Here is a 56272-nt window from a genome sequence, read left to right as displayed (position 1 = left end):
GAGATCGACATTCGGCGCAAGCGGTACGTTGCGGACGTGAACCTTGAGGATCCGCTCGCGACCGACGATATCCGGGTTCGGGACGACGACCTGACGGTCGAAACGGCCGGGACGCAGCAGCGCCGGATCAAGAACGTCGGGACGGTTGGTCGCGGCAATCAGGATGATGCCTTCGTTTGCCTCGAAACCGTCCATCTCGACCAGCAGCTGGTTGAGCGTCTGCTCGCGCTCGTCGTTGCCGCCGCCGAGACCGGCGCCACGATGGCGGCCGACGGCGTCGATTTCGTCGATGAAGATGATGCACGGTGCATTCTTCTTCGCCTGCTCGAACATGTCACGGACACGGCTTGCGCCCACGCCGACGAACATTTCCACGAAATCGGAGCCGGAAATCGTGAAGAACGGCACGTTGGCTTCGCCGGCAACCGAGCGGGCGAGAAGCGTCTTACCAGTTCCTGGAGGCCCTACGAGCAACACGCCGCGCGGAATACGACCGCCGAGACGCTGGAATTTCTGCGGGTCGCGAAGGAATTCAACGATTTCCTCGAGATCCTGCTTGGCTTCATCGACGCCGGCGACGTCCTCGAAGGTCACGCGGCCATGCGCTTCGGTCAGAAGCTTGGCCTTGGACTTGCCGAAGCCCATCGCTCCACGCGAACCGCCCTGCATCTGCCGCATGAAGAACAGCCAGACGCCGAGGATCAACAGCATCGGCAGCAGCGTACCGAGATAGCTCAGGAAGCCGGACGACCCATCCGTTTCCGGCCGGGCAACAATGGTGACGTTCTTCGACTGGAGACGCTCCATGAGCGTATCGTCGATGACAGGAGAGTAGGTCTGGAACCCGGCGCCGTTTTCGCCATAGGTGCCCGCCACGCGATTGCCGGTAACCACGACCTCGCGGACGCGGCCGGAGTCCACGTCGCTGAGGAACTGCGAATACGGAATCTCACGCGAGCTTGTCTGTGATGGCGCCGTTTGGAACATGCTGAACAACGCGATCAACAGAAGCGCTATGATCGCCCAGAGGGCGAAATTTCGAAAGTTTGGGTTCATCGAACTCCCCGGAACTATATGGCAAGCCCGAAAGCCAGCCTTGCTGGGGCTAACATAGGGTTGCACCATGCCCTTGCCAAGGCAAAGCGAGCGCACTGGTTACCTTTTCCGTATGGAATCTCCGAAGGGCGTAGTCGGAAAGCCGTCGCATCCGAAGAGTTTCGCAAGCGTAGCCGCGAACGTAAGGTCGAACTGCGGCAAAAAGCGGTCGAATGGCGCGAGGATAGGCTTACAGGAAAAACCTTGCTCTCCTCCGGCAAGGACTGGGTAAGGCATTACCTGTGACGCGCGCAGTGCGACCGATGCAGGCACTGCAGGAAATTGCTCGATCGCCTCTTGCCGGGTCGTCTCGACCGGCAACAACGAGACGGCCCCATTGCTTGTGTTGGCGACACGGAAGCGCCCGTCCCAGATCGCCGTTTCGCATGGCGCAACCTGCAATGCCGGGATACCCCTCCTTTCCCGGCAGAGATAAAGACCGTTACGGCGACTGTCGAAAACCACCCTGCCCGCGGTCATTCGTCCCGGCTCTCCGCTAAGGCAAAAGGACAGGACCCGCTGGAGATTGTCTGCCGCCAGCCCCTGTTCCCGTCCGCCAAGAACCGCTGCGGATACGGACAGGAGATAGCGGAGGACCATCGGATCGGCGCGAAAGGCATCGGCGTCGATATGCATTAATACAGAGTGGTGGACCTGCGCGTGCATGGAAAGCAATCGTGCCGCCGCTTCGGAGATTGCCGCGCGTTGGCTTGCGGCGGCATCGATTGCGGCGAGGGAAACAGCCTCCCCACCAAGATTTTGCCGGGTGCGCGCACGCTCCGAGCGGATATCGACATTCGACGGATCGTCGATCCATCCACGGCCAAGAGACTGAAGAAAGCTGCGGACATCCGCACGTCGGGTTCGCAGCAAAGGCCGCAACAACCAATGGCGGCGGTGCAGCAGCACGGCCTCGGCCATCCCTGCAAGACCCGGCGTATCCGGCTGACTGTTGCGCGCGGCACGCATCGTCACGGTCTCGACCTGGTCGTCCATCGTATGGCCGGTGAGGATTGCGGTAGCGCCGACTTCGTCTGCCGCTTCGCAGAGCAGGCGATAGCGGGCCTCACGAGCGGCGGCGGCAATACCGGAAGAGGGTTTGTCACCCTCCCAGTTCCTGATCACATGGGGAATGCCTACACCCCGGCAGATATCGGCAACGTGAAGCGCCTCGCCGGCGGACTCCGGCCTCAATCGGTGATCGACGGTCGCAGCAAACAGCTCGATGCCGTCCTGCCTGCCATTGGCAAGCGCCTGAAGCAGCCCGATCGAATCGCTGCCACCGGATACGGCGACCAGCAGCCTTGCCGGCCTTGGCAATCGCGCCAGCAGACGGGAGACAGCCTCATCAGGCGGAATTGAAAATGGATCGGCGGTGACCACGGCGCGCCGGATCAGCAGCGCAGACGCTTCTGCTCGGAGGAAACCTTCGAGAGTACCGCACGCGGCGCCTTGGGATAGCGCTTCGCCACCTCACCCAGCGTGGCGCAGGCCGTTTCGGAATTATCGAGAGCTGCGAGCGACATGCCGAGCTTCAGAAGGATCTCCGGTGCCTTGGCCGATTTGCCATAGGTCTTGTGGGCATTGAGGAAAGTCTTGGCGGATTCGTTGAACTTGCCTTGCGAATACTGCGCTTCGCCAAGCCAGAAGCTAGCATCTGCCGCGCGTGAACCTTCAGGGAAGTCCGCGAGGTACTGCGTGAATTCCTGTTCGGCCTGCGCATAGTCGCCGGAGAGGACGTGGTTATAGGCGACCTGGTAGACGTCGCTCTCGCTTCCGAGCGACGCTGTCTGCTCGGGAGCGCCGGCCGGTGTCTGCGCCTGCGGTCTGGATCCGGTATCCACGCCAGGCAGACCTGAGGAATTGTCGGCATTTTCGTTGCGGCTGGCAGTGCGCGGATTGCCGCTCTGATCAAAATCGATAGAGCCGAGAACAGTCTCAGGCGCGCCGGTGGTGCCCGTGGGCGCGGGACCGGTGCCATCAGCTGGGCCGGGTTGCGTTCCGATGATGCCGGCCACGTCGTCGGCCGGTCCTTCCGGGGTGTTGCCGGCATCAGGTCTGGTGGCATCAGGTCTGGAAGAGGCAACGGCCGGTTTCCCGGCCGCTCCGTTGTCGCTCTTTTCAAGTTCTTGGAAGCGGAATTCGTTGTCTTCCTGGGTCTTTCGCATCTGTTCCTGCATCTGCAGAAGCTGGAAACTCATTTCCTCGATGCGACCGTTAAGCTGCCTGATCGTCTCTTCCAGCTGCTGCACACGGATCGACGCATCGTTGGCCTGCGCCAACACCAGCGGAGCTTCTGTGCTCTGCCGCTGCTGCGAAGCCTGCGTATTTCCCTGAAAGAGTTTCGGCAACGAAAACGCCCCTGCGGACCCGCTCGTAACCATCAGCCCTAGCATTGCTGCCAAGACAAGTTTCTTCATATCGTCCGTCCTGCTCTGATCCGCGCCGATTTGACGCCGCTGGAGATTTTGCCAATCCGCGCCAAAAAGCAACCAAGTCGAACCTCTAAAATGATCCGAAGTTCGGCCAAACTATGGAAAAAGAAAAGGCGGCCCGCTGGACCGCCTTCACGATATCGTTTCCGGGCGACCGGAATTACATGCTGGCGCCGCCGAGGACCGTGACTGCACGGCGGTTCTGCGACCAGCAGGAAATGTCGTCGCAAACAGCAACCGGCTTTTCCTTGCCGAAGGAGATGGTCGTCATGCGGTTGGCCGGAACGCCGCGTGAAGCGAGGTATTCCTTGGTGGAAGCAGCGCGGCGGGCACCGAGCGCAAGGTTGTATTCGCGCGTGCCGCGTTCGTCGGCATGACCTTCGATGGTGATGGCATAATTCGGATAGCGAGCAAGCCACTGAGCCTGGCGGTCCAGCGTCTGCTGGGCATCGGCGCGGACAGACGTCGAGTCGGTATCGAAGAAGATGCGGTCGCCGACATTGACGGTGAAGTCCTGGGCGGAGCCCGGGGTTGCTGCTCCACCGGCGCCACCAAGGCCAAGTTCGCCGGCATTGTTCGGCAAGTTTTTCTTGTTGGCGCAACCAGCGAGCGCAAGCGCAAGCGTCAAGGCGATGACAGCCGGGTTGCGAGCGAGGGTCTGCATACGGCTTATCGCCGGTGTATGAATGCGGCTCATAGCCGGTCTCTCCTTAAGATCAAAGAATAGAGTTGCCAGACTCTAACCCGTTTCGGTTAACCATATCCAAATGCGTATGGTTAATCTCCGATTCGGCGTCCCTTAAACCGCTCCTTTTCAGGAGATTGGGGCGGCAAAGAGGCGGAAAACCGCCCCTTCCCTCATTCCGCCATTATTCAAGCAGCGGTGACCAGGCCGGGTCCGAAGCGAACGCGGGTGTCTTGATCGCCTGCTCGTTGTAGCCGGTCAGGTCGATCGAGTAGAGCTGCGGTCCGCCTGCACCAGCATTCTGACGGAAGAACATCAGCACGCGGCCGTTCGGAGCCCAGGTGGGGCCTTCGTTGTGGAAACCTGTCGTCAGGATGCGCTCGCCGGATCCGTCGGGCTTCATGACGCCGATCGAAAACTTGCCGCCCGACTGTTTGGTGAAGGCGATAAGGTCGCCGCGCGGCGACCAGACCGGCGTCGAGTATGAACCGTCGCCGAAGGAGATACGCGTCTGGCCGGAGCCGTCTGCGCCCATCACGTAGAGCTGTTGGCGCCCGCCGCGGTCGCTTTCGAAGACGATCCGCGCGCCATCCGGCGAATAGGACGGCGAGGTATCGATGGCCGCAGTATTGGTCAGGCGCGTCGTCGTGCGCGAGCGCAGGTCCATCGTGTAGATATTGGAGTTTCCTTCCTGCTGCAGGCTCATGATAACCTTCTGGCCATCAGGCGAAAAGCGGGGAGCAAACGTCATGCCGGGGAAGTTGCCGACGACTTCACGCTGTCCTGTCTCCAGCTGAAGCAGGTAGACGCGCGGCTGATTGCCCTCGAAGGACATGTAGGTGACTTCCTGCCGGCTGGGCGAGAAGCGTGGCGTCAGGACGATGTCCTTGCTGTTGGTCAGCTGACGGACATTGAAACCATCCTGATCCATGATCGCGAGCTGGCGCTGGCGCGCAGTCTTCGGTCCGCTTTCGGAAACGAACACGACGCGGGTATCGAAGTAGCCCTTTTCACCGGTGACGCGCTCGTAGATCGCATCGGCGATGATGTGAGCGACGCGGCGCCAGTTCTCCGGCTGCGTGAAGAACTGCTGGCCGGTCATCTGCTGGCCCGCGAACGTATCCCACAGACGGAACTCGGCGCGAAGGCGGCCGTCGCTTTCGCGGGTAACCCGACCGGTCACCAGCGCCTGCGCATTGATGACCTTCCAGTCCTCGAAACGAGGCTGCTGATCCGGGTTGGCGATCTTCTCGATGAAGGCGCCCTTATCCACCGGTGCGAACAGGCCAGAGCGCTGCAGATCGGCAGCGATGACCTGGCTGATCTGTGCCCCAAGCTCGTTGCCGGAGATAAAGTCCGTCACTGCGATCGGCAGCGGCTCGACATTACCCTTGTTGATGTTGATCTCCACCACCGCGTGGGCCGGAGCAAACATCATTGTCATGCCCGCGAACGCGATCATCAGGCGGATGAAAGTGCGTTTCATCATAGTGTTCAGCCTTTCAGCTCTTAAAGCATTTCGCTGGGGTCGAAGTTCACGACAACCTCGTTCCAGGCATCGTATTTGTCGACGGGGAGGTTCTTGAACGGCGCCGAGCGCATGACGGCTCGCAGTGCGCTACCCTCGAGAGTGCGCCGGGCGGTGGGAGAACCGCCCGAGGCTGTGACTTCCGGGCGGCCTATGATCGCGCCGGTTTCGTCAAGTTTCATCGTAACTGTAATGATCACGCCGTCGGCACCTTCGATGCCGGCGATGATCGACCAGTTGTTCTGGATCTGGCCGCGAAGCGCGTCCATCTCGCTCTGACTGAGCGTCGAGCCACTGGTTGTCTTCTTGCCGCCCAGGGCGGCCGTCTCCGTCGAACGCTTGGCGCCACCGCCGGCGGCGTCCTGCTTGTTGAGGAGCGCTGCAATCTCGTCGGCGTTGAAGTCGCTCTCCTTGGAAGAGGTGGACTTGGCGGTCTCCTGCTTCTTGTCGGCAACCTTCTTGTCGCTCGGCTTCTCGGCAGCCTTCGGCGTTTCCGGCTTCTTTTCAGCCGGCTTTTCCGCAGGCTTGGCCTGCTCTTTCGGAGGCTCGGGCTTCGGGCGTGCGGCGGGAACCGGAACGGAACTCGGAAGGGGAATGTCGTCGGCGACCGCTTCCTCCGGTGCCGGTTCCGGCGTCGGCTCAGGGGTCGGCTTCGGCGCGACTTCGGGCTTTGCTTCCGGAAGCGCGGCCACTTCGGTGGGCTTTGGCGCCGTTTCCTCCGGCACGATTTCCTTGACCTCGTTGGTCTCGGTCGTCGGGTTCGGAAGTGGATTGTCGGTCTTCTCTGGCGCGGCGGCGACTTCGGTCTCGACCGGACGCTTGGAAGGTGTCGGCGGCGCCTTCAGATCGACGTCGTTGTCGCCGGCATTCTCGGCGTTCTCGACGATATTGGGCTTGGCTGTCGGCACCGGCGCGGATTTCTCGGCCATCGGTGCCTTCTTGTCACCCTGCTGGATCTGGGTGATGGATTCGACGGGAATGATGTCGACCGGCAGCGCCTCGACATCGGCCACGTCGAAAGAGGCCGGCGAGCCCAGCGAAACGAGGGCAAAGCCGAGCAACATGGAATGAACAACCAGCGATGTCCCAAGACTGCCCTTCATCGCGACCTGATCACTGCTCCTGTTCTTGCAACGTCACAAGGCCGATGTTCTTGAACCCGGCTGCGGAAATGCGTGCCATGACCTTCATCACCACGCCGTAGGCTGCGGTTGTATCGCCACGGACATAAATGCGTTCGTTGTAACCGGTGGTCGCGATTGCCTCGAGTTTCGGCACGACCTCGTCGACGTTGATTGCAGTTTCCTGCAGATAGATTTCGCCCGCCGGGTTGACCGAGATCGTGATCGGCTGCGTGTCGGCATTCATCGCACTCGCCTGCGTTTCCGGCAGGTCGATCGGCACGCCGACAGTCATCATCGGCGCCGCGACCATGAAGATGATCAGGAGCACGAGCATGACGTCGACGAGCGGCGTCACGTTGATCTCGCTGACAGGGCCGTTCCTGCGGCCGCGCCGCCTGCGGCCCCCGCCGCCACTCTTGGCTCCTCCAGACATACCCATCGGACTGGCTCCTTCTGAACCTACTTATTGCGCCGCCTGACGCGGTTGCAGCTTCTCGTCGATCTGCCGCGACAGGATCGCGGAGAATTCGTCGGCGAAGGCTTCCATGCGCGCCTGCAGCTTGCCGGCATCGGCAGTGAATTTGTTGTAGGCAATAACCGCCGGAATAGCGGCGACAAGGCCGATCGCAGTCGCAAGCAATGCTTCCGCGATACCCGGTGCCACGACGGCAAGATTGGTGGATTTCGAACCGGCAATCGCCTGGAACGATGTCATGATGCCGATGACGGTACCGAAAAGACCGATGAACGGACCGGCCGAACCGATGGTGGCCAGCGAGCCGAGACGCGATTCGTAGGTTTCCGCCTCGCGGCCCATGGTCACTTCCATGGCCCGGTCGATACGCATCTGCAGGCCGATCGGTGACCGTGCACCACGCTCGAAGCTCTTCTTCCACTCGCGCATTGCAGCAACGAAGATCGCCGCAAGGCCGCCGTTCTGGCGCTCGGCAAGAGTGCGATACAGTTCTTCGAGCGACTGCCCTGACCAGAAAACCTGTTCGAACTGATCGAACTGGCGCTTGGCCTTTCCGAAGGCGACATATTTGTCGATAACGATCGCCCAGGTCCAGACCGACGCACCCAGCAAACCGATCATGACCAGTTTGACGATCAAACCAGCCTGCATGAACAACGCCCAAAGACTGACGTCGTGGGCCGCTGCAGCCAAACCTACCTCTTCCATCTATCCAATATCCCCGAATCCAAACGCCCGGCACGGGACCGGGCGGGTTCAAAAGCGCTCTCGCGATATTCCATGGCCGCTGGTTGCGCTTACCCCAAGGTGCCCTGAGCTTTCAGCATGGCTTCTCGCTGTCAATTTTGGTCAAAGGAAGGCGTGCATCGCACAATTTCCTCGCGTATCAGTAAGACATCATTATCGTTAATAATGCGTTACGACGAAGGGCCTTCAGTCTGTGCCGCAGGATGCCCCAGAAACTTTTCCGCGATCGCCTCCGGCAGGCGGCGCGGACGGCCGTTCTTGTTGATGACGGCGATCACCACCTTTGCTGCAATCAGCAGCGTATCGCCCCGGCGGATCTCCTGGCTCAGCACCATCTTGGCGCCTCCGGCTTTCTCCGTCCCCGTCAGGATCGTCAGTACGTCGTCCATTCTGGCCGGGGTCTTGAAATCGATCTCCATGCGGTGAACGACGAAGACCAATCCTTCCTCATCCGCGATGAGGAGATCGCTCTGCTGGCAGCCAAGGCAGCGCAGATAATCTGTCCGGCCCCGTTCCAGAAAATGCAGGTAGCGGGCGTGATACACGAGGCCGGAGAAGTCCGTGTCTTCGTAATAGACCCGCTGCACCAGCCGGTGCCCGCTTTCCACCAACTCACCGGATAGAAGAAAATTCTCGTTCGTCATCGTCATGCCTTAGTGGATTGTACTCAATCACCGCGTGGCAGAGGAACGGCCCTGCGCTATTGTCTTCTTGTCACATAGTTTCCCTATCAGGAAACCGGGCCTGACAACCAGCGGAGTTGATCCATGAAGATAGCAATCCTCGGCGGCGACGGTTTCGTTGGCTGGCCTACGTCCCTTCACCTTTCGGACGCGGGCCACGAGATCCATATCCTCGACAATCTGTCGCGCCGCTGGATCGATACTGAACTGGGCGTGCAGTCGCTGACCCCGATGGACTCGATCCAGGAACGGACCCGCGTCTGGCATGCCGAAACCGGTCGCCGGATCCATTTTCACCTGATCGACCTCGCCAAGGATTACGAACTGCTGAAGGGCTGGCTTGCCAGGCACCGGCCGGATGCCATCATTCATTTCGCGGAACAGCGCGCCGCTCCCTATTCGATGAAGAGCGACCGGCACAAGAACTACACCGTAAACAACAATGTCAACGCCACCCATAACCTGCTGAACGCCATGGTGGAGCTCGATCTCGACGCGCACCTCCTGCATCTCGGCACGATGGGCGTCTACGGCTATTCGACAGTTGGTGCCGCGATCCCGGAAGGCTACCTGCCGGTCGGTATAGAGACTATGGACGGGCGGACGGTTTCCCAGGACATCCTCTACCCCAGCAATCCCGGCTCGATCTACCACATGACCAAGTGCCTGGATCAGCAGCTTTTCGCCTTCTACGCCAAGAACGATGGCCTGCGGATCACCGACCTGCACCAGGGCATCGTCTGGGGCACGCACACGGAACAGACCCGCCGCCATGCACAATTGGTCAACCGCTTCGACTATGACGGCGACTACGGCACCGTGCTGAACCGCTTCCTCATCCAGGCGGCAATCGGCTATCCCCTCACGGTCCACGGCACGGGCGGCCAGACACGCGCCTTCATCCACATCCAGGATTCGGTGCGCTGCATCGAAATCGCGCTCAACAATCCGCCGGCCCGTGGTGGCCGCGTCGAGATCTTCAACCAGATGACCGAGACGCACCGCATTCGCGATCTGGCCGAGATGATTTCGAAAATGACCGGTGCGCAGATCGCCTGGCTTCCCAACCCGCGCAAGGAAGCGCCCGAAAACGACCTCGTGGTGAAGAACGAGAAATTCCTCGGCCTGGGACTGCAGCCAACGACCTTGGGCGAAGGCCTGCTTGACGAGATCGTCGACGTTGCGAAGAAATTCGCCTATCGCGTCGATCGCTCGCGCGTTCCGGCCGTCTCCGCCTGGACCAAGGATATCGCCGCCAAGGTCGAGCACGATCCGGAAGGCCTGCGGCTGAAGTCAGTCTCCTGATGGCCCCCTCCGCCAGCGCGCATGGCATCCGCACCGCCTCCCCTGCTCGTAGCGACAGGGCATTCGTGACGCTGGTCACCAATGCGGACTACGCCATGGGCGCGGCAGCGCTTGCCCGCTCCATCAACCACACCGGCAGCAGGGCCGACATCGTCGTGCTTCATACTGGCGGGGTGGCGGTGGACGCCCTTGCACCTCTGGCCGGCCTCGGCTGCCGTCTGGTGGAGGTAGAGCATCTGCCGCTCTCCGATGCATTCAACGAGCGCCACGCGCGCAAGAACATCCATGGCGCCGCCCCCTTCACGAAGGGCCGCAAGCCGGACTTCCACACGCCGCTCGACAACTTCTGCAAGCTACGGCTCTGGCAGCTTACGGAATACCGGACCTGTGCGTTTATCGACGCGGACGCCTTGGTGCTGCGCAACGTCGACAAACTGTTCGACTATCCGGAATTTGCCGCCGCGCCGAACGTCTACGAAAGCCTTGCCGATTTCCATCGGCTGAACTCCGGCGTTTTCGTTGCCAAGCCGTCGCTCCAGACATTCACGCAGATGCTGGACCGCCTCGACCAGCCGGATGCCTTCTGGCAACGCACCGACCAGACATTCCTCCAGACGTTCTTTCCCGACTGGCACGGCCTGCCGGTGTTTATGAACATGCTGCAATATGTGTGGTTCAACATGCCCGACATCTGGGATTGGAAGAGCATCTCGATCCTGCACTTCCAGTACGAGAAGCCTTGGGAGACCGATCATCCCAAGGCGGACCGGCTGCGTCCGCTGATCGACCTGTGGCATGACTTCCACGACGGACGCGACATTCCAGACATTGCTGCCCTTCCCAACCCGGGCTCCACCCGATGAAAGTTCTCGTCTCCGGCGGCTCCGGCCTCGTGGGTCGCTATATCGTCAACGGGCTGTTGCAGGCCGGATATGATATCGTGGTGGGCGGAAGGACGCCGGCACCACCGAGCTGGTTCGTCAAGCCCGCCGACTTCGTGCCGCTCACGCTCGATCCCGACAAAGACCAGTGCTCCGCCTTCAACGGTATGGATGCCTTCGTTCATGCCGCCTTCGACCACCTGCCCGGAAAATACCGTGGCGGCGAAGGCGGGGATCCCGCCCGCTTCCGCCGCCTCAATCTGGATGGAACGGTCAGGCTCTTCGAAACGGCGAAGGTGACCGGCATCGGTCGTGCCGTCTTTCTGTCGAGCCGCGCCGTCTACGACGGGCTGCCGCCCGAAGCGCTGCTTTCAGAAGATGCGGTTCTCCAGCCAAGCTCGCTGTATGGCGAAATCAAGTTCGCCGCCGAGCGCGCAATTGCCGAACTCGCCAGCCCCTCTTTCGTGACCGCCAGCCTGCGCTTGACCGGCGTCTACGGCGACCTTCGCCCCAACAAGTGGGACGGGCTCTTCGCCGACTATCTGGCGGGCCGCCCCATTGCTCCTCGCGCAGGCACAGAGGTGCACGGCCGTGACGTCGCGTCCGCGATGCAACTGATGCTGGAGGCCGACATCGGAGACATCAATGGCCGAGCCTTCAATGTCTCCGACATCGTGGTCAAAACGGCCGACCTCCTCCCGCGCGTTCCGACCCGTCGTGACGCTGCAGGGCAACCGGCGAGGCCCATGGACATCGAGCGGATTTCGACCTTGGGTTGGACATCCGGCGGATATCCCCTTTTGGAAAAGACGCTCCGGGAACTCTATCGAGCCTACCGAATAGATGACCGACCGGAAATTCTCGTTTTGGCTGCATTAAAAAATATAAAATAACCTCTGGTTGTATTTTCAAAATCTGATTAAACTCTCTGCGTGCGTAACGCGCACCGGCGCCGTGGCTGGTTCACGGTACTCGATAGGGAGAAGCATCAATGCCCATTGAAACTCTCAATCCGGATGTCTGGAAGCTGGTTGGCCACCTGGACGGCACGTGGACCGGTAACGGCGGGGAAAACTATGGTTGGGGAAGCGTGCCCACCAAGAACCAGACACTGACGGCCGCAGCAATCCTTGGAGTTTATAAACTGCAGCAAGGCGATCAAAGCCAACTCAAAGACTATTACCTGGTCGTGGGCGACACCTATCACGGCATTCAGGGATCTCCCGCCAACCCGTCCGCCAACTGGGTTTCGGTAGGGTTCTATGCCAATTACATGAACCTTGAGCTCCGATGCACCACACCCGATGCGAGGGTGCTGACATTCGGCCCCAACAGCACGGTCGAGCAGGCGACAATCAGTTTCTCGGTCGGCGGGGAGTTGAGCGGCGAGGGTGGATCGGAAGGAGGCAAGGGAGGAGGATCCCTGAGCGCGAGCGTCGGCGTGAGCTTCACGGCATCCGAAGTTTCGTTTGCTGCTCGCCCCGCGACGAGATCCATATCCTGGAACACGAGCCTTCCCGGCGTCGGCTGGATCAGCTCTGCCATCCCGCCGAACCCCGCCAAACCGTCCTATGCAGGCTACCTCTGGAACCCGGCGGTGATCTTTGAACTCCCCCAGGGAAAAATACCGGCGCTTGAAGGTACGTTTATCGTCGATTTCGAATACAACTGGACGCGAGGCATACGGAAGCGGTGGTTCGATACGCCTATCGCGCTTCGCTATCAGCCGGAGGAGCCCGCGATCGCTACAAAAGCGAAGCTTCCCACCATCCTTGAACGCCTGACAGAATTAGGTGCAACTCCAGGAACGCAGGGGCGCTCCGACACCTTCCTGGCCGCGCTCCGGAATTCCGGAGCCATCAAGGGCTTTGACGACAGCACCGTGAAGCTGCTCGTCATCGCCCCCACAAACCAAGCCATCGAGGGCTATTTCACCACCAACCCAGAGGTTGCAGCAGCTGCGGTCTCACCCACAAACGCTCGATGGCTGGAGGATTTTCTCGGTGAGAGGATCAAGCCTCTGGGCGGAGACACGCTGAGCCCGGACACCCTCGCCCGACTTCAGAAGGCGACCAAATCTCAGGGAGAATGGTTCGAATGCGCCGATGGCACGCTGCACCTCACGGATGAGTACGAGGTGGACGCAAACCTGTTGAGCGCAGCGGATGAAGTCCTTCATTCCAGCAAGTAACCTTCTGTCGGAGCGGCGCGCCGTTGCCGCTCCGGCACAAACACCGGCGACTTTCGCTCTTCGTCAGCGCCGGAAGGCTTTCCGCGATGCCTCGGAATCGAGATTATTGTCGTGCCAGACGACATGGCGGGTCGATGCCGGCAAGGTCTCTATTTCGTCAGCGATGAAGTAAGGCGGGATATCAAGAGCCTTCAAGGCTTCGGTCGTCGCCGGCACCCACTTGAATTCCAACTCATGCGTATCGACAACGCGATGGACGATATCGGTCGAATGAAACGGGAAGCTCTCGGGCAGCTCCATGAGATAGTAGAAGCCGAGTTCGTGCCAGTCACGGTCCTCATAGTGGAAGAAGTTCTCCACCACCCACAACAGCCGGCCGACGGTCACCTCGACGCCCAGTTCCTCGATCATTTCCCGATGCAGCGTCTGCGCACTTTCCTCGCCGAACTCCGCCCGTCCGCCCGGCAGGGTCCAGAACGCTTCGTGTCTCGCGCGATGTACCAGCAGATGGCCATCCCGAAACGCCAGACCCGCAATCCGCATCTGGAAGATGCGCTTCGGCTTCAGCTTCATCCGAAGTCGCAGGTCTTGCACCTTGTCCTTCTTACTCATCGTCGAAACTGATCCTGAACTGCGCCGCTTCGAGATCCTTGGGCGGCTGCAGGCCGAGGTGCTTCCAGGCATTCGCCGTCAGCACCCGGCCGCGAGGCGTGCGCTGGATGAAGCCCTGCTGGATCATGTAGGGCTCGATGATATCCTCGATCGCATCGCGCGGCTCCGAGAGACCTGCAGCGATCGTCTCGATCCCGACCGGCCCGCCACCAAAATTTACCGCGATCATGTTGAGATAGCGCTTGTCGAGCTGGTCGAAGCCCATGTTGTCGACCAGCAGTCGGGTCAGAGCCTGGTCCGCGATTTCCCTGGTAACCGCTTCCGCCCGCGCCACTTCGGCGAAGTCGCGCACGCGCCGCAGAAGCCGCCCCGCGATACGCGGCGTACCGCGCGCGCGCCGGGCGATCTCGCGGGCACCGTCGTCAGTCATGCCAAGGCCCATCATCCGCGCACCGCGCCGGACGATCAGCTCGAGCTCCTCGACCGTGTAGAAGGAAAGCCGCACCGGAATGCCGAAGCGGTCGCGCAGCGGCGTGGTCAGGAGGCCGAGGCGCGTTGTCGCCGCAACCAGCGTGAACTTCGACAGGTCGATTTTCACGGAACGGGCAGCCGGCCCCTCGCCGATGATGAGGTCGAGCTGGAAATCCTCCATCGCCGGATAAAGGATTTCCTCGACAGCCGGATTGAGCCGGTGGATCTCGTCGATGAAGAGCACGTCGCGCTCTTCGAGATTGGTCAGGAGTGCAGCGAGGTCTCCCGCCTTGGCGATCACCGGACCGGAGGTCGAGCGGAAATTCACGCCCAATTCCTTCGCCATGATCTGCGCCAGCGTCGTCTTGCCAAGCCCCGGCGGTCCGACGAACAGGACGTGATCGAGCGCCTCACCGCGGTTCTTCGCCGCCTCGATGAAAACCTTCAGATTGGCACGCGCCTCGGCCTGGCCGGTAAATTCGTCCAGCGACTGCGGGCGAAGCGTCGTGTCCAGGTCTTCGCCCCGCTTTTCCGGCGATATCAGGCGAGCGGCATCATTCATCAGTTCATTTCCGTTCGAAACTCTTGTCGATCAATACACGAAGGCGACTGCTTTGACACGTACGGCTCTGCTACCGCGCCAGTTCCTTCAACCCGAACCGGATCAGCTTGGCGCTGTCAGCCCCCTCACCCGCCGTCTTCATCGCAGCCGCGACGGCATTTGCCGCCTGATCGCGCGAATAGCCGAGATTGGTGAGTGCCGATACGGCATCGGACACCGGAGCGGAGGCGACGCCTTCGCCGAGTTCCTGCTTGAAACCAATCGTGCCGGCGGCATCTCCGGCAAACGCCGGCGCCTTGTTCTTTAGCTCGGTCACGATCCGAACCGCAACCTTCGGGCCGACACCCGGCGCCCGCGATACCACCGTCTTGTCCTGCAGCGCGATGGCGTTGGCAAGCTCCGACGGCGTCAGCGTTGACAGCACCGCCAGCGCCACCTTGGCGCCAACGCCCTGAACGCTCTGAAGCAGGTTGAACCACTCACGTTCCAGCGCCGACAGGAAGCCGAAGAGCTTCAGCTGGTCCTCGCGGACGTAGGTCTCGATGAAGAGGACAATCGCCTCTCCCGCTGAACCCATGCGCGACAGGGTGCGCGCCGAACAGAACGCTTCGTAGCAGACGCCATGCACGTCCACGAGGACGTAGTCGTCGCCGATCTCGTCAATGGTACCTTTGAGCTTGCCGATCATGGAATGTGTCCGCCAACTAGGAATTCAAGGGATGGGTTTCGGGAGTGATCAGGGGCACGTCCGGAAAATATAAGCGATAGCCCTTCGGATCACGTGTCAGGATCGCATAACCTCGAATGGCTGCATGGGCCCCGATCAAAAAGTCGGGCGGCACGCGGTCGCGCGCGCCTCCGCCGTTGCGGTACACTCGAAACGCGGCGCCCGCGGCAAATGCGGCGGCCCACGGAAGGCTTTCACGCCGAAATTCCCGCTCGGGCAACAGATAGTCCACTGCGTCGATATCGTCGTATCGAACTGAAAACTCTGCGTAGATAATCGGGTTGATCGTCAGCGGCTCACTGTTCCCAACTCGAGCAAGCATGCTGCGGGACCAGGACAGCCAGACCGGATCGCGCACCGCGATATCCACCAGCACGTTCGTATCGACAAGAACCGCCAAGGCTATCGATCCCGCGTCATGCGCATCAGAGCCTCGGCATCCATCTCCGGATCGCCCGTACCTTCCAGACGTTTCAGCGTCTTCATGAGGCCATCAAGCCGTTCGCGTTCCTGCTCTCGCCTCGGGTCATTCTTCGGAGCAACCGTCAACCGGCCGTTCTCGATGCTGAAAACAACCTCGGAATTGGGCTCGATGCCAGTCAATTCCCGCAGGTCGCGAGGGATTGTCACCTGCCCTTTCGATGTCACGCGCATGGCTTTCTCCTTCTATGTAAGAAATATCCTTACTTCCGGAACAAGTCAAGAACATCCTATGCGCCGGCCAACACCCTCCGCATCCGCTCGCCGCCGCGGTTGTGGGCGTGGCAGATGGCAATCGCCAGCGCATCGGCGGCATCATCGCCCTTGAACTCGGCCTTTGGCATGAGGATCTTCAGCATCATGTGGATCTGCTTCTTCTCACCGTGCCCGACGCCGATCACGGCCTTCTTCACCGCATTGGGCGCATATTCCGACACCCGCAGACCGGCACGCGCGGGCACCAGCATCACGACGCCACGGGCCTGCCCCAGTTTCAGCGTCGCCACCGCATCCTTGTTGACGAAGGTCTGCTCGACCGCCGCCTCATCCGGTTGATAGGCATGCACGACCTCGGCCAGTCCATCGTGCAGCTGGCAGAGCCGGGAGGCCAGATCCAGGTCTCCATCGGAGGTCACTGTGCCCGAGGCCACGAAGCGGAGGCTGTTGCCAAGCGTCTCGATGACCCCCCAGCCGGTGCGGCGCAGGCCCGGATCGATACCAATGATGCGAATCGCGTCTGTCATGCCGGCCACCCTATCCTTCAAGGAAAAGGAGTGCCACGCGGAAGTGAACAAAACAAAAACAAACCGCACTTCCGGCATGAACCGCCCGTTAACCCTAACGGCCGAGTCTCGTGCAAAAGCGCATACTCATGTGCAACACTCTTCCCGCTGACGAATTACGTCGTCAGAACCTTACGCATACGGAATCATGAGGAGGCCGACATGCGAGATCGAGACAGACTCGAAAGCGAACTGCTGGAACTTCGAGCCGTGGCCGATGCTCTCGACAGCAGTCTTCGCAGACTTGCCACTGGCGACATACATCAGAACCTGGACGCACCGTTTCCCCGGTCCCTCGACGGCATGAGGAAGGATTTCAACCGCGGCCTCGCATCGGTCAGCACGACGATCGACGGGATACTCAGCCGCACGCGTGAGCTCCGCGCCGAATCCGCAGACCTGCGGGAGGGACTGAAGCAAATTGCGGACGACGAGGAGCAACGGTCGTTGGTCGTTGCCAGCACCGTCGCCGGCCTGGCCGGCGCAGCGGATGCCAGCCGCACCCAATCCACCCATGCCGACCACATTTCGACAATTCTTCATAATGCCCGCCTCGACTTGGATCGACCGAAGCTGGCGGCCTTCAAGGTCAACAAGGACGTGCAGCAAACCTGCCAGTCCCTGGCTCAGTTGAAGGGTCTGGTTGAGGATGCGAAGTCGATGCTGCGGGAGGCATCGCTCATCGCCCTGAACGGAGGCGTCAATGCCGCGCACGAGGGTGACCCGGGCCAGGAAGCACTTGGTCACGCCAAGAGCCTCCATACCCTGACCCAGCAGATCGGCTCGACCGTCGAGGCGATCAGCGAAGCAACCGACCACGCTCTGGGATCTTCGGTATCGGCAGCGGAAGCTGCAGATCAGCTAAGTCGCGAATTCGACGCGCTGGATCTCTATGTCGAGGCAGCCGATTCCCAGGTCCAGGCGCTTGGCGAAATATCGCAGCGGCAGGAAGCTTTTCTGAATGCCCTTCGCACCGACCTGGCATCGACCACTCGCAGAAACACGGACGTGGAAACCGGCGACACGTCGCCGGGAACACATCTCGATGCGATCGATCGGGCCGCGGCGGAAATCGAACGGCAGGCGGGCCGCTTTACGCCAGTCAGGGTCCTTACCCCACCGACCAGCCCATCGCCGCCGGGCACCCGTTCGCACCTGCGGCTGGTGAAAACCTGATCCGACACGACATCGCCGCCCGGCGATGTCCACCTGGCTCTCGTATTGGCGGATCGAATGCCTACATGGGTAATTCGATCCGCCCGATACCCCTCAGGATTTCCCCATGATTCCCTTTTCCATTCTTGATCTCTCGCCGGTTCCCGAAGGGCTGGAGGTTCGTGACGCGCTCGACCAGTCCCGTCGCATGGCCATTCAGGCGGAGGCCTCCGGCTTTAATCGCCTTTGGCTCGCCGAACACCACGGCATGCCGGGCATTGCAAGTGCTGCAACCTCGGTGGTGATTGGTCACGTTGCTGCCGCGACGAACCGCATCCGTGTCGGCTCCGGTGGAATTATGCTGCCGAACCACTCGCCACTGGTGATCGCCGAGCAGTTCGGAACACTGGCGGCACTATTCCCGGGCCGCATCGACCTCGGACTCGGCCGGGCGCCCGGCACCGACATGCGCACGGCCCGGGCACTTCGCCGCAATATGGAGGCAGGTGCCGAGAATTTTCCGCATGATATCGTCGAGCTTCAACGCCTGCTGGGACAGCCGGCCGAGGACCAGCCGATCCTCGCTATCCCCGGTGCCAACTCGAACGTGCCGCTGTGGCTGCTCGGTTCGAGCCTCTACAGCGCCCATCTGGCTGCGGCTCTCGGGCTCCCCTACGCCTTTGCTTCCCACTTCGCGCCCGACATGCTTATCGATGCGCTGGCCATCTATCGCGAGCGCTTCCAGCCTTCGGATGTACTCGACAAGCCCTATGTGATGGTCGGCGTCATGGGTGTTGCAGCCGACACCGACGAAGAGGCCGCAAGGCACTTCACCTCGGCTCAGCAGCAGTTCATCAACCTTCGCCGCAACGTGCGGGGCAAATTCCCCCGTCCGGTCGAGACGATGGACGGCATGTGGTCGGACATGGAGCGGATGAACGTCGAGCACACGCTTCGCTATGCGGCGGTCGGGTCACCGGCGAGCATCGAAGCCAGGTTGTCGGATTTCCTGCGCGAGACCGGCGCTGACGAACTAATCGTCTCGATGCCGATCCACGACATCGATGCACGGCTGAAGTCGGTGGAACTGTTCGCCACCCTGCCGCTGATGGAGAAGGCGCTGTAGCGCCCTCTCCCAGACTTTATATCAGGCCGAGAGCTTGGCCATGACTTCGTCGGATACTTCGAAGTTCGAATAGACGTTCTGGACGTCGTCATCGTCTTCCAGCGTGTCGATGAGCTTCATCAGCGACTGAGCCTTCTCCTCGTCCACCGGAACGGTATTCTGCGGCTTCCAGACCGTCTTGACGGTCTCGGCCTCGCCGAGGCTCGCTTCCAGCGCCTTGGTGACTTCACCGAGGCTTTCGAACGCGCAGATGATGCTGTGGCCGTCTTCGTCGGTCACGACGTCATCGGCACCCGCTTCGATGGCGGCTTCCATAACCGCGTCCGCGTCGCCAACCGAGAGCTTGTAGGTGATTTCGCCGACATGGTCGAAGGAGAAGGAAACGGAGCCCGTTTCGCCGAGTGCGCCACCGGCCTTGGTGAAGGTCGAGCGCACGGAGGACGCGGTACGGTTGCGGTTGTCCGTCAGCGCCTCGACGATGACAGCGACGCCGCCCGGACCGTAGCCTTCGTAGCGGACCGCATCGTAGTTTTCTGCGTCAGCGCCCGAGGCCTTCTTGATGGCCCGGTCGATATTGTCCTTGGGCATGGACTGCGCCTTGGCGTTTTGAATTGCCAGGCGCAACGCGGAATTCGCGTCGGGGTCAGGCAGCCCCGTCTTTGCAGCGACGGTTATCTCGCGCGCAAGCTTTGAGAACATCTTGGAACGGATCGCATCCTGGCGACCCTTCCGATGCATGATGTTTTTGAACTGTGAATGGCCAGCCATGGCACCCCTGATCAGGTCTAATTTCGCGGAATGGGCGCGTTATAGTTTCGAAGGGGCTCGGATTCAAGCGGCTCTCACCGTTAATACCTTCGCTAACCGCGCTTACATGCCCAGCGGAACGATGATCGTCGGGCGTTTCGGCAGCGTCCTCATCGAAATGCGCAGCGTCGGTTCCCTCGCATAGGTCACGGCAAATTTTCCGCCCATCATGCCAAGGAACCGGTCGAGGCCGGATGGCTGGTGCATCGGCAGGATCAGCGATGACCTCAGCCGTTCCACGACCCGGCTCATGCTGTCCGCGCCCATCGTCAAACCCCCATCCACCGGCACCATCAGGATGTCGAGCCGGCCGATCTCGGTATAATGGCCCTCGGTAAGCTCATGGTGCAGATGTCCCAGATGGCCGATACACAGACCGGCCACCTCGAAGATGAAGATCGAGTTTCCGTTCTCCTCGAACCCGCCGCCCCAGGACCGTATGTCGGTGGTGACGTTGCGGATATAGGCATCCCCGACCACGACGTTGTGCCGAGCCTTTTCGCCCGGCACGTCGCTCCAGCCCGGCAGCACCTGATCGATGTCCGGGTCCGGATTGAATGTATAGTGGGTCGAGTGTGCCCTGTTCATCGTGATGACATCCGGGACGCGCGACGGCTTGTAGACGCCGCTGTAGTCGGTCGCGATGCCGATGCCGCCCGGGGTTTCGATAAAATAGGTCGAATGACCGACATAAGTGATGTCCACCGTCTCCCTGTCCGCAAGGGCTGATTTCGGGTCAGCCTGCGTAAGTACGACTGGAAGAGGAGTGCTGCCGGAGGAGAAACTTGCAAAACTCGCGCCGGGAACTGCCTGCGCGATCGCCTGGCACTGGCTGACCGTCATTGGCGCATCCTGCGCCTTGAGGACTGATGCCGTCATGCAGAAAAGAGCAAATACGACCGTCCGCAGCATCATGCCACTCCCTGATCCGTTGCAGGGCGGCAGGATGAGGCAAGCACAAGGGACGGTCCAGCGGGTTCCCCTTCGGAAACCTCACATTTCTGTCATTTGCCGGACCTGGGTGTCAGTTCCAGAACGACGGCACGGTCTCGGCGAGACGGGGCCCGATCCGGAGCGGCGCTATTTTCTCGGCTAGGCCCGAACTGTCGGAGATCTCGATCCCGAGCCCGCAGATGGTCGCCGGACCGCTCGCCGCCTCGAAACGGCTCTTCGGCATCTTCGAGATGAACCGGTTCAACGGCTCTTCCTTCTCCATGCCAAGCGAGCTGTCGTAGTCACCGCACATGCCGGCATCCGACATATAGCCGGTCCCGCCGTTGAGGATTTGGCAGTCGGCAGTCGGGACATGCGTGTGGGTGCCGACGACAAGGCTCGCCCGTCCGTCGACGAAATGACCGAAACACTGCTTCTCGCTGGTTGCCTCCGCGTGGAAGTCGAAGACAATCGCATCCGCCTGCTCCTTGAGCGGGCATGCCGCAAGGATGGCTTCGGCGCTCTTGAAGGGATCGTCGAGTTCCGGGTGCATGAAGACGCGGCCCATCACGTTTGCGACGAGTACCCGTGCGCCGTTGCGCGCATAATAAATGCCGGAGCCGCGGCCGGGTGTTCCGGAGGGATAGTTGGCCGGGCGCAGGAACTGGTCGTGACGCTCGGAAAAGCCGACCGCCTCCTTCTGGTCCCAGACATGGTTGCCGGTGGTGACCACATCGGCACCGGCATTGATCGTTTCGAGGAATATGTCCTCGGTAATGCCAAAGCCGCCCGCTGCATTCTCGCCGTTGACGATGACGAAGTCGAGCCGGAGGTCGGACACCAGGCCCGGCAATTTTTCCCAGACTGCCGTTCGTCCGGTCTTTCCGACCATATCACCCAGGAAGAGAAGTCGCATGCCTATCCAATCTACGTATCGACGATCCGAAACCCGCTTTCCGTCAGCAGCGACTGCAACCGGACGTCATGGGGTTCCGCGGGGACTGATGCCACTTCCTGGCAATCGAAAGCAATCCCGATCAGCCTGGGCTCCAGCCCTTTTTCATGAAGACGGGCGATGGCGCGGTCGTAATAGCCTCCACCATAACCGATCCGATGCCCGGCCAGATCGAACGCCGCCATGGGCACCAACATCACCTGCGGGTCAAGAACGGCGGCATCCGGCCCCGGAGCCGAGGTGCCAAAACCGCAATCGATCAGCTCGGCGCCGGGCACGAGCTCCCGAAAGACGATCCTTACCTTGTCGAGGATGACCGGCACGCATATGCGCGCTCCCCTGGTCCGAAACGTCGCCATCAGCGGCCGGAGGTCGACCTCCGACCGAATGGGCAGGAACCCGGAAATCACCGTGCCGGGATCGAAGCCCACGGTATTTTCGCCATATCCGGCGATGGCGAGACTCTTTTCGATCCGTTCGTCGGTCGGAATGGCGTCCCGCGCCGCAAGACGACCCGCTCGCAGCTCAGCCTTGAGCTGGCTCGCGGGTATCAATCCGACTTTCCTTCCGTCCTGCAGACCAGCAGCTTGTCGATTCGGCGACCGTCCAGATCGATCACTTCGAAGGACCAGCCCTGTCGCTCGAAACGCTCCCCGAGTTCGGGAAGATGCTTCAACTCGTCAAGAACGAAGCCCGCGACTGTCTCGTAATCGGGCTGGCCATCAACCCGGAAACCCATCTGATGGGAGAATTCGTCGATCGGCATCCAGCCGGCGACGAGGAACGAACCATCCTCGCGGGCCGTCACGGCGGGCTCTTCCGCGTCGTCTTCCTGGAAGACACCGGTGATCGCCTCGAGAACGTCACCGGAGGTGATGATCCCTTCGAAATGCCCGTATTCGTCATAGACGAGTACCATGTGCGACGATGCGCGCCTGAGCGACTGGATGACGTCCATGGCGCCCGTCAGATCCGACACCACCGTCGCTTCGCGCATGAGCGAGCGAATGTCTAAGCCCTTGCCGGTTGCCATGAATTCATAGGCATCCTTGACGAAGAGCACGCCGAGGATCTCGTCGGAACTCCCGTTGCGAACAGGAAGCCGCGAACGCTGCGTCAGCCGCAACTGCTCGCGGATCTCTTCCGCGTCGTCCTCGATATCGATGACCTCGACATCGCGGCGCGGTGTCATGAGGCCGCGCGCTGCCCGGTCTGCAAGCCGCATCACGCCGGAGATCATCGCCGATTCCTCGTTTTCGATGACACCTGCACTCTGCGCTTCCGCAAGAACGGTACGGATTTCCTCGTCGGTCATCCGATCTGCCGACTCGCCCTTCTGGCCAAGCAGGCCGAGGACGAAGCGTCCGGAGATATCCAGCAGCCACACCAGCGGCGCGCCGATCCTGGCGACCCATGTCATGGCCGGCGCCACGCGTGCGGCAACCGATTCTGGAGCACGAAGCGCGATCTGCTTCGGCACGAGTTCACCGACGATCAAAGAGAGATAGGTGATGGCAATCACGACCGTGACAACGCCGAGCGCATCCGACCAGTTGTCCGGCACACCCTGCAATTTCAGCCAGCCGGCAAAGCGCGCGCCCAGTGTTGCGCCCGAAAAGGCACCGGACAGGACACCCACAAGGGTAATGCCGATCTGGACTGAGGACAGGAAGCGGCCCGGATCTTCGGCCAGTTGCATGGCCATCCTGGCTCCCCGGTTTCCCTGGTCTGCCATGAGCTTGAGGCGAACCGGGCGGGAGGATACGACAGCGAGTTCAGACATAGCCAACACGCCGTTCAGAACGGTGAGGGCTAGGACGATTAATATCTCAGTTAACAAGAGGAACTCTCAGTTGGAACTCGGAGAACGCAGAGGCATCATTGGTTGAAGCCTTACGTTGGCGATCTCGCAGGCACGTAAAGCCTGGAGACTCAGACACGCATCCTTGTCGGGATACGCTTGAGGGGCCACGCGCCTTTACCCAAGCGGAAATGATAGGGGCCTAACTTCATATTTGCAATGGCTCGGCGGTCAGGAAGCCGTTGCCGCCTCCAGGTTGACGACCAGTTCGACACGCGTTCCGACAGAACACGGCTGATACTGGACCGCGGACCCCAGGGTCGTCGCCATGGATTTGACGATCCGGCTCCCCAGTCCGGTGCCCTTCGGGACCTCGCCGTCGCGCCAGCCGATCCCGTCGTCCTCAACGGCCAGCAGCACGCAGTCGTCCCCATGCCGCCTGAAAAGAACCCTGACTTCACCCTCCTGGCCCGGGGGATAGGCATATTTGATCGCGTTCGTCAGCAATTCGGTGACGATCATGCCGACGGAAACGGCTCGATCGGACGTCAGCGAAACAGAATCGGCCTGAAGCTGGATGACCGGCCCCTGCCGCTCGATATTGACGGAGTTCTGGACTTCGGTAACCAGCGTCCCGAGATATTTGTCCATTTCCACATGACGGACATCATCGGAGGTATAGAGGCTGCGATGCATGCCGGCGATCGCCGTTATGCGCGCCTGGGTTTCCGTGAGGGCACCCTTGACCTCGTCACTCTTGCTGTTGGAGACCTGCAGACGGATCAGCGCTGCCACGAGCGCAAGGCTGTTGGCGACGCGGTGGTTGACCTCCGCAAGCAGCACTTCCGCCCGCTCCTTGCCTAGTCGGATCTCCTGATCCGCCTTCTCCTTGGCCTTCCACAGCTCGGAGGTGGCGATCGCCTGACGAAGAGCACTCTCCATCAGCGGCCAGAACTCTTCTCCCACCGTCTTGATAACGTAGTCGGACGCGCCGTTCTTCAGCGCTTCGATCGCGATCGTCGCCTCGCTCGAACCGGTCACGTAGATGACCGGAAGCGCGATGTTCCGTTCCTTCAGCGTCCGCAAAATATCGAGGCCAGTTTCCCCGCGCAGATAATGATCGAGTACCAGTGCACTGGGCACGCAGTTGTCCAGCGCTGCCAAAGCCGACGAGGAGTCCGTTACATGGACTACCTCGAAGCCTGCACGCCCCAGATATTTCTGCGCCAGCCTTGCCAGCGCGAGATCGTCATCGACATAGAGTACGGTTTGCGGCATCAGTTCCGTTATTGCCCCGGCACTTGCATTACTGAGAAAAACAGACCGAGCTGACGGATGGCATGGGCGAAGCTGTCATAGTCGACCGGCTTTGTGATGTAGACGTTCGCACCAAGGTCGTAGCAACGCTGGATTTCCCGCTCGTCGTCCGTGGTCGTCAGGATGACAACCGGCAGCCGCTTCGCATGTGCGTTGGACTTCACCTTTTCCAGGATGTCAATGCCCGACATGTCCGGCAGGTTGAGATCGAGAAGTATTAGCAAATGACGATCTTGTGCCACAAGACCGGACCGGTCGCTGCCAAGGATATAATCCAGCGCTGCGTTGCCGTTGACGAAGGGAATTATTTCGTTGCTGACGCCGGCACGACGAACATTCTTTTCGATCAGGCGGGCGTGACCCTCGTCATCTTCAACCATGACGATGGTGACTTCTTTGGCCGCTGCCTTCATGACCTGTTACTCCTGACATACTGGGACAAATCCGCAGGCAGTCGGATGATGAATGTCGATCCGCCACCCAAGGTCGATGTCACGGTAATCTCCCCGCCTAAATTTCTCACTAACGAGCGAACATGGGCCAGCCCTATACCCTCTCCGCCCTTGTCCTGCACTCCGGACCTACGGAACAATTCGAAAACCCGCTCGTGGTCTTCCGGTGAAATGCCTCTTCCGTTGTCCTCAACTTCAATGCGCACCCCGTTGCGCCGCGCTGGCATGGCACGGATCGCTAGGCTGAGCGGACGGTCAGGGTGACGGTACTTGACCGCATTGTCGAAAAGATTGCCGAATATCTGCTCGAGCGAAAAGCGGTCCGACACGAGGCCGCGCGCACCGCCCACCGCAATCCTGATCTCCCCGCCGGCTTCATCGACCTGATGGTATATGCTGGCCGCGGTGTGTTCCAGCAACTCGGCCAGGTCGACAGGTTCGGGGCGCAGCTCCCGCCGACCGTCCCGCGATATCTTCAGGATCGCGTTGATGAGAGCGTCCATCTTCTTGGTCGAAGAGCGAATAAAGGAGATCGCCTCGGGAAGGTCTTCCTCGACAGCGAGGCGTGCATCCTGAACCTGCTGCTCCGTCAACGTCGCACCTTCGGCCAGCACGTAGGCCCGGATCGCGGTCAGGGTCGCATCGAGTTCGCTGGTGAACCCCATGATGTTCACCAGTGGAGCGCGCAGATCGTGCGACACGATATAGGCATACCGCTGAATCTCGCGGTTTGCCTGCATCAGGTCTTCCGTGCGCTCTTCGACACGTTCCTCGAGGCCCGAATTCAGCTCCTCCACGATTAAGCGCGCACGGGAGAGTTCCCGTACATGCTGCGCAACGACGAGGATTGCGCCGACGACGACCGCGATCATGACGATGCCTCCGCCGATCACAAACCATTGCATGGCGTTTGACGCGGAGCTCAGCTCTTCAATGCCGGCATTCAGGCGTGCATCCAGTGACCGAATGAGGTTCCGCAACAGCTCGCGCGCCTCGTCCATGACCTGACGGCCGTATTCCGCTCGCACAACGTCGATAGCACCGGCAACATCGCCGTTCTGCGCCATCTCGACGGTCTGCGTCAGCTCTTTCAGCTTTTCGTCGATCAACTGCCCGAGCCGCGGGAGAGAGCCCGCAAACGTCTGCTCCTCCTCAAGCGCAACTTCCAGCTGCTCCATCCGGTCCGCCACTTCCGTCAGGGCACGCCGGTAGGGTTCCAGAAAGCTCTCGTTCTGCGTCAGGAGATAACCGCGCTGGCCGGTTTCGGCTGCCTGCAACAGGGCAAACATATCGGACGAGGCGGATCGCGCATTGCGCAGTTCTACGACGGTCGCGAAATAGGATTGCGTCATCCTCGCCTGGAACAGCGATGACAGCACGATGCCAATAAGTATGATACCGCCGATCAGCAACATCAGGATCGATGAGCGGGCGAATGTTCCGGATGTGAGAGGCATATGTCCCCGAAGTCTATGAAGGTCGCGGGAAACTCGGGCGGCATCCCCGGAAAGTCAAGTGGAGCAGGGCAGGACGAGCGTGAAGAAGCGCGATCCACGGCAACCGATGGAGGTTTACGATCCTGGGTGCCTACAAACGTAGGTGGGCGCCATATGACCAAGCCCACGGGCCTGGTCAGGGACAGCTCCCTTTGGATCGAGTATGGCAACCATCTGTTTCTATATTTCTTTTCTCAGTCGCCATGCCGTTTCATCGCACTGATATCTAACCTGACACGCTCAGAAGTTCGGCTCCGGTTGAGATGCCAATGTTACAAGCGGTGTCAAAATCTGCAACAGCAAAATGCGCCTGTTGTGCGCGACCAAACAGTGTCTCCGCGTGAAATGCTTCGTATCCACCGGCACGGCATATAGAGCCTCTACCGTATCCCAAGGAGGCGGGCAGCTGCAGGTGACCCAATGAAAAGTCCTGTCGCTCAGTCGCTGATAAGTGTGACGCGTCCATGATCGCCAGCCTTAGAGGGTGCAAGATTTGCTTACTTGGCAGGACTTGAAGAATGACTTGGCTAATCTATTTCCGCCGTCGTCGTGAAGTTGGATGCATTCCCTACTCCCCCAGAGTTAAGTCGGATGCGTCCCCCTTCACGACCCCCTCTGACACCGCCCCGGCAGCACTTAAGGCGCGACTTGCCTGAACGATCTCTGGCATCGTCGTGGAGGTGGGCAGGTCGCCTACCCTTCGGCAACGGGTTCGCTTTCACGACAACCCCACGGTTTTCCCCAACGAACTTAGGTTCTGCTCGCGTTCGGCGGGTATCTGGCTTCCTGGAACCACGACTACTGGCTTAGGTTGCTTGTCAGAGTCGTGACAACGCATGAGCGTGTCTTGGAGGAAGAATGCGAAACTGGCTCAAACGTGCCAACTGGCTAATATTGGCTGGTGTATTGACAGTCGTCTATCTGGTCGCGCTTTTCTGGCAGATCGGATCAGATCGAATTTTCACGTTCTTTTCGGGCACAACCGAACTCAATGCGATAGGCGATTTCCTTGCCGGGGTGTTCGCCCCCCTCGCACTCATATGGCTGGTCGCAGCGGTCCTTACTCAACGACAAGAACTCAACGAAACCCGCGAACAGTTCGTTGAGAGCCGGAAGGTCGTTGATGCTCAATTGAAGACGATCAACAGCCAGAACGATCTACTTCAGCAGCAGCATCGACAAGCAGAAGAGAGCGCCAAGCGGACCTATCGGCTGAACCTTTTTGGCGAGCGATACAAAATCTACGATGACCTTAGAGCATTCTCGGCGAAACACGCTCCAAACCATTTCATGGGTCGTGCCCATGAGGATATGGACGGGCTCGCTCAACGGGCCTCGTTTGTATTTGGCGAAGGAATTACAGACTGGTTCGTTGAACTAAGCGAGAGCATTAGACAGATAAAAACGCTGCGTCAGAAGCACATCGACAAACAGTATGATGATTCTGGAAACTACATCGAATTGTACTCAAGCACCGAAGCGGCGCAAGAGATCTCCTCTGTGGAGAGTTGCTTGTTTGATCAACTCTCCCCAGCAGAGATACAGGACAGGCTGTACGTAGCTATGCGGGTTGGCGATGATTAATAATGGGCATTTGATTAAATACGAGATTTCGACACACGGGATAAAGGCTCACAGATGTTCGCAGACAATACAGTCTTCATTGTAGGCGCTGGAGCAAGCGCAGAATTCAATCTGCCGGTCGGTTCTGCCCTCATGGACACGATCAAGCAGAACAGCAACTTTCGGATTGAGTACGATCTTCGGGAAGGCGTTCGGGCGATTTATGACGAATTGCGGGAACGTTATCGAGACGGAAACGATCTCAGACAGCGATTTGAATCGATGGCTGAAATCAATCGGTCAATCGATCTTGCTGGATCAATAGATGAATTCATAAACCGCCATTACGACGATCCTATCATTGCGGAAACCGGAAAGCTTCAGATTGCCTACGCCATTGCCAAGGCTGAACATGGAAGCCTCTTAGCCCGGAACAAAAATAGTCGCGACCCCTTCCTATGGGACAACGTGAACGGAACATGGATCAAAACATTCACACAACTTCTGTTCGAAGGCGTGAGAAACGATGACGTCGAACAGGTCGGCAACAACATCACGATCATCGTCTTTAACTATGATAGATGTATCGAACACTATCTTACTGAAGCCATTATAAAAACGTTCCGTGGCATAGATCGGCAGAAGGCCCGTCAGATTGTCGATCAGATCAACATCATTCACCCCTACGGCAGTCTCGGCAGATTAGACGTCCATCCATTTGGAGACGAAGTAGCCTCTCACCGACTTAGGGCAATGAGCGAAAGCATCGTCACTTGGTCTGAATCCGTTGTGAGCGAGACAGCACAGCAGATTGAAGAGGCAATGCTTAGCGCCTCTACACTGGTATTCCTTGGCTTCGCGTTCGCACCTCAAAACATGGATTTGCTGGCACCAGACCGAATGAGGCATTCCAGTATGGAGCCAATGGAAATCTATGCGACCGGTTACGGCTACGATGACGTGATTGATCGGCGGTTAAAGAGGAGGATCATCAACCTCTACTCAATGCAAAGCGACATTACGAACGAAGAGTCCGTCCACATCCAGTACGAGATGAAGTGCGCCAAATTCATTCAGTCTCACAGCATGGCGCTGGTGAAATAAGGGCGTTTCCCCTCTCCTCCCGGATCACCCTTGGGCGGTTCATTACAACACGAGCCGTTCAAAGACAGTGACACCAGCCGTAAGCCATCATCCACGACGTTCTCCATCCGTTCTTATTTGATGGAGCTAATTGATCGGTTGGATTTTGACGAGGTGGACGGCGATCACGGATTAAGACCAGCATCAACAACACCGTTCGTCCCGATGGTGCCGATCAAAATTCCTACTGCATACAAGATATTGGCTGTATAGTAGCGAATGCTTAAATATCACTTCCATATTCGTGGTGAGAACGGCGAACTTGACCGTGACGAGCGGGGCGTAGAGTTCGAAACGCTGGATGAGGCCCACGCCGAAGCCGTTAGGACTGCGATAGAGATGGTGCTGGCGAGACCGGCTCATTTCCACGACGACGAGCGCGTGTTTGAGATTACCGATCCAGATGGGCTGGTTCTAAGAGAAGTGCCATTCAAGGACGTGTTTCGGCTGGAGTGATGTTGTCTGTAGACAGCAGTCCATCAGGCAATACTAAATCGCCCTTTTCTCAGTTCACGCTCGCGTGTTGCGACTGGCATGTATCGAGTTCACCGCACGAATGGAACTGTTTGAACCGGTACTGGTTTTAGCACTCCAAAGAGGAGCGCAAAGCAGATGCCCAAGTACTATTTCCATATCCGAAAGAATGACAAACTGAACGAGGATGAAGACGGCTTGGAATTCGGTACGCTCGATCAAGCCTATGAACAGGCGCTGCGGGCAATACTCGAAATGAGGTCACCGGACTTTCCCAATGTCGAAGATGACCGCGTTTTCGAGATCACGACTCCGGATGGGCTTGTTTTAAAGGAAATCGCGTTCAGCGAAGTCATCGATGTGGAGTGACGCATATAGTGGAGTGGCTATGTGAAGTTCCCAACTGACCGGGACATGAAGCCCATGATCCACAACCTCGATTGCCGATTTCCGGAGTACCCGTAAGGATTTTGTTCAACGCTAATCCCTGCTTCCGCCGCTGCTCGACCTTCTTTGAAGCAGACGTCGTCGCCATGAATGCGCACGAACGGATCACCGGTCGAGTGGTCTAAGCCGGAGTAGGAATTCGATGGAAGATCATCAACCGTGCTCACTTCGGTTGCTCCCTGCCCTGATCATGCGAGAATACGACGCAATTCAGGGGTAGTCCACGTCTGCTTCCTTAAGTGGCGGTTCGTAGTAATCCTTAGCAGTCCTTGGCAGTCCTTGGCGGGACCACATATATCGCCCCGGCACGGCAAACGCGCCAAAACCCCCACCGAGTTCCATAATAATGGAATACATGAGCATTATAGGAACTTAATCCTATATTAGCCGTCGTTTGCCAGTGCCCGGTAGACAGATGCCCTGCCAATTTTCAGTTCCTTGGCAATGTCGGTGGGGCGCATCCCGGCACCAATGAGCTTCATGACCTCATCGACAGCGATCTTCGGCGTCCGCCCCTTATAGACGCCGTTAGCCTTGGCTTTCGCTATGCCCTCAAGTTGCCGCTCTTTGCGAATGGCGGTCTCGAATTCGGCGAACACACCCAACATCTGAAGGAAGGCCCTTCCCGCTGGTGAACTGGTGTCGATTGGCTGTTCGGTCGCCTTCAGGTGGACGCCCTTGGTGGTCAATTCATCAACGATTTTGGACAAGTCGCCGATGGAGCGAGCGAGTCTATCGATGCGGGTGACTATGATCGTGTCGCCGGGTCTGGCGAACTCGATCAGCGTGGCGAGTTCATCGCGTCCTTTAGTGGTGGTGCCGGTTTTCTTTTCAGATCGGATCACCGTCGCTCCGGCAGCTTTCAACGCTGCTTCCTGAATCGATAGGTCTTGATCAGTGCTGCTGACTCGTGCGTAGCCGTAAATGTGGTTCACGATGAAAGTGTCCCATATGGGTTTAAGACCATTGAGTCATACTGTCTCGGTTGAGGAATAACAACCCTATTGAGACGCAAAAAGTGTATCAGGCGGTTGCGCTGTTTGGGTTTACCCTAATGAGACGGTGGGAGGACGGCAAAACGGGATGGACGGCAATAGAATGTCCCCTTGCTCCACTTCATCCGGTGCTTGCTGTGATGTCCCATTTTAGTCTCTATAGTATACTCTAAAGAATTAATTGGGACAAAAATCCATAAGATTCCATAGGATAGGAATCAGATTCAACCAGCTACAAGAATCTAATAAACCATGAATATAACCGACGAGCGAAGCGAGACGGTTACGGCGAAGCCGTTCCTAACGATCCATAGAAACCATTAGAATCCGTTAGAATCCATTGTTGGTTTAAATTCCAATCGTTTTCCATTTCATCTATTGATGTGTGATCTTACCCGTAGGGTGTGATGGGATTCAATAGATCAGATCATCACCTATTGGTTTCTATCGACATTGACTCCTGCCTTCGGCAGTTTCGTCCGGACGGCTTCGCCTTACCGAACTCAAGGACTAATGTTTTTTAAGATGTGATCTTACTTGATATGGTTCAAATCCCATTGGCATCCGATCAAATTCAATGGGGTTCACTCGGATAAGATCAACCCTATTGAATCCCATCGACATTGAATAACTGCCTTCGGCAGCTTCGTTCGGACGGCTTACGCCTTACCGAACTCACGGTTCATTGTATTGAAGATGTGATGTCACTCGGTATAAATCAATCCCATGGCTATCCAACCTATATCGACTGGATTCCAACTCACATCGTGAAGTGTAGCGAAGACCGGTTTAGGTATAGCAAAGAACCTGAAGTGTAGCAAAACGTTGCTGAATCTTCACGGTTCGTTCACATTTTTGTTTGACTTCCACCACGATCCATGATATTCTTTAAGAATCTTCAGCACTGACGCGCTTCACATCATCGACACCTGTTGCCACTGCTGATTTTCTCAAAGAAAATTCATCGCTTCGTACGATTTACGGCTATTTCGCCCGTCGTCAGCATGACGTTTCCCTAAATGCATTTGTTGAATGCAAGGTCTGGGCAGGACTGTAATTCAACAGTCCCTGTCGTCGGCTTTGCGCAACGAACCTCCTGAATAGAAAACGAAAAGTCTATCAAAGGTCCTCGTGTCATGCCCAGACGCACGAGGACTTTTTTCGTTTCTATTTCAAATTCTACGAGGTTTCATTTCAATGACGAAGACAATTCACATAGTAAGCGGTCCAATCGGTAGCGCAAAATCACGCTCTTTCAGAGAATGGCATGCCGAAAGGATCGCCAAATACGGTCCAATCCCGCTCACACTGGCAACCCCGACCAATAACCTCTCAAACGAGCACCACAGTCGTTTTCTGGAGCTTGGCGTGAAGTCTCATGTGATTTCACAGGAAATTTTCCGATCAGCATCAGAAGAGTTTAAGAGCCAGTGCGCGAAACGATATGACGGCGTACTAATTTGCAACAACAAGATTGCGCTCAACACTTCCACCGATACCGCGAACCGCATCCTCGTTTTAGACGAAAGCTTCTCACCGCTGGAAACCATCAAGATTTGGTTCAAGTCGGCAGAGGATGTTCAGGAACTTACCGTTACTGATAGCCATGTCGATGGATATTACGAAGTCGTCGCTACCCCAATGAATCAAAGCTGGAGCGAAGACAACGATTACAAATCGTACGGCAAACCTGCCCGCGAATTGGACGCATTCGTTAAGAACCAGCATCATCAAGTCGTCATCGATAAAGAAACATTCGATGCCGCCATCTCCGGTGAAGAGTTCGAAAAGAAGAAGAAGAAGGGCATGGAAAAAGTGCCGCTTCAGTTCACGATCTTCACACTGCCAACCATTGTGGATGCTCATAAAGAGACCATCGTTCTGGCAGCGAATTTAGAGCGTACGATGCTGGCGCTGATGTGGTCTCGCGACGTTGTATTCCAGTCTCACAAAGAGATTGAAGACAGGCTGGATTACCATGATCTAAGCCATCAAGCCGTGAACATCGTGTTGTACAATCTACCACTCAAGAACCTGTCGCAGTCCTTCTATGACCGCCTCCACAAAGATATGGGTGCTGAACTCTTCTATATCGCCTACGCCTCAACCGTAGCGACCACGTTCGGGCATCGACCGCATATCTTCTGTACGAACAAGAACGGCGACAAAGACTATGATTGGGCATTGGAATGCGAAGGGTTTGGCGAACGGGTCATGACCGCGCCGCACGGCTGGAACAGCCTGTCGCACCATACAATGGCTGTGTTTGGCGCTGCCATCAACCATGACCCGGTAACCCGTCACCGACTGATGGCATTTTACGGCATCACGGCAAAGCAAGCCAAGGCGGCACTATGCTACGAAATGGTTCAACAGTTCATCGGTAGAACCGCTGTCCGCAACAAGGACAACACAAGCACGATCACAGTCGTCGTACCCGATGAAGGCATCGCAGCATACATTCAGGAGCTTTATGGATGCGCTCCATCCACTCCCTTGGAGCTTGATCTATCGTACGAAAGGAAGGCGCTTGGTCGTCCTCAAGTCAATCGGACGGTGGAAGAGCAACGAACCTATGATCGGGAACGGAAGGCGGCGCAAAGAGCGAGGAATAAGGCAGCATCAGCCGAACAGCCGTCACTCTAAGGGCAATCGCTTGGGCAGCATATCCAGCCCCCTGCCCCATACTTGGGCTGTAGGATAGACAGGTTCACCACCGCCCTGGTGGCATCCGATCAGTAGCGTGATCGACTCCAGTCGATCTGCCAATCGCGCAGATCAACGGTGCCTGCAAGCAACTGATGAAGCGAGAATACGACTTGCTCATCATCGCCTCGCCGCTGACTCGTTGCCTGCCAAACGAAACAAGCTCGTTCAAGCTCGACGCTATCAATCTCTGTAAATGCATCCATCGCTGACAGCTTCGCCGCAGATCGGCGAGGGACGTAGAATATGATCTCCTGCCGCCAACTGCCAAAACCATTTGAGTTTAGGCTCATAGTCGAAGACCTCTCCTGATTCGCTCCTGACTTAGTTTCCTCCTGTAAACCGAGGATCGCTCCTTGGGATGATCAAGCCACCGGTCTGGTTTTCCTGGTTGCCTACCGTGCCCGCGTTCGGCGGGACGATGGTCATATCTCCGATCAGAAATTCGCTGGCTAACCACGCGAGGAAAACCAGAAAGATCGTAGTGCGGACCAAGAAGAAGAATAACTTTGTAAGCAAATCTCGTATCCATAGGTTGTGCGCACAGCCTTCGGCAGGCGCGGGCGCGCGGGTGAGTCAGCAAGACAAGAATATCTGATTTTTAGATATCTGTTTTTCAGATATATTGGAAGCCCCCAGTCGGAAAGTTTTGGGGGCACGCATGGAAAAAACGTTGCATTCGACCATGCATGCGGCACTGGTGGCGCTGCTCATTCAGAAGCGGAAAGCGTCAGGCATCACACAGGAACAACTTGCGACTGCGATTGGTGAGCATCAGTCATTCGTCGCCAGACTCGAAAGCGGGCAACGTAGGTTGGACGTTGTCGAGTATGCAATAATCGCTCGGGCTATCGGTTTTGACGCCGCGAAAGAGCTTCGCGCGTTGATCAATGGTATGTCGAATTAGGGAGTTCGGGTTGACATGCCGACCACCTCGTCAGGGTCGGAAGCGCAGATATGGAACGCTCCGATGTGTGACAGATCAAGGTCTCGATAGCTGATGGACTTTATGCCTTCATTTAGAGCATCAAGTCCGTAGCCATCCCCATAGACCCCATGCATAGCTTTTGGAGAATGCCCCTGCAGCTGATCCATGATTGCACTATCGACGCGACTATCGCGGTACGCTTGCTCGAAGGAGTGCCTGAGCGAGTGCCAAACCTTTTTCGGTCCCTTCACTCCGACACTTTCCAGAAGTCTATTGAACAGTTTTGAAGCGTGTCGATGACGCTGAAAAGAAGGTCCGACTGTGATGTCGCTGAACAAACGTTGCCCCCTTCCTACCGTCGAAGCGAAATCCAAAAAACCGAGTTCAATCAGTATTGGGTGAATTGGAATGCGCCGAACAGATGAGGCGGTTTTAACGCGCTTGCCTGATTGTTCGGCTCCGTCATCATTGATGTCAATGAACCAGATTTGGTCCTCGCAGCGAACATCCTCTCCACTCAACTGCACCGCCTCCATCAAGCGAGTCCCGGTAAACAGCGATAGCAGCGGCACCCAATACCGCCCGGTCTGGTGCATCTGGACCGGACCTGACCGAAGCCAGTTGCGCTCGCTTTCAACACCCGTAAACACTGGATGTTTGAATATCCTTTGCAACTCCTGGCTTGAAAAGCCCAGTCTCTTGTCCCGGCGGTTGCCAGTGTATGACGGTGGCGGAACCATTGGCTGCACGATATTTCGGAGGCTGTGATCGTATTCGGAGCGCGACCATCCGAACACGATGTTGGCAGATGTCATGATCTGTCTGACGCTTTCCGCCGACAACCCCGGCATGCCAAGTCTCGTCGCTTTTTCAGCAACCTGTGCCTTCGACAGTCCGGCAAAGATTTTCTGTCCGTAAGATCGAGGTGGGAGAGCGAAGAGGGTCGATTTGAGGTTCCGGATGTCTTCTTGAGTATATCGATTGAGGGGCTTATCTCCGCATATCTCGATGAACTGATCGATTTGCATCTTGCGAGTGGATTGTGTCTTCGCGCTCCATAGCTTCTCTCTTGCGACGGCTAAAAAGCACTCTGCCGCAATAACGGACATTGGGGGGAGATCGGGTCCTCCAAAATAGTGCGACCCGACCTCGGGCTGACGCCTTCCCAACTCTGCAGGAAATCCGACCATAGGACCGCGCGGGTCTGAAATGACCCCTACGCCAGAGTCAATTCCTTCGTGCCTCACGACCTCTTGGGACGGTGTCGGGGTATCATGTTTCTGTTCCATCAAGCCCGCCGCCCCACTGTCGCCGACTACAGCTCGGAGTCGAGCGAACTCAAGGTCAAACTCGACTATGACTTGCGGCAACAGGCGAACAGCGCAACGATAGTCGCGAGTCCGCAGCGACCTCTGCGCGATCTCTTTTCCATAAAGGTGTCTGATGTCGGCAGGGACTTTTACACGATGGTAAAATACGCCATTCGGATGAAGATACAGGCGATACTGGTCTGCCATTACGACTACTCGAATACGGCACCGGTGTTAAAGTCGGTGTCAAAATTGCGTTCGAGAGCCGAAAAGAAACGGAAAAAGACAAGAAAATCAGCGCGATCCACGGCAACCGATGGAGGTTTACGATCCTGGGTGCCTACAAACGTAGGTGGGCGCCATATGACCAAGCCCACGGGCCTGGTCAGGGACAGCTCCCTTTGGATCGAGTATGGCCCCAGGGATTGTGGTTCCTGTCGAGAGGCGCAGATCGCATCCAACATATAAGGCGGAAATCGTCGCAGCGCCAGTGGACACCGCGCGCAATCGGCAGATTGCCGATCTAATTCACCTGCGCCGTCCGGCCGGTCAGTTTTGCGGCCAGCGCATCCAGTCGCCCAGTGACTTCGCCAAGCGTCGAAACCAGTAACTGCTCGTTGTGCTGGTTGTTTTCCAGCGTTCCGTCCTGCGCCGATTGCAGCGCCGACATCTCCGCTTCCAGCCTGGCGACCTTGCGGGTCAGTTCCGACAGTTCATCCATCACCATGATGCCGGACATCACGGTTAACCGGAGGTCGCCGATCTCGCCGAACTGACTTTTCAGGTGGCTGACATATTGGTCGAAACGGGCGGCAAGGTCGGTGAGATGCCCTTCCTGCCCCTCTTCGCAGGCCATCCTGTAGGCCTTGCCGTCGATCGTCACAGTCACCTGGGCCATTCGAATTTCCTTGAACGGGGCAGCAGTCAGCGATCCAGCACTGCCCGGATTGTCTCCATCGCCGTCACCAGACGCCTGGACACTTCCCGATTGACCTCTTCGAGGCGGTTGGCACGAAACTGCGATTGATCGAGTTCCTGCGCAAGCTGCGCCCGGTCTTCGTGGACCCGCCGCACCTCGCCCTCGACTTCGCTGTTCTGGCGCTGGTGTTCGATCCGCATATCGACGGCATTCTCCAGTCCGCCAATGACGGCCCTGAGTTCCGCGAGTGCCTGATCCAACGTCTTTTCCGCCGGCATCCGTGTCTTCCATTTTCAACGAAGCGGAGACGCCGAATCGGCGCCATTCACCTTGCTTATTACAATCCCAGACTATGCAGCCCGGAAGGGTCGGTCAACAAATCCGCCGCCTTCGCCCACCGCTAATCTGTGAATCATCAGGGACGCTACATGCGAACCGACTTTAATACAGATGGCGGGCGATGTGTTGGAAATCTTGCCGCAGGAACGACCGGGCAAGGGCCGCTTTTGTTGACTTGCGCGTTGCACCTGCTAAGGATCAGCCGCTTTCAGGCGGTCCCTCGAAAGGACCGTGACCGACCCCCGGAAACAGCGGAATAGCCATGATCTCTCGCGAAAAACACAACCGGATGGCGAATGCGATCCGTTTTCTTTCCATGGATGCAGTGGAGAAGGCCAACTCCGGCCACCCAGGTCTGCCCATGGGCGCTGCCGACGTCGCGACGGTTCTCTTCTCACGGCACATGAACTTCGATCCGAAGAACCCGCTGTGGCCCGACCGCGACCGCTTCGTGCTGTCCGCCGGCCATGGCTCGATGCTTCTCTATTCGCTCCTCTATCTCACGGGCTATGAGGACATCACGGTCGAAGACCTCAAGCAGTTCCGCCAGCTCGGCTCCAAGACGGCAGGTCACCCGGAATACGGCCACGTTTCCGGCATCGAGACCACAACCGGCCCGCTCGGCCAGGGCATTGCCAATGCCGTCGGCATGGCGATCGCTGAACGCAAGCTTGCCGACGAGTTCGGTTCGGACCTGCAGAACCATTATACCTATGTGCTGGCCGGCGACGGCTGCTTGATGGAAGGCATCAGCCAGGAGGCGATCGCACTTGCGGGCCACCTGAAGCTGAACAAGCTGATCCTGTTCTGGGACGACAACTCCATCACCATCGACGGCGCCGTGTCGCTGTCCGACAGCACCGACCAGATCGCCCGCTTCAAGGCGGTCAACTGGAACACGATTGCCGTCGACGGCCATGATCCTGAAGCGATCGATGCTGCCATCACGGCTGCCCAGAAGTCCGACAAGCCGACCCTCATCGCAGCCAAGACCGTGATCGGCTTCGGCGCGCCCAACAAACAGGGTACGCACAAGGTCCACGGCAGCCCGCTCGGCGCCGAGGAAATCGCTGCGGCCCGCAAGTCTCTCAACTGGGAAGCAGAAGCCTTCAGCGTTCCGGCCGACGTTCTGGACGCATGGCGCCTTGCAGGCCTGCGCTCGAACAAGGTGCGCATGGAATGGGAAGACCGCCTTGGCGCAACCCCGACCGAAAAGCGCGCCGAGTTCGTTCGGCGCTTCGCCGGCGACCTGCCCGGCAATTTCGACAGCACGATCGACGCCTTCAAGAAGAAGATCGCTGAAAACAACCCGACCGTCGCCACCCGCAAGGCGTCCGAGGATGTGCTTGAAGTCGTCAACGGCCTTCTTCCGGAAACGATCGGCGGCTCCGCCGACCTGACACCGTCGAACAACACCAAGACGAGCCAGATGACGGCAATCACGCCGACCGATTTCTCTGGTCGCTACATGCACTGGGGCATTCGCGAACATGCGACGGCCGCTGCCATGAACGGCATCGCACTGCATGGCGGTCTCATCCCCTATTCCGGCGGCTTCCTGATCTTCTCGGACTATTGCCGTCCGTCCGTTCGTCTGGCCGCTCTCATGGGCATCCGTGTCATCCACGTCTGGACGCACGATTCCATCGGCGTGGGCGAAGATGGCCCGACTCACCAGCCGGTCGAGCATCTGGCCGCACTTCGCGCCATCCCGAACCTGCTCGTGTTCCGTCCGGCCGACGAGACGGAAACGGTAGAGTGCTGGCAGCTGGCGCTGAAGGAAAAGCACCGCCCCTCCGGCCTGGCGCTTACCCGTCAGAACCTCATGCCGGTCCGCAAGGAATACGAAGAGAAGAACCTTTGCGCCTACGGTGCCTATGATCTCATCTCCTCCAGCGAGGCAAAGGTAACGATCTTCGCCTCCGGCTCGGAAGTCGAGATCGCCGTCAAGGCAGCCGCCACGCTGGAACAGAAGGGCGTCGCAACCCGCGTCGTTTCGGTTCCCTGCGTCGAGCTGTTCATGCTGCAGCCTGCGGATTACCGCGAAGCCATCATCGGCAAGTCCCCGGTCAAGGTCGCTATCGAAGCGGCCGTTCGCGAGGGCTGGGACGCCCTGATCGGATCCGACGGCATCTTCATCGGCATGAAGTCGTTCGGCGCATCCGGTCCTGCCAAGGACCTCTACAAGCACTTCGGCATCACCGCGGAAGCGGTGGTGGCGGCAGCCGAGGCCAAGCTCGCCTGACATTGATCTGCCGCAAGGTCACCCGACCTTGCGGCATCTACTTCTAAACCTGCATCCGTTAGTTCACGGGAGAGAATGGAATGACTGTAAAAGTTGCCATCAACGGCTTCGGCCGTATCGGCCGCAATGTTCTGCGCGCCATCGTCGAGTCGGGCCGCACCGACATCGAAGTGGTTGCCATCAACGACCTCGGCCCGGTCGAGACCAACGCTCACCTGCTGCGCTACGACTCGATCCATGGAAAGTTTCCGGCGGACGTTAAGGTCGAGGGCGACACGATCATTGTCGACGGCGGCAAGCCGATCAAGGTCACTGCCGTGCGCGATCCGGCCCAGCTGCCGCACAAGGAACTCGGCGTCGACATCGCGCTGGAATGCACCGGCATCTTCACCGCCCGCGACAAGGCTGCTGCCCATCTGACGGCCGGCGCCAAGCGCGTCATCATCTCGGCTCCGGGCGAAAATTCCGACCTGACCGTGGTGTTCGGCGTCAATCACGACCAGCTCACCAAGGACCATCTGGTCATCTCCAACGCCTCCTGCACCACGAACTGCCTGGTTCCGGTGGTCAAGGTTCTCGATGACGTCGTCGGCATCGACCACGGTTTCATGACCACGATCCACTCCTACACGGGCGACCAGCCGACGCTCGACACCATGCACAAGGACCTGTACCGCGCCCGCGCCGCAGCTTTGTCCATGATCCCGACCTCGACCGGTGCCGCAAAGGCCGTCGGCCTCGTGCTGCCGCACCTCAAGGGCAAGCTCGACGGTACCTCGATCCGCGTGCCGACCCCGAACGTTTCGGTCGTCGACTTCAAGTTCGTTGCCAAGAAGGCGACCACGATTGCCGAGATCAACGAAGCCATCAAGTCTGCCGCCAACGGCAAGCTGAAGGGCGTTCTCGGCTACACCGAAGAGCCGCTCGTATCGCGCGACTTCAACCACGACAGCCATTCCTCGATCTTCGCCATCGACCAGACCAAGGTCATGGAAGGCAAGTTCGTGCGCGTCCTGTCCTGGTACGACAACGAGTGGGGCTTCTCCAACCGCATGTCCGATACGGCAGTCGCCATGGGCAAGCTCATCTAAGAGCCTGCTACATAAGCTGATTACAAAAACGGCGGCCGGCTTCCGGACCGCCGTTTTCTTTTGTCTCCTGCCCTTCTGTTGCCCGAATTCTTCCCGCCATATTAAATCGTTGTTTCGATTCGTCCGCTTGGCGGAAAATCCGACATACGATGAGGCCCAATGGGGCACGGCGCGTCGCTTTTGAAGCGAGCGATCCGGGAATGTGTGAGCCTGTTCAGGAGAGGCGGGAATGGTAGAGGCATTTTACATATTCCTGCTGGTCGGCACGATCCTGGTGTTGGCGGCCGCCTTTTCGAGCCTGATTGCCTTTCGCTTCGGCGCCCCGCTGCTTCTGATTTTCCTTTCGATCGGTCTCGTCGCCGGCGTCGACGGCCTCGGTATCGAATTCGAGAACTACGGGCTTTCCTACATGCTGGGATCCCTGGCGCTGGCGATTATCCTGTTCGACTCCGGCTTTGGCACATCCATCCATTCGCTTCGCGTCGCCGCATTGCCTGCCCTCGCCCTGGCTTCGGTCGGCGTTCTGGTGACGGCGTCGATTTTCGCCGTCGCCGCCATGTTCCTCCTCGACTTCACATTGCTGGAGGGCCTTCTGCTCGGATCCATCGTCGGTTCGACCGATGCAGCAGCGGTGTTCTTCCTGCTGCGCATTGGCGGCATCAATATTCGCGATCAGGTCCGTTCGACGCTTGAAGTGGAATCGGGAACCAACGATCCGATGGCGATCTTCCTGACGATCGCGCTGGTCGAGGTCATCGCGAGCGGAAAAGGAATTGCCGGGATCGATCTCGGGTTCCTGCTGCTCTTCATCGAGGAAATGTCGCTTGGCGTTATCTTCGGCCTCCTCGGCGGCATGATGATCGTCTGGGTTCTCAACCACATGACCACGGACCGCTCGCTGGCCCCGATCTTCGTCCTGGCGCTTGCGCTCCTCGTCTTCGCCTTTACGGGCGCTATCGGCGGCAGCGGCTTCCTTGCCGTCTATGTGGCAGGCATCTATGCCGGCAATCGCAAGATGTTCGCCAAGCAGGCCATCGCGCGCTTCCACGAGGGCCTGACCTGGCTGGCGCAGATCATCATGTTCCTCGTGCTCGGGCTTCTCGCGACCCCGTCGCAGTTTCTCGGCATTCTCGTTCCGGCAATCACGCTTGCCCTCTTCCTGGTCTTCGTTGCACGTCCGCTCGCTGTCTGGCTGAGCCTGCTGCCGTTCCAGTTCACCCAGCAGGAGACCGGCTTCGTCGCCTGGGTCGGCCTTCGCGGCGCCGTGTCCATCCTGCTCGCCATCATGCCCATCCTCGGTGGACTGGAGAACGGCACGGTCTTCTTCAACGCCGCCTTCATCATCGTCATGGTGTCGCTCCTTCTCCAGGGATGGACGATCAAGCCCGTCGCTCAGAAGCTCGGCCTGATCATTCCCCGGCGGATGGGAGAGGTCGACAAGGTCGAACTCGACCTGCCGGGCAAGTCGACGCACGAACTCGTCTCCTATCGCGTGATGACGGACAGCGCCGTTCTCAAGGGCGAGCGCATCCCCCGCTGGGCAATGCCCTCGCTGGTGATCCGTGATGGAAAAAGCGTGCGCTATCAGTATGCCGGTCGCCTGCAGGAGGACGATCAGGTCTATCTCTTCGTCAATCCGACCTACATCCGCTTGCTGGACCGTCTCTTCGCCAGCCATGCGCCGGTCGAAGCCGATGACGAGGACTTCTTCGGCGCCTTCGCCATATCGCCGGCGCGTCCGGCGCGGGAACTGGATGCGGCCTATGGCCCGGGCCTGCTTTCACCGACCGAGCAGAACATGACCATTGCCGCTCTGATGACCCACCGTCTGGGCGGCAAGGCGGAATATGCCGACCGGGTCAGATTCGGTTCTGTCGTGCTGATCATCCGGGAACTGGATGAACAGGACGAAATCCGCAGCCTCGGCGTTTCCCTGGAGCCGGTCGAGCCGGCCACGACCCTGCCGATCTTCATCAACATGCGCGAGATTGCCCATCGCGTGCGGGATCGACTGCGCAAGTACCGCGGAAAGCCGAACAGCAGGCCGGGCGCGACCGGCGGCTGAGCGCAATCGGCGCAACGGCCGCATCACACCCAAACGGGGAATGCCGCCTCAATCCCTTGCGCCGCCAATCAGGAATAGTATGGTCCGCTTCGATTTTCAGAGCCTGAGAGGATGCGGACTATGCCGGCTTTCAAGACCATTGACGACCTGACAAATATCGAAGGAAAGCGCGTTCTCGTGCGCGTGGACCTCAACGTACCGGTTTCCGAAGGCAAGGTGACCGACGCCACCCGCATCGAGCGCGTTGCACCGACCATCCTCGAACTGTCCGGGAAAGGCGCCAAGGTTATCCTTCTCGCCCACTTCGGCCGACCTAAGGGTGCACCGGTAGCTGACATGTCGCTGTCGCTGATCGTTTCGGCGGTCAACGAAGTGCTCGGCCAGAAGATCCTGTTTGCCGCCGACTGCATCGGCCCGGACGCCGAACAGGCGGTGGCCGCCATGAAGAATGGCGATGTCCTGCTCCTGGAAAACACCCGCTTCCATAAGGGAGAGGAAAAGAACGACGCGGACTTCACGGCAGCCCTGGCCAAGAACGGCGACATCTATGTCAACGACGCCTTCTCCGCTGCTCACCGCGCCCACGCCTCCACCGAAGGTCTTGCCCATCATCTCCCCGCCTATGCTGGCCGCACGATGCAGGCCGAGCTCGAAGCACTGGAAAAAGGCCTCGGAAAACCCGCCCATCCGGTTGTCGCCATCGTCGGTGGCGCCAAGGTTTCCAGCAAGATCGACCTGCTGACGAACCTGGTGAAGAAGGTGGATGCGCTGGTCATCGGCGGCGGCATGGCCAATACCTTCCTCGCAGCCCAGGGCATCGATGTCGGCAAGTCGCTTTGCGAGCATGATCTTGCCGACACGGCACGAAGCATCCTGGCCGAGGCGCAGACGTCGGGATGCTCGATCGTCCTGCCGATCGACGGCGTCATAGCCCGGGAGTTCAAGGCCGGCGCGGCAAACGAGGTTGTTGCCATCGAAGCCATCCCTTCCGACGCCATGGTTCTCGATGTCGGCCCGAAATCGGTTTCGGCGGTCAACGATTGGATCGCGAAGGCACAGACGCTGGTCTGGAACGGCCCACTCGGCGCGTTCGAGATTCAGCCTTTCGACAAGGCCACCGTGGCAGCCGCACGCTTCGCGGCGGAGCAGACCAAGGCGGGCAAGCTGACATCGGTAGCCGGCGGCGGCGATACGGTAGCCGCGCTGAACCACGCTGGTGCCGCGGATGACTTCACCTACATTTCCACTGCCGGCGGTGCCTTCCTTGAGTGGATGGAAGGCAAGGAACTGCCCGGCGTCGCCGTTCTGAGCAAGTAGACCAGATGGAGGGCGTGGAAATTAGGAGTTTCCACGCCTTCGTCCACAGGGTTTAAAATATTTAGTTTTTTAAAACGATTAAATTGAATTCAAACGTTTCAATAATTTAGCCTCGGATTTACTTCCGCCCTACATCTGGTATCGCCTCAAATATCAAGTGTTGGAGAATGATGATGACCGAACGTCTGGAAGATATTGCCGTCAAGATGGTGGCCGACGGCAAGGGGCTCCTTGCAGCTGACGAGTCTACCTCAACCATCAAGAAGCGCTTCGACAGCATCGGCGTGGAATCCACCGAGACCAGCCGCCGCGACTATCGCGAAATGCTCTTCCGCACGGAAGATGCCATGACGAAGTGCATCTCCGGTGTCATCCTCTATGAGGAAACGCTTTTCCAGAAGGCCGCCGACGGCACGTCCTTCGTGGACCTCATCAAGGCGGCCGGCAGCATTCCGGGGATCAAGGTCGATACCGGCGCAAAGCCGATGGCCGCCTATCCGGGCGAGACCGTGACTGAAGGCCTCGACGGCCTGCGTGAACGCCTCGCCAAGTATTATGAGGCCGGTGCCCGTTTCGCCAAGTGGCGCGGCGTGATCACCATCTCCACCGAAGAGAAGCTGCCGACCTGGGGCTCGATCAAGGCAAACTCGCAGGCGCTCGCCCGCTATGCCGCTCTCTGCCAGGAAGCCGGCATCGTGCCGATCGTCGAGCCGGAAGTCCTGATGGACGGCACGCCGGGCGCCCACAGCATCGACACCTGCGCCGAGGTGACGGAGCACGTGCTGCGCACCGTCTTCGCCGACCTGTATGATGCACGGGTCAATCTCGAAGGCATGATCCTGAAGCCCAACATGATCATCGACGGCAAGAATGCCCGCAAGGCTTCGGTCGCCGAAGTTGCCGAAAAGACCGTCAAGGTCCTGAAGGCAACCGTGCCGTCTGCGGTACCGGGCATCGCCTTCCTCTCGGGCGGGCAATCTTCGGAAGAAGCAACGGCGCACCTTTCCGCCATGAATTCCGGCCGCGACCTGCCGTGGGCACTGACCTACTCCTACGGCCGCGCGCTTCAGGATACGGCGCTCAAGGCTTGGGGCGGCAAGACGGAAAACGTCGCTGCCGGCCAGCGCGCCTTTGCCCATCGCGCCGCCATGAACACGCTCGCTGCCAAGGGCAGCTGGAAGCAGGACCTCGAAAAGGCGGCATAAGCCAAACCTTTCCTGAGGAGGAGCAAGGGTCGCGCCGGCAACGGCGCGGCCTTTTTCGTCTCCACCCGATCGACATCGGGAATGAACGGAATTGGTCGCGTGGCGTTCTCTTCGGTGTGGAGGAAGACAAATGTCCGAGATGGAAACCAGGATTCGCGATTTCTTTGACGATTATGGCCGAACAAGCAACGACGGGTTGCAAGATCCGCCGACAATCGATGCGGAGAAAACGGCAGACTTCTTTGCCGCTTATTTCGTCGGATCCACGCCACAGGCCGTGTTCGGCAGCGCCAACGACGCAAGCTTCCGGAAGGTCATTCCGCAAGGCTTTGCCGATTACCGGAAGGTAGGCGGCAAGCAGATGTCGATCACCGATGTGAAAGTCACCCCTCTCGACGACATCCACGCGATGGCGGAAGTAGGGTGGGATTTTGCCTATCTCAACAGCGCCGGCAAAAGTGGCAATATTCGCTTCACGAACTTCTATTTTCTCACGACTGCAAGCGGCAGCCCGAAGATTTTCGCCTACATCACCGCCGACGAGGAAAAGGCCATGAAGGATCACGGCCTGGTCTGATCGGCATCACGGCCTCAGCTTCCATGAGAAGCCGCTCAGGAGAAATCCCGGATAACCAGGGCGAAACTCCAGATCACGAAGGCCGCCACTGCAATCTTCCAGAAATCGGCGCGCCGCTTCAGACCCGGAAGCCCGAGTGGCCGAATGATGTGCACCAACATGGCAAGGAGCAACAGGATGCCGATTGCCTTCGACATGAATTTCTCCCCGAGTCCGCCTTTGTCACAGGCCGGACATCTTTGCTGGCCACCAATGCCTGAAAACCGAATCGGAAGTCAGTCGGAAACTTTTTACCCCCGGTCGTTAATCCTCAATTGACGACACAGGCAACATGTATTCCCCTGAGCCCCGCCAACGCCCTACTCTCAAGACCAAAGAAACCGGTCCTAGACATGCGACGTAACCTTCTGCCAGTCCTCGCACTTCTGACGAGCACACTCTTCCTGTTTCTCGGCAATGGCCTGCAGGGCCTGCTCCTCCCCGTCAGAGGATCCATGGAGGGCTACTCCAACGAGATCCTCGGCCTGATCGGGACGACATGGGCATCCGGCTTCGTCATCGGTTGCTTCGTGGCACCCAATCTCGTCCGCCGGATCGGCCACGTGCGCGCCTTCGCCGGGTTCGGCGCCCTGATCTGCCTCAATGTCCTGCTGACCGGAATCCTGGTGGACCAGACCGCCTGGCTGATCCTTCGCGCCGTTACCGGCTTCTGCACAGCCGGTACGTCCATGATCATCGAAAGCTGGCTGAACGAACGCGCGACCAACGAAAGCCGCGGCGCCATCTTCTCCTTCTACATCTCGATCACCCTTTTCGGCGTCGTCGGCGGCCAGATGATGGTACCCTTCGCGGATATTTCGACACCGATCCTGTTCATGATCTGCGGCATCCTCTACTGCGCGGCAATCATACCCACAGCAGTTTCACGGGCTGCATCGCCACAACCCCTGAAGCGCGTCAAGCTGGATCTCCGGGCACTCTATCGCACCTCGCCGGTATCCTTCGTCGCCATCCTGCTCATCGGCATGGCCAACGGCGCCTACGGGACGCTTGCCGCGGTGTTCGGCGCCCACGCCGGGCTGGATGAAGGAATGATCGCGGTGATGGTCAGCATCACCATCTTCGCCGGCGCCATCGCACAGTTCCCCGCTGGCCGCATGTCGGACACCATGGATCGCCGCTATGTGCTGGCGGCCTTGTCAGGCGTCGCGGCCTTGGCAGGCCTGTCGCTCGTCCTGTTCCAGCCGGGCAATGTCTACGCGATCATCATCCTCGTCGCCATCTATGGTGCGGCAGCCAATGCGCTCTACCCGATCGCCGTGGCGCATGCGAACGACCACGCCTCTTCGGAAGATTTCGTGAAAGTCTCCGGCGGCCTGCTGCTGCTGTTCGGCATCGGCACGATCATCGGACCGACACTCGGCGGCCCTGTCATGACTTGGCTTGGTCCGCATGCCCTGTTCTCCGTCACGGCGCTGGCCCATATACTGGTGACGGCATATGCCATTTTCCGGAGCCGCAGGAGGGCGCCGGTACCGGTGGATGAGCGGGAAAGCTATGCGGGCTCCCCTGCCCTCGCCCCGTCCCTGACCACGCCGGAGAGCCTGCTGCTTAATCCGCGCGCGCCGACCGACGGCGGAAGCGACCAGCCACAGGAAAGGCCATCCCCATGACGCTTGCCGACGACGACAGACCCAAGAAGCCCTCCACCCACGAGGTCGGCAGCGATCTCAGTTCACTTTCGGTTGAGGAGCTGGAGCAGCGGATCGTGCTCTTGACGCACGAGATCGCCCGCCTCGAGGCCGAGAAGCAGAACAAGGCTGCGGGCCGCCGCGCGGCCGACAGTCTGTTCCGTTCCTGACGAGCTGGCCGCGAAAAACAAAGTAAACCAATTCCATTTTTAATCGAATATTAATCATCAACATAGATGATGGTGGACATCCGGGCTTTCCCGGATTCAGACGGTTTCACCTAGCGGCGAATAGTTCTGACTTTCTCCCTGTTTTACCTTGAGAGCCGCTTTTGCGGCTCTTCTTTTTCCGCTGCGCGCTCAAAGGTGTGGGTATTAACCCTTCCTTAAGAAACGCCTTGCGGTTTCCCGCTATAGACATCATCTTAACTTCAAGAAATGGCGCCACGGAACTTTCTCCTCCCGCGGTCATTGCCCTTATTGTGATGCGTTAGCAGGATGATTTTCATGTCGGAACAGGGACTGAATACCGTCAACTTTGCGGGCCGCGCCGCAACCTCATCGCAATTCAAGGCGCTCTATGCCGAAGGAATGGCGTTGGTTGAGGAGACGGCAAGCTATCTGGACGGATCGGGTCGCGCAGCCTCCAAGGTTTTGCCGCGGATCGCTTCGGTTCTCTACGCTGCCGAGTCGATGCGGCTTACTACCCGGCTCATGCAGATGGCCTCCTGGCTGCTCCTGCAGCGGGCCGTCAACAATGGTGAAATGAGTCGCGACCAGGTCCTTGCCGAAAAGAACAAGGTCCGCCTCGATGGCTTCAACGTCGACAAGAATGCGCCGGGCTGGCTCAACCTGCCGGAGGGCTTCCGGGACCTCGTGGAGCGCTCGCTGCGCCTGCAGAACCGCGTGGCGCTCCTCGACCGCGAGATCTATCGCCCGAGCGATGCAGTGGTGACGCCGAACAATGAAAACGGCGTGCGTGCACAGTTGCATCTTCTGCGTACCGCCTTCACCGCATAGCCACTAAAGTTTCAGCAGCACCACCTGAAGCAGGCCATCGGCCTGCTTTTTTTGTGCCTCAGCACTGAAGAAGGCACAAAAAAACCCGGCCGAAGCCGGGTCTTTTCGAATTCTCTGGTCGGCTTAGAGGCCGAGACCACCGAAGCGCTTGTTGAACTTGGAAACGCGGCCGCCGCGGTCCAGCAGCTGCTGGTTGCCGCCGGTCCATGCCGGGTGCGACGTCGGATCGATTTCAAGGTTCATCGTCGCGCCTTCCGAACCCCAGGTCGAACGGGTTTCGTACGCGGTACCATCGGTCATGACGACCTTGATCATGTGGTAGTCGGGGTGGATATCAGTCTTCATGGCCCTATTCCTGCTGTCCGGGGTCCATATGTCGCAATTGCGATCGCAGACCCTCTCCAATAAATGAAGCCGCAGACCGGACGGCCACGGCTTCCCAATTCGATGCGGAGCCTATACAGGATGGGCGCCGGAAGCACAAGTACCGCGGGTCTCAGAAAAAAGAGGCCGATCAGGCTGGGGGTAAAGTGGCGTATAAAGAAGACAGACAGCCGAAAGGCAAGGCTATCAGACCGCTTGCAAGCCTGCTTCCATACCTGTCCCGATATCGCGGCCTCGTGGTCGGGGCGCTGTTCTCGCTCACTCTCTCCGCCGCCACGACGCTTGCCCTGCCGCTCGCCGTGCGCCGCATGGTCGACCATGGATTCGGGGCCGCAGACGGCTCCTTCATCAACAACTACTTCGGCATGCTCCTGACGCTGGCCGCGCTGCTTTCGCTGGCCAGCGCCATGCGCTACTACTTCGTCATCACCGTCGGAGAGCGCGTTGTCGCCGATCTCCGCGGCGACGTGTTCGCGCGCGTGACAGCCCTCTCTCCGGCCTTCTACGACGTCAACCAGTCGGGGGAGATCGTCTCGAGGCTTACCGCCGACACGGTACAGATCAAGTCCGCCTTCGGGTCGGCCGCCTCCCAGGCCCTGCGTAACACCATCCTCTGTCTCGGTGCGATGGCGATGATGGTCTACACGAGCCCGCAGCTCTCCGGCCTAGCGCTCGGCGCGATCCCGGTTATCGTCTTTCCGCTGGTCGCCTTCGGACGCTCGGTGCGCAAGCGGTCGCGTGCAGCCCAGGACACATTGGCACGCACCTCCGCCTTCGCTTCGGAAACCATCGGCGCGGCGCGCACCGTTCAGGCCTTCAACGGCGAAGCGACTGCCGCCGCCCGTTATGCCGCCACCGTGGAAGACGCCTTCGACGCCGCCCGTGCGGCAATCCGCTCCCGCGCACTTCTCACCGGATTTGCCATCTTCATGGTGTTCGGCAGCATTGTCGGCGTCTTGTGGTACGGCGCGCAGAACGTGTTGAGCGGGACCATGACGGCCGGTACGCTCGGACAGTTCGTGCTCTATTCGGTCATCGCCGCCAGCGCGCTGGGACAATTGTCGGAGGTTTGGGGCGAACTGTCGCAAGCCGGTGGAGCAGCCGAGCGGCTGACCGAGCTGTTGCACGAGGTTCCGGCTATCCGCGATCCGGCCAACCCGGTCGCTCTTCCCTCACCTGCCCGAGGCGCAATTGCGTTCGACGAGGTTTTCTTCGCCTACCCTTCGCGGGAAAACACGGTCACGCTCAACGGCCTTTCCCTGGAGGTTCGCCCCGGAGAGACGGTCGCCATCGTCGGCCCTTCCGGTGCCGGCAAGAGCACGATCTTTTCACTGCTGCTGCGCTTCTATGACCCCGTCTCGGGCTCTGTGCGCCTGGACGGCATAGATCTGCGCCAAGCCTCCCTGGCCGACATTCGCAATCGCCTGGCGATCGTTCCGCAGGACGTGACGATATTTGCGGCGTCGATCCACGACAACATCGCCTTCGGCTTGGCCAATGCCTCACGCGAAGACGTGCGCGCTGCAGCCGTCGCGGCGCAGGCGGACGAGTTCATCGTCAGGCTTGAGGACGGCTACGACACGCTTGCCGGTGAACGCGGCGTAACACTGTCCGGCGGCCAGCGTCAGCGGATCGCCATTGCACGCGCTATCCTGCGCAAGTCGCCCGTCCTTCTGCTCGACGAAGCGACCTCCGCACTCGATGCCGAGAGCGAAACGCTGGTGCAGAAGGCGTTGGATGGATTGATGAAGGATCGGACGACGCTGGTGATTGCCCACCGTCTCGCAACCGTCCTCAAGGCAGATCGCATTCTCGTCATGGACGAGGGCCGCATCGTCGAGGAAGGCACCCACCAGAGCCTCATCGCCCGCGGCGGCATCTATGCCAAGCTTGCGCGCCTGCAATTCCACGACCTCGAACGCGACAGCGTCAGCGCCTTGTAAAATCAGCGCTCGGTAAGCTTGAGCTCGATGCGGCGGTTCTGGGACCGGACGTCCGGCGTATCCCCTTGCGCGAGCGGCTGATATTCACCAAAGCCGGCAGCGACGAGGCGATTGGCGGGCACTCCACGGGAAATCAGATGCTTCACCACCGACGTCGCGCGGGCGGAAGAGAGCTCCCAGTTATCGCGGTAGCGGCCCGTGCCGGTCAGCGGTGAATTGTCCGTATGCCCATCGACCCGCAGCACCCAGTTGATCTCCGCCGGGATTTCCCGCGCCAGATCGAGAAGCGCGGTCGCAAGCTTGTCCATCTCGCCGCGGCCCGTATCGTCAAGGTCGCTGCCGCCAACCGGGAACAGCACCTCGGACTGGAAGACAAAGCGATCGCCGACAATACGGATGTTCTCGCGGTCCGACAGGATTTCGCGCAGCCGTCCGAAGAAGTCGGAGCGGTAACGGTTCAGTTCCTGAACCCGCTGCGCCAGCGCCACGTTCAGCCGCCGCCCGAGGTCGGAAATCTGCGCCTGCGATGTCTGGTCCTTGGCTTCCGACGCCTGCAATGCCTGCTCCACGGCAGCAATCTGCGCCCTGAGTGCCGCAATCTGCTGGTTGAGAAGCTCAATCTGGCTCATCGCGCGTGCGCTGACCTGCCGCTCGTCGCCGAGCTCCTCCGTCAACTGGCCGACACGGGCATTAGCTGCATTGCCGGCTCCGGCGCCTTGGTCAAGCAAGGATTGCAAGCGCGATCTCTCGCTTTCCGATGACGCGAGCGACGACTGCAGGTTCGCGAGCACGTCCTCGAGGTCCTGGGCATTGCCCTTTTCGAGCGCCAGCAATTCGGTCAATTCGGCGATCTGGGTATTCAGGCGGGTGAGAACTTCATCCCGGCCGGTAATCTCGCGGCTGAGCAGGAACTGCGCCAGGACGAAGACGGTGAGCAGGAACATGATGGCCAGCAGCAGCGTCGACAGCGCGTCCACGAATCCCGGCCAATAGTCGACCCCTCGCTCGCGACGGCGATTCTTGACGAGAGCCATCGGTTACTTGCTCCCGATCTTCTCGGAAAGGCGATCGAGCGTTCGCCGGAGAACCTTGGCCTCCTCCTGCTGCGCCTCGATCCAGTCCCGCAGCATCTGCTGCTCGTTGCGCATGTTCTTGACGAGACCCTGAATGCCTTCGGCCAGATTGGCCATGGCGGACAGGGATTTATCGTTCGGCGAACCGTCCTGCGCCTTGGCCTGCAATGCCGCAAGCTTGCGCAATTGCTCGGTCAGGGCCCGCATATCCTCCGACGATCCCATGGCCGGTGCCTTCGGGGAGAGATCCGAATCCATATCCGTAACCGACGACAGCCAGTTTTCCAGTTCCATGTGGAAGCGGTTCTGCGCACGGCCAGCCTGGATGTCCAGGAAACCGAGGATAAGCGAGCCGGAGAGACCGAGGAGCGAGGACGAGAACGCCGTTCCCATGCCGGAAAGCGGCGCGGTCAACCCGCTCTTGACGGTCGCGAGCACATCGTTTGCGTCGCCGCTGCCGGGATCGAGCGACTGGATGACGCCGCTGATCGACCCGATGGTCTCGATCAGGCCCCAGAAGGTGCCGAGAAGGCCAAGAAATACGAGAAGCCCGATGAGGTAGCGCGAGATTTCCCGCGATTCGTCGAGACGTGTGCCGATCGAATCGAGGATCGAGCGCTGCGACGAGGGAGAGAGAGCCATCGCCTGGCGTCGGCCGACGACGGCTCGCATCGGCGCCAGAAGTCGGGGAGCTCTCCCGACCTTGTCGGCACTGCCGGCCGCGCGGGACGCATTGAACCAGCGCACCTCCGGCATCAGGCTGACGACCTGATTGAATACCAGCACGATGCCGATGATCAGAACGCCGAGGATGAAGCCGTTGAGCCCCGGGTTCGCCATGAAGGCCGAGTGCGCCTGACGGTAGAGGATCGCCGCGACGAAGCCCACCAGGATCAGGAAGATGATCATCGTCCACAGGAAGTGGGTAGGATTGGAGAGCTTGTGGCTGTAACCGCCGCGACCCGTTTCCGACTCGTCCAGATCGTCCACTCTCGCATCCATCATGTCTTGACTCGGCCTCCGGTAACTTTTGCCGGAGGCTAGAGGAAAAATGCGACGAATTGAAGTGCGTAAGCGTGTGCAGCCAAGGAGTGCACAGTATGTCTGCGCCTATTAGCGGGTTGGGACCGGCCGGTTGGCAACATCGAGCAGCGCCTTGTGGATGTGTTCGTTGCCGGCAATGACGCTGCCGCTTCCGAAGATGTCCGTCGTGCCCTTCATGTCGCTGGCAAAACCGCCTGCCTCGCGAATGAGGATCAAGCCGGCCGCCATGTCCCAGGCGGACAGTTCAGTCTCCCAGAAGCCATCGAGCCTGCCCGCCGCCACATAGGCGAGATCGAGCGACGCCGCGCCGAAACGACGGATACCGGCGACTTCACCCATCACATGCCGGAGCTCCACGAGGAACTTGCCGTGATTGCCGCGGCCGAGATGGGGAGCACCACAGCCGATGACGCAGTCCGACAGGACGCGGCGCGCGGCGACGCGCAGGCGGCGATCGTTGAGGAAGGCGCCGCCTCCCTTTTCCGAGGTGAACAGTTCATCGGTTGCCGGGTTGAAGATCACGCCGGCGACGATTTCTCCGTTCCGTTCCAGCGCGATCGAGACGGCGAACTGCGGAATGCCGTGCAGGAAGTTGGTGGTGCCGTCGAGGGGATCGACGATCCAGCGATGAGCACCATCGGTACCCTGGATCTCTTCGCTTTCCTCTCCCATGAAACCATAGGTCGGGCGCGCCTTCAGAAGTTCGTCACGGACGATTTTCTCCGCCTTCAGGTCGGCCTGCGAGACGAAGTCGCTCGGTCCCTTCACGGAAACCTGCAGGTTCTGCACCTCGCCGAAATCGCGGGAGAGAGACTTGCCGGCCTTGAGGGCAGCCTGAACCATGACGTTGAGAAGGGCGGAACGTGCCATGCGGGAGGGTCCTTGAACTGCGGGATCTTGCCCCGCATTCAGTCTGCAGCGGGACGCATTCTATGAGCAATGTAGTGATCGGCCGGTTCAAGACCACAAAACCGCGCGAAATTCAAGTCAGTCACCAGAGGCAGCCCTTGCAAGGCTCCATTCCGTTCTGCAAAACGTACCGGTAATCAACCTCACCAGAGGCGCCCAAGTCAAAATGAAAATCACCCTGCCGCTGACGATAAGCCTTGTCCTGCTGACCGCCATGATCGCCGCATCGCTAGTCTCGTGGCTCGTTGCGGGGGTGAATGTCGATCTGCCGATCCATTTCACGCTCGAAGGCACCCCGACCCGTTACGCATCGGCTCCCCTCGCGCTGTCGATCATCCCGGCGGCGGCCGTCTTCGCGACCCTGGTCTTCGCCCTCACTCCGCGCCTTGATCCCAAGGCTTCGGCCTCACCAAGGCTTCACGCGGTCCTGTGGATGTTCGTGCTCGCGATACTTGCGCTCGGTCATGGCCTCATCGTCCACCACGCGCTTATGGCAGCCTGATCAGCTTCGCCTGAACCTGTTGGCGGCTTCGATGGCCTTCTTCTGCGTTTCCTCGTTGATACCGAGGAAGAAGTCCTCAAGCTGCACGTCCTGCAGGCCCGCGCGACGCGAAAGGACGTACCACTTCGCAGCTTCAATCGGGTCCGGTCGTGTACCGAGTGCGTTGACGTAGAGATGCGCCAGCTTGTTCTGCGCGACGACGTTGCCGCGCATGGCGGCGATCCGAACCCAGCTGAAGCCTTCGTCGTAGTCGCGCTCACCGCCGACGCCGTTCACCAGCCAGAGCCCCATGTCGAGTTGGGCCGTGTCGAAGCCGGCTTGCGCGGCGCGATGCAACCACGCGCGCGCGCGCGTTCTCTTTTCCTGTGGCAGGTCGTTCATGGCCACGTAGAGCTGCGCGACCGCATATTGCGCATCGGCAAGCCCCTGCCCTGCGGCCTTTTCGTAAAAAGGCAGAGCCAGCTTCAGTCCCTTGTCGCCCGGATTGTCCGATACGAGGATTTGCGCCCAGTTGAACTGCGCGGAGGAATTGCCCGCTTCCGCGGCCTTGCGCATGTATTCGTCGGCCTTGGCCTTGTCGCGCTCGACATTGCGACCGGCCATCAGCAAAAGGGCATACTGGAACATCGCCGGCGGATCGCCGCGCTCCGCGGCCTGACCATACCAGAAGGCGGCGGCCTTGGGATCGCGCTTGATGCCGAGGCCCTTCGTCATCATCTCGGCAACGAGCGTCTGGGCAGCCGCGTCGCCCTTTTCGGCGCGCGGCAATGCCTGCGCCAGGGCCGTGACATAGAGGCCGCGCTGATAGGCCCCGAAGGCTTCATCCACCGGGCCGTCATAGGGCTTTTCAGGCGGAACAGGCGGAAGGGTAGCACCCATCCGCTCATAAAGATCGACGCCACCGGAGGGAACGATGCGGTTCTGCTGCTCGCCGGTTTCGCCATCGGCGTCTCCGACGCGGTCCTTCTTCATCGGCTGGGCATCCGCCTCGGCCGGCCGCGTCATCATCCGTTGCGACTGCTGGCCTACCGCGGGCGAAAGCCCGCCGGCGAGCGCAGTAGCCAGCATCAATCTGCCGAACAGGGGGAAAGCAAGATTCGACCGCATGAAGCCCATCAAGCGCCAAACCGTGGCGCTTTTTCGTCCAATATCTGGTTGGCAGTCGAGACGGCGGCACCCGGTCCATCGGGATGCTCGAAAACAGCGCCCCGCAGCGCTACGAATTCCGCACCGCTTTCCGCAACGGCAGCGACCGACGACACGTCGTTGCCACCCATGACGATGCAGGGAATCTCCACCATGGAGGCCCACCATTCGCCGAGCGCCAGGTTCTTCGGATGCGGTTCCGGCTTGATGTCGCCGTCGAGCTTGCCGAAGAAGATGTAATCCGGCTGCAGTTCCCCGACTTCCAGTGCGGTATGTCGCTCTGCGATACCGCCCGCACCGACGATCATCTTCGGCGTGAACTTTTCGATCGCCTCCTGCAGGTCGGCACGAGCGCCCACCATATGAAGCCCGTCCGCCTTGGCGCGGCCCGCTATGCGGCTGTCGCCTGCCA

General features: G+C 59.3%; 58 protein-coding genes and 1 other RNA gene (2 of these 59 cut by a window edge). 23 read left to right on the top strand and 36 right to left on the bottom strand.

The genetic code is table 11. From position 1 onward, the window contains the following. The 9 genes from ftsH to ybgC all read right to left on the bottom strand — a co-directional run. On the bottom strand, window positions 1-1056 hold the 5' portion of the coding sequence (gene ftsH, locus LH464_RS15800) for an ATP-dependent zinc metalloprotease FtsH (protein WP_226787358.1). It extends 879 nt beyond the left edge of the window; 1056 of the gene's 1935 nt are visible here — the first part of the coding sequence; its start codon is at window positions 1054-1056; its stop codon lies beyond the left edge, outside the window. A gap of 99 nt (window positions 1057-1155) precedes the next feature. After that, complete coding sequence (gene tilS / locus LH464_RS15795; RefSeq protein WP_226787357.1) at window positions 1156-2478, bottom strand: tRNA lysidine(34) synthetase TilS; 1323 nt, start codon at window positions 2476-2478, stop codon at window positions 1156-1158. An 11-nt stretch (window positions 2479-2489) separates the two neighbouring features. Beyond that, a complete protein-coding gene (gene ybgF, locus LH464_RS15790; RefSeq protein ID WP_226787356.1) occupies window positions 2490-3515 on the bottom strand; it encodes a tol-pal system protein YbgF in 1026 nt (341 codons plus the stop codon). A gap of 175 nt (window positions 3516-3690) precedes the next feature. Continuing rightward, window positions 3691-4227 (bottom strand): peptidoglycan-associated lipoprotein Pal, encoded by a 537-nt coding sequence (gene pal, locus LH464_RS15785; protein ID WP_226787355.1) that lies wholly within the window; start codon window positions 4225-4227, stop codon window positions 3691-3693. A gap of 172 nt (window positions 4228-4399) precedes the next feature. Continuing rightward, window positions 4400-5704, bottom strand: coding sequence for a Tol-Pal system beta propeller repeat protein TolB (gene tolB, locus LH464_RS15780; RefSeq protein WP_226787354.1), 1305 nt, complete (start codon window positions 5702-5704; stop codon window positions 4400-4402). Window positions 5705-5724: 20 nt separating this feature from the next. After that, complete coding sequence (locus LH464_RS15775) at window positions 5725-6846, bottom strand: hypothetical protein (protein ID WP_226787353.1); 1122 nt, start codon at window positions 6844-6846, stop codon at window positions 5725-5727. A 10-nt stretch (window positions 6847-6856) separates the two neighbouring features. Then, a complete protein-coding gene (tolR, locus tag LH464_RS15770; protein ID WP_226787352.1) occupies window positions 6857-7306 on the bottom strand; it encodes a protein TolR in 450 nt (149 codons plus the stop codon). A gap of 24 nt (window positions 7307-7330) precedes the next feature. Further along, window positions 7331-8050: a protein TolQ gene (tolQ, locus tag LH464_RS15765; protein WP_226787351.1), complete on the bottom strand. Its 720-nt coding sequence runs from the start codon at window positions 8048-8050 to the stop codon at window positions 7331-7333. Between the two features lie 209 nt (window positions 8051-8259). Beyond that, entirely contained in the window at window positions 8260-8733 is a 474-nt protein-coding gene (ybgC, locus tag LH464_RS15760; RefSeq protein ID WP_226787350.1) for a tol-pal system-associated acyl-CoA thioesterase, read from the bottom strand. Between the two features lie 123 nt (window positions 8734-8856). Here ybgC and LH464_RS15755 point away from each other — a divergent pair, with 123 nt between their 5' ends. The 4 genes from LH464_RS15755 (at window position 8857) to LH464_RS15740 (ending at window position 13149) form a co-directional block, all read left to right on the top strand. Then, the gene (locus LH464_RS15755; RefSeq protein ID WP_226787349.1) at window positions 8857-10077 is read left to right on the top strand and encodes an NAD-dependent epimerase/dehydratase family protein; all 1221 of its coding nucleotides are present in this window, start codon (window positions 8857-8859) and stop codon (window positions 10075-10077) included. Further along, window positions 10077-10940: a glycosyltransferase gene (locus LH464_RS15750; RefSeq protein ID WP_226787348.1), complete on the top strand. Its 864-nt coding sequence runs from the start codon at window positions 10077-10079 to the stop codon at window positions 10938-10940. Before LH464_RS15755 ends, LH464_RS15750 begins: the two co-directional genes overlap by 1 nt. Next, window positions 10937-11851, top strand: coding sequence for an NAD-dependent epimerase/dehydratase family protein (locus LH464_RS15745; RefSeq protein ID WP_226787347.1), 915 nt, complete (start codon window positions 10937-10939; stop codon window positions 11849-11851). Before LH464_RS15750 ends, LH464_RS15745 begins: the two co-directional genes overlap by 4 nt. A gap of 98 nt (window positions 11852-11949) precedes the next feature. Next, entirely contained in the window at window positions 11950-13149 is a 1200-nt protein-coding gene (locus LH464_RS15740) for a hypothetical protein (protein WP_226787346.1), read from the top strand. 63 nt (window positions 13150-13212) lie between these two features. Here the strand turns inward: LH464_RS15740 and LH464_RS15735 are convergent, their stop codons facing one another. The 6 genes from LH464_RS15735 to ruvC all read right to left on the bottom strand — a co-directional run bounded on the left by LH464_RS15735 (window position 13213) and on the right by ruvC (window position 16744). Beyond that, the gene (locus LH464_RS15735; protein ID WP_390624992.1) at window positions 13213-13722 is read right to left on the bottom strand and encodes an NUDIX hydrolase; all 510 of its coding nucleotides are present in this window, start codon (window positions 13720-13722) and stop codon (window positions 13213-13215) included. 31 nt (window positions 13723-13753) lie between these two features. Then, a complete protein-coding gene (ruvB, locus tag LH464_RS15730; protein WP_226787344.1) occupies window positions 13754-14794 on the bottom strand; it encodes a Holliday junction branch migration DNA helicase RuvB in 1041 nt (346 codons plus the stop codon). 70 nt (window positions 14795-14864) lie between these two features. Further along, window positions 14865-15482 (bottom strand): Holliday junction branch migration protein RuvA, encoded by a 618-nt coding sequence (gene ruvA, locus LH464_RS15725; protein ID WP_226787343.1) that lies wholly within the window; start codon window positions 15480-15482, stop codon window positions 14865-14867. Window positions 15483-15498: 16 nt separating this feature from the next. Beyond that, window positions 15499-15921 (bottom strand): type II toxin-antitoxin system VapC family toxin, encoded by a 423-nt coding sequence (locus LH464_RS15720; protein ID WP_226787342.1) that lies wholly within the window; start codon window positions 15919-15921, stop codon window positions 15499-15501. Window positions 15922-15923: 2 nt separating this feature from the next. Then, a complete protein-coding gene (locus LH464_RS15715; RefSeq protein WP_226787341.1) occupies window positions 15924-16175 on the bottom strand; it encodes an AbrB/MazE/SpoVT family DNA-binding domain-containing protein in 252 nt (83 codons plus the stop codon). A 56-nt stretch (window positions 16176-16231) separates the two neighbouring features. Continuing rightward, the gene (gene ruvC, locus LH464_RS15710) at window positions 16232-16744 is read right to left on the bottom strand and encodes a crossover junction endodeoxyribonuclease RuvC (RefSeq protein WP_226787340.1); all 513 of its coding nucleotides are present in this window, start codon (window positions 16742-16744) and stop codon (window positions 16232-16234) included. 201 nt (window positions 16745-16945) lie between these two features. Between ruvC and LH464_RS15705 the strand changes: the two genes are divergently transcribed. Together LH464_RS15705 and LH464_RS15700 are read left to right on the top strand one after the other, a co-directional pair. Further along, on the top strand, window positions 16946-17959 hold the full coding sequence (locus tag LH464_RS15705; RefSeq protein WP_226787339.1) for a methyl-accepting chemotaxis protein: 1014 nt from the start codon (window positions 16946-16948) through the stop codon (window positions 17957-17959). A gap of 106 nt (window positions 17960-18065) precedes the next feature. Further along, window positions 18066-19064, top strand: coding sequence for an LLM class flavin-dependent oxidoreductase (locus LH464_RS15700; protein ID WP_226787338.1), 999 nt, complete (start codon window positions 18066-18068; stop codon window positions 19062-19064). A gap of 21 nt (window positions 19065-19085) precedes the next feature. Here LH464_RS15700 and LH464_RS15695 read toward each other — a convergent pair whose 3' ends face one another. The 8 genes from LH464_RS15695 to LH464_RS15660 all read right to left on the bottom strand — a co-directional run bounded on the left by LH464_RS15695 (window position 19086) and on the right by LH464_RS15660 (window position 26786). Continuing rightward, window positions 19086-19832 (bottom strand): YebC/PmpR family DNA-binding transcriptional regulator, encoded by a 747-nt coding sequence (locus LH464_RS15695; protein WP_226787337.1) that lies wholly within the window; start codon window positions 19830-19832, stop codon window positions 19086-19088. Window positions 19833-19934: 102 nt separating this feature from the next. Further along, window positions 19935-20786, bottom strand: coding sequence for an MBL fold metallo-hydrolase (locus tag LH464_RS15690; protein ID WP_226787336.1), 852 nt, complete (start codon window positions 20784-20786; stop codon window positions 19935-19937). 109 nt (window positions 20787-20895) lie between these two features. After that, window positions 20896-21720, bottom strand: coding sequence for a TIGR00282 family metallophosphoesterase (locus tag LH464_RS15685; protein WP_226787335.1), 825 nt, complete (start codon window positions 21718-21720; stop codon window positions 20896-20898). Between the two features lie 11 nt (window positions 21721-21731). After that, a complete protein-coding gene (locus tag LH464_RS15680) occupies window positions 21732-22310 on the bottom strand; it encodes a 5-formyltetrahydrofolate cyclo-ligase (RefSeq protein WP_226787382.1) in 579 nt (192 codons plus the stop codon). Continuing rightward, window positions 22310-23599, bottom strand: a complete 1290-nt coding sequence (locus tag LH464_RS15675; RefSeq protein ID WP_226787334.1) for a hemolysin family protein — start codon at window positions 23597-23599, stop codon at window positions 22310-22312. Before LH464_RS15675 ends, LH464_RS15680 begins: the two co-directional genes overlap by 1 nt. 192 nt (window positions 23600-23791) lie before the next feature. After that, window positions 23792-24838 carry a sensor histidine kinase gene (locus LH464_RS15670; RefSeq protein ID WP_226787333.1) on the bottom strand — a complete coding sequence of 349 codons (1047 nt, stop codon included), beginning with the start codon at window positions 24836-24838 and terminating at the stop codon, window positions 23792-23794. Between the two features lie 8 nt (window positions 24839-24846). Then, a complete protein-coding gene (locus LH464_RS15665) occupies window positions 24847-25290 on the bottom strand; it encodes a response regulator (RefSeq protein WP_226787332.1) in 444 nt (147 codons plus the stop codon). After that, window positions 25287-26786 carry a sensor histidine kinase gene (locus LH464_RS15660; RefSeq protein ID WP_226787331.1) on the bottom strand — a complete coding sequence of 500 codons (1500 nt, stop codon included), beginning with the start codon at window positions 26784-26786 and terminating at the stop codon, window positions 25287-25289. Before LH464_RS15660 ends, LH464_RS15665 begins: the two co-directional genes overlap by 4 nt. 897 nt (window positions 26787-27683) lie before the next feature. On the opposite strand from LH464_RS15660, the gene LH464_RS15655 reads away from it, so the two are divergent. The 4 genes from LH464_RS15655 (at window position 27684) to LH464_RS15640 (ending at window position 30374) form a co-directional block, all read left to right on the top strand. Beyond that, a complete protein-coding gene (locus LH464_RS15655; RefSeq protein ID WP_226787330.1) occupies window positions 27684-28409 on the top strand; it encodes a hypothetical protein in 726 nt (241 codons plus the stop codon). Window positions 28410-28463: 54 nt separating this feature from the next. Next, entirely contained in the window at window positions 28464-29492 is a 1029-nt protein-coding gene (locus LH464_RS15650; protein WP_226787329.1) for an SIR2 family protein, read from the top strand. Window positions 29493-29750: 258 nt separating this feature from the next. Next, a complete protein-coding gene (locus LH464_RS15645; RefSeq protein ID WP_226787328.1) occupies window positions 29751-29987 on the top strand; it encodes a DUF6894 family protein in 237 nt (78 codons plus the stop codon). A 156-nt stretch (window positions 29988-30143) separates the two neighbouring features. After that, a complete protein-coding gene (locus LH464_RS15640) occupies window positions 30144-30374 on the top strand; it encodes a DUF6894 family protein (protein WP_226787327.1) in 231 nt (76 codons plus the stop codon). A 461-nt stretch (window positions 30375-30835) separates the two neighbouring features. On the opposite strand, the gene LH464_RS15635 is transcribed toward LH464_RS15640, so the two are convergent. Beyond that, window positions 30836-31387 (bottom strand): recombinase family protein, encoded by a 552-nt coding sequence (locus LH464_RS15635; RefSeq protein WP_226787326.1) that lies wholly within the window; start codon window positions 31385-31387, stop codon window positions 30836-30838. A gap of 1257 nt (window positions 31388-32644) precedes the next feature. Here LH464_RS15635 and LH464_RS15630 point away from each other — a divergent pair. Further along, window positions 32645-34093, top strand: coding sequence for a hypothetical protein (locus LH464_RS15630; protein ID WP_226787325.1), 1449 nt, complete (start codon window positions 32645-32647; stop codon window positions 34091-34093). Window positions 34094-34182: 89 nt separating this feature from the next. Here LH464_RS15630 and LH464_RS15625 read toward each other — a convergent pair whose 3' ends face one another. Next, entirely contained in the window at window positions 34183-34446 is a 264-nt protein-coding gene (locus LH464_RS15625; RefSeq protein ID WP_226787324.1) for a hypothetical protein, read from the bottom strand. A 368-nt stretch (window positions 34447-34814) separates the two neighbouring features. Between LH464_RS15625 and LH464_RS15620 the strand changes: the two genes are divergently transcribed. After that, window positions 34815-35060 carry a helix-turn-helix domain-containing protein gene (locus tag LH464_RS15620; protein ID WP_226787323.1) on the top strand — a complete coding sequence of 82 codons (246 nt, stop codon included), beginning with the start codon at window positions 34815-34817 and terminating at the stop codon, window positions 35058-35060. Here LH464_RS15620 and LH464_RS15615 read toward each other — a convergent pair. The 4 genes from LH464_RS15615 to LH464_RS15600 all read right to left on the bottom strand — a co-directional run bounded on the left by LH464_RS15615 (window position 35057) and on the right by LH464_RS15600 (window position 37588). Further along, window positions 35057-36598, bottom strand: coding sequence for a site-specific integrase (locus LH464_RS15615; protein WP_226787322.1), 1542 nt, complete (start codon window positions 36596-36598; stop codon window positions 35057-35059). The two genes, LH464_RS15620 and LH464_RS15615, sit on opposite strands and share 4 nt — an antisense overlap. Before the next feature lie 90 nt (window positions 36599-36688). Further along, a non-coding RNA gene (ssrS, locus tag LH464_RS15610) (6S RNA) lies at window positions 36689-36847 on the bottom strand. A 67-nt stretch (window positions 36848-36914) separates the two neighbouring features. After that, on the bottom strand, window positions 36915-37289 hold the full coding sequence (locus LH464_RS15605; protein ID WP_226787321.1) for a cell division protein ZapA: 375 nt from the start codon (window positions 37287-37289) through the stop codon (window positions 36915-36917). Between the two features lie 26 nt (window positions 37290-37315). Then, window positions 37316-37588, bottom strand: coding sequence for a DUF4164 domain-containing protein (locus LH464_RS15600; RefSeq protein WP_226787320.1), 273 nt, complete (start codon window positions 37586-37588; stop codon window positions 37316-37318). Between the two features lie 323 nt (window positions 37589-37911). Here LH464_RS15600 and tkt point away from each other — a divergent pair, with 323 nt between their 5' ends. The 6 genes from tkt (at window position 37912) to LH464_RS15570 (ending at window position 46149) form a co-directional block, all read left to right on the top strand. After that, on the top strand, window positions 37912-39894 hold the full coding sequence (gene tkt / locus LH464_RS15595; RefSeq protein ID WP_226787319.1) for a transketolase: 1983 nt from the start codon (window positions 37912-37914) through the stop codon (window positions 39892-39894). 80 nt (window positions 39895-39974) lie between these two features. Further along, complete coding sequence (gene gap, locus LH464_RS15590; RefSeq protein ID WP_226787318.1) at window positions 39975-40985, top strand: type I glyceraldehyde-3-phosphate dehydrogenase; 1011 nt, start codon at window positions 39975-39977, stop codon at window positions 40983-40985. 229 nt (window positions 40986-41214) lie between these two features. Then, window positions 41215-43050: a potassium/proton antiporter gene (locus LH464_RS15585; protein WP_226787317.1), complete on the top strand. Its 1836-nt coding sequence runs from the start codon at window positions 41215-41217 to the stop codon at window positions 43048-43050. 120 nt (window positions 43051-43170) lie between these two features. Next, window positions 43171-44367, top strand: a complete 1197-nt coding sequence (locus LH464_RS15580; protein ID WP_226787316.1) for a phosphoglycerate kinase — start codon at window positions 43171-43173, stop codon at window positions 44365-44367. A 173-nt stretch (window positions 44368-44540) separates the two neighbouring features. Then, window positions 44541-45572 carry a class I fructose-bisphosphate aldolase gene (locus LH464_RS15575; RefSeq protein WP_226787315.1) on the top strand — a complete coding sequence of 344 codons (1032 nt, stop codon included), beginning with the start codon at window positions 44541-44543 and terminating at the stop codon, window positions 45570-45572. A 130-nt stretch (window positions 45573-45702) separates the two neighbouring features. Further along, on the top strand, window positions 45703-46149 hold the full coding sequence (locus LH464_RS15570; RefSeq protein ID WP_226787314.1) for a hypothetical protein: 447 nt from the start codon (window positions 45703-45705) through the stop codon (window positions 46147-46149). 35 nt (window positions 46150-46184) lie between these two features. On the opposite strand, the gene LH464_RS15565 is transcribed toward LH464_RS15570, so the two are convergent. After that, the gene (locus tag LH464_RS15565) at window positions 46185-46346 is read right to left on the bottom strand and encodes a hypothetical protein (protein ID WP_226787313.1); all 162 of its coding nucleotides are present in this window, start codon (window positions 46344-46346) and stop codon (window positions 46185-46187) included. Window positions 46347-46541: 195 nt separating this feature from the next. Here LH464_RS15565 and LH464_RS15560 point away from each other — a divergent pair, with 195 nt between their 5' ends. The 3 genes from LH464_RS15560 to rcdA all read left to right on the top strand — a co-directional run bounded on the left by LH464_RS15560 (window position 46542) and on the right by rcdA (window position 48859). Further along, a complete protein-coding gene (locus LH464_RS15560) occupies window positions 46542-47822 on the top strand; it encodes an MFS transporter (RefSeq protein WP_226787312.1) in 1281 nt (426 codons plus the stop codon). Continuing rightward, window positions 47819-48010 (top strand): DUF1192 domain-containing protein, encoded by a 192-nt coding sequence (locus LH464_RS15555; protein ID WP_226787311.1) that lies wholly within the window; start codon window positions 47819-47821, stop codon window positions 48008-48010. The genes LH464_RS15560 and LH464_RS15555 overlap by 4 nt, the downstream gene beginning before the upstream one ends. Window positions 48011-48346: 336 nt before the next feature. Further along, window positions 48347-48859: a protease adaptor protein RcdA gene (gene rcdA / locus LH464_RS15550; RefSeq protein ID WP_226787310.1), complete on the top strand. Its 513-nt coding sequence runs from the start codon at window positions 48347-48349 to the stop codon at window positions 48857-48859. A gap of 123 nt (window positions 48860-48982) precedes the next feature. On the opposite strand, the gene rpmE is transcribed toward rcdA, so the two are convergent. Then, window positions 48983-49204: a 50S ribosomal protein L31 gene (rpmE, locus tag LH464_RS15545; RefSeq protein ID WP_226787309.1), complete on the bottom strand. Its 222-nt coding sequence runs from the start codon at window positions 49202-49204 to the stop codon at window positions 48983-48985. A 185-nt stretch (window positions 49205-49389) separates the two neighbouring features. Between rpmE and LH464_RS15540 the strand changes: the two genes are divergently transcribed. Beyond that, a complete protein-coding gene (locus LH464_RS15540; RefSeq protein ID WP_226787308.1) occupies window positions 49390-51186 on the top strand; it encodes an ABC transporter transmembrane domain-containing protein in 1797 nt (598 codons plus the stop codon). A gap of 2 nt (window positions 51187-51188) precedes the next feature. On the opposite strand, the gene LH464_RS15535 is transcribed toward LH464_RS15540, so the two are convergent. From LH464_RS15535 to LH464_RS15525, 3 genes are all read right to left on the bottom strand, one after another. Then, window positions 51189-52220, bottom strand: a complete 1032-nt coding sequence (locus LH464_RS15535) for a peptidoglycan -binding protein (protein ID WP_226787307.1) — start codon at window positions 52218-52220, stop codon at window positions 51189-51191. Window positions 52221-52223: 3 nt separating this feature from the next. Further along, entirely contained in the window at window positions 52224-53264 is a 1041-nt protein-coding gene (locus LH464_RS15530) for a flagellar motor protein MotA (protein ID WP_226787306.1), read from the bottom strand. A gap of 108 nt (window positions 53265-53372) precedes the next feature. Beyond that, on the bottom strand, window positions 53373-54173 hold the full coding sequence (locus tag LH464_RS15525) for an inositol monophosphatase family protein (RefSeq protein ID WP_226787305.1): 801 nt from the start codon (window positions 54171-54173) through the stop codon (window positions 53373-53375). Between the two features lie 205 nt (window positions 54174-54378). On the opposite strand from LH464_RS15525, the gene LH464_RS15520 reads away from it, so the two are divergent. Then, window positions 54379-54714 carry a hypothetical protein gene (locus LH464_RS15520; RefSeq protein ID WP_226787304.1) on the top strand — a complete coding sequence of 112 codons (336 nt, stop codon included), beginning with the start codon at window positions 54379-54381 and terminating at the stop codon, window positions 54712-54714. Here the strand turns inward: LH464_RS15520 and LH464_RS15515 are convergent, their stop codons facing one another. Both LH464_RS15515 and LH464_RS15510 read right to left on the bottom strand, forming a co-directional pair. Then, window positions 54715-55830, bottom strand: a complete 1116-nt coding sequence (locus LH464_RS15515) for a tetratricopeptide repeat protein (RefSeq protein ID WP_390624991.1) — start codon at window positions 55828-55830, stop codon at window positions 54715-54717. Next, window positions 55830-56272, bottom strand: partial view of a thiamine phosphate synthase gene (locus LH464_RS15510; protein WP_226787303.1) — the 3' portion only. Its footprint extends 211 nt past the window's final position; only the last 443 of its 654 coding nucleotides appear in the window; the start codon falls outside the window, past its right edge; the stop codon is at window positions 55830-55832. Before LH464_RS15510 ends, LH464_RS15515 begins: the two co-directional genes overlap by 1 nt.

Source organism: Pseudorhizobium xiangyangii (assembly GCF_020531965.1).
Taxonomy (GTDB): domain Bacteria; phylum Pseudomonadota; class Alphaproteobacteria; order Rhizobiales; family Rhizobiaceae; genus Neorhizobium; species Neorhizobium xiangyangii.
This window is presented reverse-complemented; position numbering and strand designations above follow the sequence as displayed.

Bases quoted from the DNA above. Each gene is read 5' to 3' on its own strand.
- ybgF (WP_226787356.1), bottom strand. From the start codon at position 3,515: ATGAAGAAACTTGTCTTGGCAGCAATGCTAGGGCTGATGGTTACGAGC.
- pal (WP_226787355.1), bottom strand. From the start codon at position 4,227: ATGAGCCGCATTCATACACCGGCGATAAGCCGTATGCAGACCCTCGCT.
- tolB (WP_226787354.1), bottom strand. From the start codon at position 5,704: ATGATGAAACGCACTTTCATCCGCCTGATGATCGCGTTCGCGGGCATG.
- LH464_RS15775 (WP_226787353.1), bottom strand. From the start codon at position 6,846: ATGAAGGGCAGTCTTGGGACATCGCTGGTTGTTCATTCCATGTTGCTC.
- tolR (WP_226787352.1), bottom strand. From the start codon at position 7,306: ATGGGTATGTCTGGAGGAGCCAAGAGTGGCGGCGGGGGCCGCAGGCGG.
- tolQ (WP_226787351.1), bottom strand. From the start codon at position 8,050: ATGGAAGAGGTAGGTTTGGCTGCAGCGGCCCACGACGTCAGTCTTTGG.
- ybgC (WP_226787350.1), bottom strand. From the start codon at position 8,733: ATGACGAACGAGAATTTTCTTCTATCCGGTGAGTTGGTGGAAAGCGGG.
- LH464_RS15755 (WP_226787349.1), top strand. From the start codon at position 8,857: ATGAAGATAGCAATCCTCGGCGGCGACGGTTTCGTTGGCTGGCCTACG.
- LH464_RS15750 (WP_226787348.1), top strand. From the start codon at position 10,077: ATGGCCCCCTCCGCCAGCGCGCATGGCATCCGCACCGCCTCCCCTGCT.
- LH464_RS15745 (WP_226787347.1), top strand. From the start codon at position 10,937: ATGAAAGTTCTCGTCTCCGGCGGCTCCGGCCTCGTGGGTCGCTATATC.
- LH464_RS15740 (WP_226787346.1), top strand. From the start codon at position 11,950: ATGCCCATTGAAACTCTCAATCCGGATGTCTGGAAGCTGGTTGGCCAC.
- LH464_RS15735 (WP_390624992.1), bottom strand. From the start codon at position 13,722: ATGAAGCTGAAGCCGAAGCGCATCTTCCAGATGCGGATTGCGGGTCTG.
- ruvB (WP_226787344.1), bottom strand. From the start codon at position 14,794: ATGAATGATGCCGCTCGCCTGATATCGCCGGAAAAGCGGGGCGAAGAC.
- ruvA (WP_226787343.1), bottom strand. From the start codon at position 15,482: ATGATCGGCAAGCTCAAAGGTACCATTGACGAGATCGGCGACGACTAC.
- LH464_RS15715 (WP_226787341.1), bottom strand. From the start codon at position 16,175: ATGCGCGTGACATCGAAAGGGCAGGTGACAATCCCTCGCGACCTGCGG.
- ruvC (WP_226787340.1), bottom strand. From the start codon at position 16,744: ATGACAGACGCGATTCGCATCATTGGTATCGATCCGGGCCTGCGCCGC.
- LH464_RS15705 (WP_226787339.1), top strand. From the start codon at position 16,946: ATGCGAGATCGAGACAGACTCGAAAGCGAACTGCTGGAACTTCGAGCC.
- LH464_RS15700 (WP_226787338.1), top strand. From the start codon at position 18,066: ATGATTCCCTTTTCCATTCTTGATCTCTCGCCGGTTCCCGAAGGGCTG.
- LH464_RS15695 (WP_226787337.1), bottom strand. From the start codon at position 19,832: ATGGCTGGCCATTCACAGTTCAAAAACATCATGCATCGGAAGGGTCGC.
- LH464_RS15690 (WP_226787336.1), bottom strand. From the start codon at position 20,786: ATGATGCTGCGGACGGTCGTATTTGCTCTTTTCTGCATGACGGCATCA.
- LH464_RS15685 (WP_226787335.1), bottom strand. From the start codon at position 21,720: ATGCGACTTCTCTTCCTGGGTGATATGGTCGGAAAGACCGGACGAACG.
- LH464_RS15670 (WP_226787333.1), bottom strand. From the start codon at position 24,838: ATGCCGCAAACCGTACTCTATGTCGATGACGATCTCGCGCTGGCAAGG.
- LH464_RS15665 (WP_226787332.1), bottom strand. From the start codon at position 25,290: ATGAAGGCAGCGGCCAAAGAAGTCACCATCGTCATGGTTGAAGATGAC.
- LH464_RS15660 (WP_226787331.1), bottom strand. From the start codon at position 26,786: ATGCCTCTCACATCCGGAACATTCGCCCGCTCATCGATCCTGATGTTG.
- LH464_RS15655 (WP_226787330.1), top strand. From the start codon at position 27,684: ATGCGAAACTGGCTCAAACGTGCCAACTGGCTAATATTGGCTGGTGTA.
- LH464_RS15650 (WP_226787329.1), top strand. From the start codon at position 28,464: ATGTTCGCAGACAATACAGTCTTCATTGTAGGCGCTGGAGCAAGCGCA.
- LH464_RS15645 (WP_226787328.1), top strand. From the start codon at position 29,751: ATGCTTAAATATCACTTCCATATTCGTGGTGAGAACGGCGAACTTGAC.
- LH464_RS15640 (WP_226787327.1), top strand. From the start codon at position 30,144: ATGCCCAAGTACTATTTCCATATCCGAAAGAATGACAAACTGAACGAG.
- LH464_RS15630 (WP_226787325.1), top strand. From the start codon at position 32,645: ATGACGAAGACAATTCACATAGTAAGCGGTCCAATCGGTAGCGCAAAA.
- LH464_RS15625 (WP_226787324.1), bottom strand. From the start codon at position 34,446: ATGAGCCTAAACTCAAATGGTTTTGGCAGTTGGCGGCAGGAGATCATA.
- LH464_RS15620 (WP_226787323.1), top strand. From the start codon at position 34,815: ATGGAAAAAACGTTGCATTCGACCATGCATGCGGCACTGGTGGCGCTG.
- LH464_RS15615 (WP_226787322.1), bottom strand. From the start codon at position 36,598: ATGGCAGACCAGTATCGCCTGTATCTTCATCCGAATGGCGTATTTTAC.
- LH464_RS15605 (WP_226787321.1), bottom strand. From the start codon at position 37,289: ATGGCCCAGGTGACTGTGACGATCGACGGCAAGGCCTACAGGATGGCC.
- LH464_RS15600 (WP_226787320.1), bottom strand. From the start codon at position 37,588: ATGCCGGCGGAAAAGACGTTGGATCAGGCACTCGCGGAACTCAGGGCC.
- tkt (WP_226787319.1), top strand. From the start codon at position 37,912: ATGATCTCTCGCGAAAAACACAACCGGATGGCGAATGCGATCCGTTTT.
- gap (WP_226787318.1), top strand. From the start codon at position 39,975: ATGACTGTAAAAGTTGCCATCAACGGCTTCGGCCGTATCGGCCGCAAT.
- LH464_RS15585 (WP_226787317.1), top strand. From the start codon at position 41,215: ATGGTAGAGGCATTTTACATATTCCTGCTGGTCGGCACGATCCTGGTG.
- LH464_RS15580 (WP_226787316.1), top strand. From the start codon at position 43,171: ATGCCGGCTTTCAAGACCATTGACGACCTGACAAATATCGAAGGAAAG.
- LH464_RS15575 (WP_226787315.1), top strand. From the start codon at position 44,541: ATGACCGAACGTCTGGAAGATATTGCCGTCAAGATGGTGGCCGACGGC.
- LH464_RS15570 (WP_226787314.1), top strand. From the start codon at position 45,703: ATGTCCGAGATGGAAACCAGGATTCGCGATTTCTTTGACGATTATGGC.
- LH464_RS15565 (WP_226787313.1), bottom strand. From the start codon at position 46,346: ATGTCGAAGGCAATCGGCATCCTGTTGCTCCTTGCCATGTTGGTGCAC.
- LH464_RS15560 (WP_226787312.1), top strand. From the start codon at position 46,542: ATGCGACGTAACCTTCTGCCAGTCCTCGCACTTCTGACGAGCACACTC.
- LH464_RS15555 (WP_226787311.1), top strand. From the start codon at position 47,819: ATGACGCTTGCCGACGACGACAGACCCAAGAAGCCCTCCACCCACGAG.
- rcdA (WP_226787310.1), top strand. From the start codon at position 48,347: ATGTCGGAACAGGGACTGAATACCGTCAACTTTGCGGGCCGCGCCGCA.
- rpmE (WP_226787309.1), bottom strand. From the start codon at position 49,204: ATGAAGACTGATATCCACCCCGACTACCACATGATCAAGGTCGTCATG.
- LH464_RS15535 (WP_226787307.1), bottom strand. From the start codon at position 52,220: ATGGCTCTCGTCAAGAATCGCCGTCGCGAGCGAGGGGTCGACTATTGG.
- LH464_RS15530 (WP_226787306.1), bottom strand. From the start codon at position 53,264: ATGATGGATGCGAGAGTGGACGATCTGGACGAGTCGGAAACGGGTCGC.
- LH464_RS15525 (WP_226787305.1), bottom strand. From the start codon at position 54,173: ATGGCACGTTCCGCCCTTCTCAACGTCATGGTTCAGGCTGCCCTCAAG.
- LH464_RS15520 (WP_226787304.1), top strand. From the start codon at position 54,379: ATGAAAATCACCCTGCCGCTGACGATAAGCCTTGTCCTGCTGACCGCC.
- LH464_RS15515 (WP_390624991.1), bottom strand. From the start codon at position 55,830: ATGGGCTTCATGCGGTCGAATCTTGCTTTCCCCCTGTTCGGCAGATTG.